Origin of the sequence: Planktothrix paucivesiculata PCC 9631 (genome assembly GCF_900009265.2) — a bacterium.
Lineage (GTDB): Bacteria > Cyanobacteriota > Cyanobacteriia > Cyanobacteriales > Microcoleaceae > Planktothrix > Planktothrix paucivesiculata.
This window is the reverse complement of record NZ_LR735018.1, coordinates 109,709-167,379: the sequence shown is the minus strand read 5'-3', so window position 1 is coordinate 167,379 and position 57,671 is coordinate 109,709. Positions and strand designations below refer to the sequence as shown.

Genomic DNA, 57,671 nt, shown 5'->3' with positions numbered 1-57,671 from the left:
ACCTCTGAATTTGAGCGATAATACGTTTTTAATTTTACGAGATCTAATCCATGAACGGACGGGATTATATTATGGTGCTTCTAAACAGACAATGTTAGCGGATAAGCTATCAATTAGAGTTAAAGAACAGGGGTTAGACTCGTTTTTGGACTATTATTATCTGCTGAAATATGATCAGTCAGCCCATCAAGAATGGCAGGAAATGATTAATGTTTTAACGGTGCAAGAAACATATTTTTGGCGGGAGTATGATCAAATCAGGGTTTTAGTTGAGGTGTTGTTACCGCAATATTTAGAGCGGTTTTATAAGGTTTCTTATCCTGGTCAACCGTTAAGGATTTGGAGTGCCGCTTGTTCGACCGGAGAAGAACCATTAACGATTGCGATCGCCTTAAATGAAGCGGGTTGGTTTGAACGAATTCCGATTGAAATTTGGGCGAGTGATGCTTCTTCCCGGGCGATTAATAAGGCTGTATCGGGAGTCTATCGACAATACTCATTTCGGGGTTTTCCTGAATCCTTAAAAGCTAAATATTTTTCTGCCCATAATGAAGGTTGGCGGATCTCACCTCTAATTCATAATCGAGTCCATTGGTCGGTGGATAATTTGTTAGTAGAATCAGACATTCAATATTTAGCCCAAGCTCATTTTATTTTTTGTCGGAATGTTTTTATATATTTTTCCGAAGCTTCTATTTTAAAGACGGTGAACTTTTTCTATCAACGAATGTTTAACCCAAGTTATTTATTTTTGAGTGCTTCAGAATCTTTACTAAAATTAAAAACAAATTTTAATTTAGAGGAAATTGATGGAGCTTTTGTTTATATGAAACATGAATCCAAATCTAATTATTTTTCGTCATAATTTTTAAAAAAACCACTACAAAAAATAAAGTAAAAATGCTAAATTTAGATCAGGGATAAAACCTAAATTTTATAACCCAGGAGAATAAAAAAATGAATAGTAACATTATTCGAGTGTTAGTGGTCGATGACTCAGCTTATGTTCGTAAAGTCATTAAACAAATGCTGTCTCGTAGTCCCTTTATTGAAGTGGTGGGAACAGCCCACGATGGGGAAGAAGCCCTAGAAAAACTAGAACAGATGGCGGGTCAAGTCGATGTGATTACTTTAGATTTATTAATGCCTAAAATCGATGGGGTGGAGTTTCTGCATCGACAAATGGCACGACATCCTATTCCGGTGATTATTGTCAGTATTGCCAATGAAGGCGGGGAAATGGTCTTAGAAGCTTTAGATGCGGGGGCGGTGGATTTTGTCCATAAACCGACCGCTTTAGCCACGGAAAAAATGTATGAACTGGCGGACGAATTAATTGATAAAGTTAAAGCCGCAGCTAATGTTCCCCTGAATCATCTTCCCCTTCATGCTATTGTCAAACCCAGTCATCCGGTAGGCCTGGTAGAACCCCTCACCCATAAGAGTATTACGGATTTAATTGTAATTGGAATTTCTACCGGAGGCCCCCAAGCCTTAGCATTTTTGATTCCTCAATTACCTAGTAATTTCCCCATTCCCATCGCCATTGTTTTACATATGCCCATTGGTTATACCAAAATGTATGCGGAACGATTGGATCAATTATCTGAGTTGAAAGTAGTAGAAGCGGCCGATGGAGATGTGATCAGTCCGGGGATGGTCTTTATCGCTCCGGCCGGACGTCATTTAACCTTCAAACCTCAAGGAGCTAATGTGGTCGCTCGTTTAGCGGCCCAACCCTTTGATATGCCCCATCGTCCCTCGGTGGATGTGATGTTTCAATCGGCGGCCGAGGTATATGGGAATCGGGTTTTGGGAGTGGTGATGACCGGAATGGGTTCCGATGGCAAACAGGGTGCAGCCTGGATTAAATCTTCCGGCGGTTCGATCTTTACCGAATCAGAGGAAACTTGTATTGTTTACGGAATGCCTCGGACGGTGGTGGAATCGGGGTTAAGCGATCGCCAAATTCCTTTATGTGATATCGCCAAGACCCTATTAGAAATTTTATAACGAGAGGAAAGAGGAAATTAACTGATAACCGATGATTTGTAACAGAAAAAGGCAGAGAAATGCTACTGACTGAAAAACAAAAAATGGCGTTGTCTGAATTTATGAGAATGGTTCTCTCCATGAGGACAGCAACGGCCTTATCAGAGTTGATTGGTTCTGATGTGAAGATGACAGTTGCGGGGGTTTCCCTATCCCCTTTGAGTAAATTAACCCTGGGATTTTCCCAGCATTTTAATGAAAATATTGTTAGTATTCATCAAGTCTTTAAAGGCTCAATTAGTGGAGATGCTTTATTCCTTTTAAATTATTCTCTGGCGGTTAAATTAACGAATTTACTCCAACAGAATAGTCAGGATGAAATTGTTTATCTGAATATTTCCTCCTGTGAAGTCTTAACCGAAGCGGGTAATATTTTATTAAATTCCTATATTGGTCTATTAGGAAGTTTAATGGGATGTCAATTTACCTTTTCCATGCCAGTTTTTCAAGTGGAATCTTTACCGGATTTAGTCAAATCTCTAATGTTAGGTAGAAATGAAGTCCGTTATGTCTTAATGGTTGATACGACCTTTGAATTGTGTCATAATTCAGTTAGAGGTTATTTAGTCTTTGTTTCGGGTGTAATTCCTTTGTCTTGTTTAATTAAAGGGATTGAAGCCTCCATTGACTTTACCCTGATAAATCCTTGAGATTTTCCCATCAAACCCATGAAAATCCTCAGCCAAACACCGTGGAAACACCTATTACCTTTGATCTTAGGTGTACTGGCTTCGGTGGCAATTTTTTTGCTGTGGCAACGTCTAGAAGTTAATGAAAAACTTCAGCTACAACGGTTAATTCAAAAAGAGGCTGAGGGCATTGAGTTACAACTAAGTAAAGAACTAACCACTCGCATATTAACATTGAAACAAATGGCCTCTCGTTGGCAGGTTAGTGGGGGTACACCCAAACAGTTTTGGGAAGCCGATGCTCAGGCTTATATTAATCATTTTTCGGGTTATGAAGGGATAGAATGGGTTGACCCTAACTTTATCGTTCGTTGGGTCGTACCTAACAATAATAATACCACGCTTAACCTGGATCTCAAGCAAGAACACCGTCGCCAAATCACTTTAAAAATTGCTAGAGATCTGAATCAAATTATTTTAACTCGCCGGATTAATTTTATTCACGGAGGTGAAGGCTTTCTTGCCACCGTCCCTTTATTTGTAAATAATCGTTTCGATGGATTTATTCTCGGCGTGTTTGAATTTCAAACCCTATTTGAGAGTATTTTGAGAGTGTCACCTGCCTACAAATTAGCCATTTATGATGGCACACAATTAATTTATTCTCAAGCAGAACTTCCTGCCGCCACTGGACTCGAAGCAACTGTGATGGTGAAAGCCTATGGTGCTGATTGGCGAGTGGTTGTTTTCCCAACTTCTGGCTTAATTCAAGAGGCTAAAAGCGCCTCACCTATGGTTATTTTAACCGGAGGATTATTTTTGGTTTGGTTATCGGTATTAGTAATTTATTTGGTACAAATCAGTCAGTTTCAAATCGATCAATTGCAAAAAACCAATCACCAATTGCAACGGGAAATATATCAACGCCAAGAAACGGAAATAGCCTTAAATCAACTAGCTGCTATTGTGGAATCTTCAGAAGATGCCATTATTAGCAAAAATTTAGAAGGGATAATTACAAGCTGGAACCAAGGAGCAGAAATGGTTTTTGGTTATACCGCCTTGGAAATGCTGGGAAAATCGATCCGAACACTGATTCCCCCACAGGATCAGGATGAGGAAAAAGAAATTTTACAAAGAATTTTCCAGGGGGAACATATTAAACACTACGACACAAAGCGACTTAGAAAAGATGGGACTATAATTGATGTTTCCCTGAGTCTTTCCCCGATTAAAGATAAAATGGGAACTGTGATTGGGGCTGCAAAGATTGCTCGGGATATCACTAAACAAAAACAAGGTGAAGCCGCACTACAGAAAAGTGAATCTAGTTATCGAGAACTGATCAATAATTTAAGTATAGGGTTTATAATTCATGGGGTGGATACCCGAATTTTAGTCTGTAATTCCATCGCCTGTGAATTATTAGGTCTATCGATGGATCAAATGATGGGAAAAACCGCGATTGATCCTGCATGGCATTTTCTTCGGGAAGATGGAACCCCCATGACCCTTGAGGAATATCCGGTCTATCGAGTCCTATCAACTCAAAAGCCTTTTAAAGATTATATTTTAGGAATTAATAGAGTTAACCTTTCTCGGGTTTGGGTTTTAGTCAATGCTTTTTGTGAATTTGATTCTAACCATCAACTCAAACAAGTGGTAATTATGTTTGTTAATATTACCCCACTCAAGGAAGCTGAGAATAAAATTCAACAAACTCGTAATTTTTTACAAGCCCTCCTAAATCATTTACCCGTTGCGGTTTTTGTGAAAAATATGCAGCCGGAAAGATTTGGAGCATTTCAGTTTTGGAATAAAACCAGCGAACAATTATTTGGAATTTCCGCAGAAGACGCTATTGGTAAAACCGTCTATGACTTATTCCCCAGGGAACAGGCAGAATTTTTTGATCAAAAAGATAGAACAGTGTTAGAAACAGGAAATAAAGAGGATATTCCCGAGGAAGTGGTAAGTAGTCTGAGTTTAGGTAAACGTTGGCTACATACTATTAAAATCCCGATTTATGATGAACAGCATCAGCCCCAATATTTACTCTGTTTTTCAGAAGATATTACCGATAAAAAACAAGTCGAAGCCGAGCGCCAAGAACTGAGTGCTGTAATGGAAAATGCCGTATCCGGTATTTCAAAAATTGATGTTCAAGGTCGTTATATTTATGCCAATAAAAACTACGCTCAAATCACGGGTTATCAACCGGAAGAAATGATTGGAATGTCCTGGGAAAAAACCGTACATCCCGATGAATTAGAAAAATTAATTGCTATCTATTGGCAGATGGTAAAAGAGGGTAGGGTTGAAGTAGAAACCATTGGTGTTCGTAAAGATGGTTCGATTTTTTATAAACAATTAGTCATGATTTCGACCTACGACGAACAGCATCAACTATTGGGGCATTATTGCTTCATGAAGGATATTAGTGAAAAGGCAAAACTCGAAGCTGAACGCAGAAAAGCCGAATTACAATTAGAGAAAGAACTGCTGCGAACCAAAACGCTTTTCAATACTTCAATGGACGGTATTGTTGTCATGAATCATCAAGGCAATGTGCTACAAGCCAGTCCTGGTTTTGCTCAGATGCTCGGTTATACCTTAGAAGAAACTTTGAGTTTGAATCTGGTAGATTGGGATGCCCAATGGACAAAAGAAGAATTGCAAGCGATCATGAGTAGTGATAGCTTGATGCCACTTTTTGAAACTCAACATCGACGCAAAGATGGTTCTAAATATGATGTGGAAATTAGTTACAGTCGGGTGATTTTAGACGGAGAGATTTTGCATTTTTGTATTTGTCGAGATATTAGCGATCGCAAACAAAAAGAAATCGCCCTCACACGGGCAGTGGAAGCCGCAGAACAGGCTAATTTAGCTAAAAGTATTTTTCTTGCCAATATGAGTCATGAACTCCGCACTCCTTTAAATGTGATTTTAGGATTTGCCCAGGTTATGGCCCATGATCCGGCCCTGACGGCCAATTTGCAAGAAGACCTACAAACGATTCGACGCAGTGGCGATCACCTTTTAAGTTTAATTAATGATGTTTTGGATCTCTCTAAAATTGAATCGGGACACTGTACCTTAGAAGAAACTGACTTTGACTTAATTAACTTGCTACATTCCCTGCGAAATATGTTAGCAGAAAGAGCTAGTTCTAAAGGGCTTGAACTTAGTTTTAATATTAATCCAGATGTTCCCCAATGGATTAAAACCGATGCTCAAAAACTGCGTCAAGTTTTAATTAATCTGCTGGGAAATGCCATTAAATTCACCCATCAAGGAGGAATAACCTTAGAAGTTCGACATCTGCTGGGAGAAACTGAACTTCCCCATCAATCTATGATTGAGTTTGCGGTGATTGATACGGGGGTGGGGATCGCTCCAGAGGAACTCGACTACATCTTTGATGCCTTTATCCAGGCCAAAGCCGGAAAGCAAATGGTTAGCGGTACGGGGTTGGGATTGACCATTAGCCGAAAACTCCTGCAACTGATGGGGGGAGACATTTCCGTTAGGAGTACAATAGGAGAGGGGACTACCTTCAGCTTCAGGCTGAGAGTCACCCTCAGCGATGATCTTCAGGTCATCCCAGAACAGGGCGATCGCCTGATCCTGGGGTTAGCCCCGGGTCATGCTCATCATCGAATTTTAGTAGTTGATGATCGAGAGGAAAATCGCCTATTGTTGGTCAGGTTATTAACCCAGTTAGGATTAGAGGTCAAAGAAGCCAGTAACGGACTCGAAGCGGTACAGCTATGGCGGGAATGGCAACCTGATTTGACTTGGATGGACATTCGGATGCCTGTTTTAGATGGGTACGAAGCCACTAAACAAATTCGGGCCGTAGAAAAAGGTAAAAGTAGTATTATTATCGCTCTCACCGCCCAGGCCTCTCAAAGTGATCGGACTCTAGCCCTAGCCGCGGGTTGTAACGACTACATGAGCAAGCCCTTCCTAGAGCAAGTATTGTTTGAGAAAATGGCGCAATATTTGGGTTTGGAATACCTCTATGGGGAACCTGTAGCCCATGAAACCACCCCAACCGTTTCTAAAACCCTAACTTCGGCAGACTTGAAAATCATGTCCCCGAACTGGATAAATCAAGTCCATGAGGCAGCACTTGATCTCAATGATCATCAGATTTTTCAACTAATTGCTGAAATTCCACCAGAGCATAAATTTCTGATCGAGACGATGACTTCTCTTGTTGATAATTTTCAGCTTGAGGCGATCGCTATTCTGACTAACATTTAGGGGGAAGACAGATGAAAACTTCATTCAATCCTACGGCTAAAACGAATATTTTGATCGTGGATGATACGCCAGACAATTTGCGATTGTTAACTAAAATCTTAGAGTCCCAGGGTTATATTGTCCGTAAATCTCTCAATGGTAGAATGGCATTGCAAGGGGTACAACGTGATCCACCCCATCTGATTCTACTGGATATTAATATGCCCGATATGAACGGTTATGAAATTTGTCAGAAGCTAAAAGAGTCAGAAACAACAGTCCAGATTCCGGTTATTTTTATTAGTGCCTTGGAAAGAATAGAAGATAAATTACGGGCTTTTGATTTGGGTGGGGTAGATTATATTACTAAACCGTTTCAAGAACAGGAAGTTTTAGTCCGGGTAAAAAATCAATTATTAATTCAACAACAACACCAACAATTAATTCAACAAAATCAATGGTTAGAGCAGGAAATTCAGGAACGGTTGAAAGCTGAAGCCGAAGTTAGACAGTTATCCTTAACCGATGAATTAACTGGACTCTATAACCGACGGGGCTTTTTTTTACTCGCTCAACAACAATTAAAAACTGCACAACGGACTCAAACTAACTGCTCTCTTATATTTGCTGATTTAGATGGTTTGAAAAAAATTAATGATACCCTCGGCCATGAATTAGGAGACAGAACACTTGTTGATGCGGCTAACATTCTTAAACAAACTTTTCGAGATGCTGATATTTTAGCTCGATTTGGAGGAGATGAATTTACTATATTTATTTTAGGTGAAGAAACCTATCCTAATCATTTTCAAGATCGATTACAAAGTAATATTGATTTTTTTAATCAAAACTCTAATCGAGCCTATAAACTTTCGATTAGTATGGGTATACAACTCTGCGATATTTATGAAAATTGTTCCCTAGAAGAATTGATTGCTAAAGCCGATCAACGAATGTATGAACATAAAAAAACTAAATATGGCAAAAATAGCTATAACAATGCTGTTTGAGTTGTGTTGAAAATTCTTGAGAAAAAGGGAATAGGGAATAGGGAACAGGGAATAGGGAATAGGGAATAGGGAATAGGGAATAGGTAATGGGTAATGGGTAATGGGTAATGGGTAATGGGTAATGGGTAATGGGTAATGGGTAATGGGTAATGGGTAATACTTCTGACTGTTTGATATCAGTATTGAAATGTTACCCCTATTTAGGATTGCTATATTGACGATTATCCATTGCCTGATCTTTAATTTTAACTTGACTTTTGAGCTAAAATTTGATATTTTAAAATCATTTAGGTTAAGGTATTTCCTCTGAACACACTCAACTCTAAACCCGATGAATATTATTGCTGATTTTCTATCTAAACCTGCTCCAACTAATCCCCCTCAAGTTAAAAAAAGTGGTCGAGGAATCTATATTAAATCTCCTCAAGAAATAGAAACTATGCGACAAGCCGCAAAAATTGTGGCTACAGTATTAAAAGAAATTTCAGAACGGGTTGAACCCGGGATGACCACTGCGGATTTAGATGCCTATGCAGAAAAACGGATTCGGGAAATGGGAGCAACCCCAAGTTTTAAGGGATATCATGGATTTCCGGCTTCTATTTGTGCTTCTATTAATAATGAAGTCGTTCATGGTATTCCTAACCGTCGAAAGGTGATTCGTACCGGGGATGTTTTAAAAGTTGATACCGGGGCTTATTATCAAGAATTTCATGGAGATTCTTGTATTACTATTGGAGTGGGTGAAGTTTCTCCAGAGGCAAAAAATTTAATTACAGTGGCAGAAGAAGCATTATATAAAGGCATTGAACAGGTCAAAGCAGGAGCTTATTTACTAGATATTGCGGGAGCGGTTCAAGACTATACAGAAGCCCATGGTTATAAAATTGTAGAAGAATTCACAGGTCATGGAGTAGGGCGAAATCTCCACGAAGAACCCTCGGTTTTTAATGCTCGTACCCATTCTTTACCTAATGTTAAATTGAAAGCGGGAATGACCTTAGCCATTGAACCAATTCTAAATGCAGGTTCTCGATTTACTAAAATTTTATCCGACCGATGGACAGCCGTAACCATTGATAATTCCCTCTCTGCTCAATTTGAACATACGGTTTTAGTCACCGAAACAGGCTATGAAATTTTAACCGATCGCTCTAATATCAGTTAACATTTATCAGTGTAGAGACGCGCCATGGCACGTCTCTACCAGTTACCCATTACCCATTACCCATTACCCATTACCTATTACCCATTACCCATTACCCATTACCCATTACCCATTACCCATTACCCATTACCTATTACCTATTTCCCCAATGATTCGGATTCAAACGGTTAAATATTCAGAATATTTTATAGAAATTAAAGCGATTCGATATCAAGTTTTTGAACTTGAACAAGGAGTTGATCCTGAATTAGAATTTGATGGGGAAGATGAATTAGCCCAACATTTATTAGCCTATTTAGATGATTACCCGATTGGAACCCTGCGTATCCGTTATTTAGACCCAGAAAAAGCTAAAATTGAACGGTTAGCTGTTCTGACGACCGCTAGGGGAATGGGAATTGGTCAACAATTAATGGAATGTGCCTTAGAAGCGATCGCTCAAACTTCGATTAAAATAGTAATGGTTAATGCTCAAGTTTATATTAAAAATCTCTATTTAAAATTAGGATTTGAAGTAATAGGCGAACCTTTTCCAGAAGCCGGAATTGCCCATATTAAAATGATTAAATATTTGGGAAATAGGGAATAGGAACAGTCGTAAATTAACCAAACTCAAACGAGGGTTTGAAGACCAAACCCCTACTATAGAAGATTCTCACGAATTTCTATGGGTTCTCTGGGCTTTTCTCCGGTTGGGTGGGGGGAGATTTTAACTCGGATTTAACTGGAGTGGGTTGTTTCGGGGTTGGGGTTGGGGTTGGGGTTGGAGTTGGGGTTGGGGTTTCCTCAGTTTTCTCGTCTTTAGGAGATTCGGTTTCCACCTCTGGGGGAGAAGATTCAGCCATCACTAATCCCCTTTGTTTAACCCGACGAATCAATAAATTAGCCACTAATGCGGTAGCTCGGTTATCACTTTCTAAGTTAAATTCCGAATCATCGGTATCTATTTCTACATAACGAGATACCACTTCCATGATTTCTTTTCGCATGGCTTCGACCATTTCCGCCGATAGATCAGCCCGGTCGTGGGCTAATACCAACTTCAGACGACGTTTAGCCTCCTCTCGACTGGTTGGATTATTTCGAGGAAAAAGTCTTTCTATGAGTTCATTAATTTTCATTGGGGTTTACAGGATGAATACAGAAGCAGTCAGATCAACAATTTAAAAATATATTTTTAGCCAACTTTAGAGGTAAGTAAACGACGCAGTTTGGCAAAAAAACCTTCTGGACGGGGGTTAAGGTCAAGGAACGCCACTTTTTCGCCTTCAATTCGACGCACCACATTCGTGAACGCCTGAGCCGCTTGGGATGGGGTTTCTGATAACACCAAAGGTTCCCCTTTATTCGTGGAAACAATCACATTTTCATCATCGGGAACCACCCCAATTAAAGGAATCGCTAAAATTTCTTCCACATCCTGTACCGACATCATATCGTTAGCTTCCACCATCAAGGGCTTAATTCGATTAATTAATAACCGAATTTTTTTAACCGAATTTGCCTCTAATAAACCAATCACCCGATCCGCATCTCTAACGGCTGAAATCTCGGGAGTGGTGACAATAATTGCTTCTTTAGCCGGGGCGATCGCATTTTGAAACCCCTGTTCAATTCCCGCCGGACAATCAATAATAATATAGTCATATTTGCCTTCCAACATCGCCACTAATTGCTTCATTTGATCGGGCGTAACGGCTTCTTTCATTCGGTTTTGAGCCGCGGGTAAGAGCACTAAACGGGATTCTCGTTTATCTTTAACTAAAGCTTGTTCCAGGCGACATTCCCCCGATAAAACCTCCATTGCCGTGTAAACAATCCGATTTTCTAAACCCAGGAGTAAGTCTAAATTTCTCAAGCCAAAATCCGCATCAATTACCACAACACTGTGGCCCCGTTTTGCCAAACTCATACCCACATTAGCGGTACAAGTAGTTTTTCCCACCCCTCCTTTTCCAGAGGTAATCACAATAACACGACTCATATTTTAAAAATTTGTATTCAGCAATAATCGATCCGGTGTTCAGAATAACCTATTTTATTGACACTTGGCGCGTCTTTACCATTGAGTTATGGCGACTGCGGTTGGCAGTTCAAACATAAACTCATGCTCAAACCCATAGGCTAAAATCTTTTCTTACCCCTTACCCCTTACCCATTACCCATTACCTATTACCCATTACCCTCAAGGGTCAATACTCTAGCCTTGGCCACTTCCTTCGCCGGACTAATCCGAATCCCGGTGCTATTGACATAGGCCACTTCTGGGTAAAACTGTTCGGGGGAGGTTTCTGGGCCGCGCGCCACTTGATCCGCAATCCGAATTAACTTAGGTTCCATTTGCAAAGCCATAATTAAACTATTCCGGTTGCCTTTTGCCCCGGCGTGGGCGTTTCCCCGCAAACGTCCCCAAATAATAATATCTCCATCGGCAATCAGCGAACTCCCCGGGTTCACATCCCCGACAATCACAATCGTCCCTGGATGACGAATATCCACCCCAGAACGCACGGTCATTTTCAGATATAAGGGCTCTGCTAAGGGGTCTGTAGCTGTCTCTGGCACGGGTTGAGCCAAGGTTTCTCGTTCTATATCCTGATCAACGCTATAACCTGCCATGGCGGCTGCTACTGCGGTTTGGCGACGACTGGTTTTAACCCGTTTGAGTTGGAGTTGGACTTCCGTTAGCGCCTCCGCAATATCTTGGAGTTGACGCCCATCTAATAAACGATTTTCCGCGATCAGATGAACTTCAGTATAATCTTGTTCCGCGTGTTCACCGCCGTTTAGTCGGTGTTTCAACTGTTGCCAGAGTTCTGTCCAGGTATGATTTAGGTTGGCATTAGTCTCGGTATCTTCACGGTTGTTTTCGGGAGGTAAAAATAACAATAACCGTCCGGTTTCAGTTTTAAACCTAACTTGTAAATTCGGATCAATTTCGGGTGAAATTACAGGAGATTCAGATTCAATTGTGATCGGTTCAGAAGTCGGGGTATCTAAAGACATATTTAGAAGGTAATGGGTTTTTGGTTTTAGGTAATTACGAATTACGAATTACGAATTACGAAGGGGTAATACTTCGACTTCGCTCAGTAACAGGGTAATGGGTAACTGATAGAGGTTATTTTAAGCGATCGCAGACACTTATGGCACTGAATTAAATTTCTCTAACTCTTTTCTGCATATTAATTTTTTTCCATAATTCCTGTTTAATTCGGTTGAGAATTGAAGCCTCATCTAAGGTTTCTAAAATATGTTGAACTACGGCTTTCGGCCCCTCGTCTCCCCAGGATGCACCATTAGCTAAATAGGCTTTTGTTACCTGTCCAATAGCATAACCAGAAACCCCGGCGATCGCAGCTTGGGGAATAGCCACAGATAGATAGGGAATTAATGATAATCCTCCCGTGGCTGGGGCGGTTAATCCTAATATACTTTTTAACGAACTTAAACCAAAATTTGCCACTAATTCACTAGCAGTAATTCCTCCCATACTTAAAGCAATTTTTTGTAATAATTCCACCGCCCCCTGTTGAGTCATGGAAATTCCATAGAGTTTAGATAGGGTTAAGATTAAAGCTACATCGATCATTGCTCCGCTTAATAAATCAATCATCATCATTGGGTTTAAGGCGATCGCAATTGATTTAGTCATTACCCCATTCCAAATCACTCGGTTAGCACTTTCTTCGCGAATTTCCATTTTTCTGTGGACTAATTTCTCGTTAATATCTCCGGCATATAACATGGTATTTAAAGCAACTAAGGATTTCCCTTCCCGATCCAAAATTTCTAAAATTTTTAACTTTAATTCCTGAATTTGAGGCTCTCCCCTAGTAATTTCAGCAGTTAAAGTTCCATCAGGACGCCGAATAGCTTTAGCGACCAAAGGAGAAGCCGCCGCCATCACAATTTCATCAGGAGATAATAATTCTTTGACTCTTTCATCCCTAATTTTTTCATAAATTGCCTGTCGATCCGCTTCGGGATATTGATCAATTTTATTAAAGACTAATAACATCGGTTTTCCTGCTTCTCGCAAGTAGGAAAGGGCATCATATTCAACTTGGGTAATATCTCCAGAAATAACAAATAATAATAAATCCACCTGTTGCGCCACCTGACGGGCAATTTGTTCCCGGGTTTCCCCATCTACTTCATCAATTCCTGGGGTATCAATCAGTTCAATTTGAGAAATTTTATAGGAAACCGTAGGAATATTAGAGACAGAATTTCCCGTCATTTCCCACTGCTGAATTTGAGTGGTTTGGGTGATGCCATGAATTGGGCCAGTGATAAATACTTCTTGACCTAATAAAGCATTTAAAACCGAAGATTTTCCCCTTCCAACCATTCCAAATGCCGCAATTTGTACACAGGTGCGGTCTAATTTCTCCATCATTCTTTGCAACCCCCCAATATCGGGTTCTAAACCTTCCCTTTCTGTGGGAGTTAAGTCAAGATGGTCTACAATCTCCCGTAGGGCGTCTTGGGCGTGCCGCAAATTTAATTCCGCTTGTAGGTCGGTGAAACTTAGTAGGGTTGTATTAAGTTCGTCATCTAAAGTCATAAAAACCTCGTTTAATTACGAATTACGAATTACGAATGGGTAATGGGAGTGAATAAAAATCAATTCTAAACAAAGCCTAAATTGGTTTTATGGGTTGAGAATACATCCCAATTTTGTTTTAACCCTTCTACAAATTGAAAATCTGGTGTGCGGATAAGTTAAACTGGGGAAAGGTCGGGGAAATAAGGGTCGTATTCTCTGTAAATGGATTCATTTGATATTCCCCATCCTCTAAATTACAAACAAATAATGTAGGTTGTTTGGGGCTACCAATAAACTTTCTCGGGCCCAATGCTGCGTAATCCAGAATCCAATATTCTTCAATTCCCATTTCTTCATAATCTCGAAATTTATTATAATAATCATCACGCCAATTCGTTGAAACCACTTCGACAATTAATTTCACTGAATCAGAATTTTCGATAATTGATTCGCTTTCCCATCGGGGTTCAGACCCTAAAACTTCTTGATTTAAAACAATAATATCGGGTTCATAACCAGATTGTCCATGTTTGGGTTTGATAATCGATTCTCTAGGAATAGTCAAAATGCCACCTTTGCCCATTTGCCTAATTATAATTAATAATTGTTCGATCAGGGAACCTGTTAGATTTGAATGTTTTCCCCGGGGTTTGGGCATTTCAAAAATTACTCCTTCATGCAGTTCATAACGAACTTGTGAGTTTTCGGGATACCAGTTGATAAATTCATCAAAGCTGTATATTTTGGGTTCGGTTTGGGCTGGAGTCATCGGTTTTTTAGGAAAGTATCTGTTCTTATTGTGCTCAAAAAGTCGGTTATTAGGTCAATAAAAACTTTTTGCTATCAGAAGATTTTACCTCTGCTGATGAAACTTTCCCCCATTCCTAGGGTTGATTGTAATTTTTTCAAGTTTATCTGATGAAAGACAAATCAACCCCGCCAAAGTTGGTACTCAAAGCAATATTTAAGTTTTCTAAGACTTTTACTAACCAGAGAACTCCATCTTGAGAACAGGACTCGTAATGATTAAATAAAATGGCAAATCGTTTTTCTAGGTAGGGTTTGATTTTGCGACAAATTAAAACTATTTTGAGTAATAAACCTACAGTCATAGTTGGCCCCACATTAGCAATTAAGTCAATAAACACAAAATGATTGGGTTTTTGGGGACTTTCAACCACTAGAAAGTTTAATATCTGGTTACAAGTTCTCAGAAGGAGAAATTCACTAAAATTTTCCTCATCACTATGGGGAATTATATTCTGTAATTGCTTGTATAATTTATCATTAAATTGATTACGAATATAGGATGAATCAATTGATGTTGGGCTGATATATTCATACAAACTTTCTTTAAAATCTCGGAAAGATTGATTGGGTTTAGTTTGGGATAGAAAACTTTGAGCTAAATCTTTATAGGTTTGTGACCCCTCTATTTTACCCACAAATTGTTTCAAGGCGGCAAATAGTTCTCGATTATTTAAAAAGGTGGGATTGGGAACCGGAGAAACAATTTTTCTAGCTTCTTCTAGGGATGTGCGTCGGGCAATGGTAGCGAGTCGCATTTGATGGGCTGCATACTGGGATAAATCCAGTTCATATTTCCGTTGTTTTTGAACTTGAATTAGTTGAATCATCTGTTGATGTTCATAGGAACTATCATCACTGAGTAAACAATGTTTATAAAGGTAGGGATAGCGAGGAATTAAAATTCTTAATGGTTCGGAAGATTGGGCTTTATAATCTAATTCAGCCGGCTGGTTAATCACTTCTGCAAATCGTTTTAAGGCGAGATACTGCTCGCTTTTGGTAAATTCATAAACTAAATCTCCCAATTGACGAATATTTCGAGCATAGGAATAAACTTTGCGAATTTTAGGAATAGATTCATCAAAAAGTTGAATTAATTTATTAATTGCTGTTTTCCGTTGGGGAGAAGTATGCCAGCGATTCACTAAAATATAACAACAGCGATTCAGGATATGATTAAAGTCCTGAACCTCTAATTTTGATACCACTAATTTATTTAAGGCTTTAGAAACCTCTAAATCTGGATATCCCGCTCCCTCAATTAATAATAAATTCAGCCGTTCTATTAGTTGATACGGCTCATCTATTTCTACCCGTTGGAGCAAATGATCATAGAGAATTTGTTCTTCTTTGAGGGTGGCGCGATTAAAAGGATTGGCTAGATTGTTGTTCATTTTGGATTACCCATCTACTCAATTTGAGTGTGATTGTCTGGTTAAGTTTTCTGATTACAATAAATCTATGATTTTGACCCTGATTAAATTTTAAAATCAACAATAAAATAGCAGTGTAGAGACAGGAATATTTGGTAGGATTACAGATGATATAACTTAGATTAAAAACTACGCAAAAAAAGTTTTTTAAAAGAAGTTGAACCCTTGACATTCTGGGCAGATATCTGCTGCAATGTCTCGGTTATCCTGACCTGAGATCGAACACTAACACCGCCATTCAGTTGAACAGATTTTATAAAAGAACTATTAGGGGGAATAGTTGCAACTAATAATATATTTTCTGTGCTTGTTATGCCATTTTCAACAACTAGGGCTGAAATTGCAATCAATCTCAATAAAAATCGCTACAAAACCCGAGATATTTTAGAATATCATAACTGGGTAATCAACAACAATCAATTTTTAAGAGCTAGAGAATGTCTAATCTCCTCACTCTCGGTCAGGTTGCTAAAATTCTAGCGATTAACTCGCCATTTTACTGTGATTTCAACGATCTGGCAACCGTGATCGGGATCACAACTGATACCCGCAGTATTCAACCCGGAGAGGTTTTTTTAGCTTTACAGGGGGAACACTTTGATGGGCATGACTTCGTGGAACAGGCAATTAACCAGGGGGCTATTGCTGCAATTGTGAACACGGATTTTGGCCAAACTCACCCGGATTTACCCCTTTTACCCGTTCCTAACCCTTTAAAAGCCTATCAACAGATTGCCCGATGGTGGCGGGATCAATTTCAGATTCCGATTATCGGGGTCACAGGTTCGGTGGGGAAAACCACAACTAAAGAATTAATTGCCGCCGTACTCGGAACTCAAGGCAAAGTTTTAAAAACCCAAGCTAACTATAACAATGAAATTGGGGTTCCTAAAACCCTATTACAACTCACGGGCGATCATGATTTTGCTGTAATAGAAATGGCGATGCGCGGAGCCGGACAAATTGCCGAATTAACCCAAATTGCTCGACCCACAATTGGGGTAATTACTAATGTGGGGACGGCTCATATTGGACTCTTGGGGTCAGAAGATGCGATCGCCCAGGCTAAATGTGAACTATTAGCAGAAATGCCGAAAACCAGTTTGGCGGTGTTAAATCAGGATCAAGAACGTTTGATCAAGACCGCGGCTAAAGTTTGGTCGGGAAATACCATCACCTATGGGTTAGCAGGAGGAGATCTGCAAGGAGAACTGATTGACGCTCAAACTCTAAGAGTCGAGGGAGTCGATTTACCCCTACCCTTACCCGGGGAGCATAACGCCTCTAATTTCCTAGCTGCCTTGGCCGTATTTAGGGGAATTTTCGGGACACAAACCTCCTATACATTCCTTCAGCAACCCATAGCCGTACAGTTACCCGATGGTCGGGCGAAACGCTATGAATGGCTAGAAGATATTGTTGTTTTAGATGAAACCTATAACGCCGGGCTCGAATCGATGTTGGCGGCTTTGCGGTTACTGGCTCAAACCCCTGGAAAACGCCATATTGCCGTATTAGGGACGATGAAAGAGTTGGGAGAGCGATCGCTCGAATTCCATGAACAAGTGGGGCGGACGGTACGAGAACTGAATTTGGACGGATTATTGATTTTGGCAGACTTTGAAGAAGCCAATGCCTTAGCAAAAGGGGCTGGCGGTGTTCCCTTAATATCAATAGTTGATGCACAAACCTCCGATGCTCATGCTCAAATGGCCAAACAATTAAAAGCCTTAATCGAGCCCGGGGATCGCATTTTATTCAAAGCCTCCCATTCGGTGCAACTAAATCGGGTTGTAGAATTATTGGGATCGGATTTTCAATAGAATCAAAGGGTAGTCATGATCAGTGATCACGCTTGAGTGATACCCTGAAAGATGGCAATATTAAATTCTTCTAAAGCTTTCCGAGACAAATCGGAATCAACTTGTATTAACCCATAAGCAAACCCATGGTCAGCACCGCAGAAAAAACAAATGTAGGCCACGTCACTCAAATCATTGGCCCGGTTGTAGATATCAAATTTCCCAGTGGTCACCTGCCGGAAATCTACAATGCAGTCAAAATCAGTGGCAAAAACGAAGTTGGTCAAGATATTTCTATTGTTTGCGAAGTCCAACAACTTCTAGGCGATGGTCAAATCCGTTCCGTATCCATGAGTACCACCGATGGTTTAGTTCGGGGGATGGAAGTTGTTGATACGGGCGCTCCGATTCGTGTTCCCGTTGGCCCAGCCACCCTAGGACGGATTTTTAACGTCATCGGTGAAACCGTTGATAATTTAGGCCCGGTGCAAACCGAAGAAACATCTTCCATTCACCGTCCCGCCCCAGCATTTACTCAGTTAGAAACAAAACCCTCCGTGTTTGAAACGGGGATTAAAGTGGTAGACCTGTTAGCCCCCTATCGTCGGGGCGGTAAAATTGGTCTGTTCGGTGGAGCCGGAGTCGGCAAAACCGTTATTATTATGGAACTGATTAACAACATCGCTAAGGCGCACGGGGGAGTTTCCGTGTTCGGCGGTGTGGGCGAACGTACCCGGGAAGGGAACGATCTTTACAATGAAATGATCGAGTCTGGGGTTATCAACACCAAAGACTTGACCCAATCGAAAGTGGCTCTGGTTTATGGCCAGATGAACGAACCCCCCGGAGCTAGAATGCGGGTGGGTCTGTCGGCTCTCACCATGGCTGAATATTTCCGCGATATCAGCAAACAAGACGTACTGCTGTTTATTGATAATATTTTCCGGTTCGTGCAAGCGGGTTCTGAAGTATCGGCTCTACTCGGTCGGATGCCCTCTGCGGTGGGATATCAGCCCACCCTAGGGACAGAAATGGGTGAACTGCAAGAGCGGATCACTTCTACTAAAGAAGGCTCTATTACTTCAATTCAAGCGGTGTATGTGCCTGCGGATGACTTAACTGACCCCGCACCAGCCACCACCTTTGCTCACTTAGACGCTACTACCGTATTATCCCGGGGTTTAGCTTCTAAAGGTATCTATCCTGCGGTTGATCCCCTGGATTCCACCTCGACGATGTTACAACCCGCGATTGTGGGCAGCGAACACTATAACACCGCCCGGGCCGTACAATCCACCCTGCAACGGTATAAAGAACTCCAAGACATCATCGCCATTTTAGGCTTAGATGAACTGTCTGAAGAAGATCGGATGACCGTGGCCCGCGCTCGGAAGATTGAGAAGTTCCTATCTCAGCCTTTCTTTGTGGCGGAAGTGTTTACCGGTTCTCCCGGTCAGTATGTCACCCTGGAAAAAACCATCAAAGGCTTCAATATGATTATGGCTGGGGAACTCGATGACCTGCCAGAACAAGCTTTCTACATGGTGGGCGACATTGACCAAGTGATTGCTAAAGCCGAAAAACTCAAAGGCTAAGGTTCCCAGACTGTTGTTGGGCTAGGATTGGGAGGGCTAAAGCCCAACAACGGCCCAACAACCATTATTTTTTGATCTCGATAATATTTTATTAACTCTTGACAAATGACATTAACTGTGCGTGTAATCGCCCCAGATCGTACGGTCTGGGATGAACAAGCTGAAGAAGTGATTCTACCAAGTATCACGGGCCAACTGGGTATTCTGACGGGTCACGCTCCCCTGTTAACCGCCTTAGATACAGGAGTAATGCGGGTTCGGCTGAAAAATAAATGGACTCCCATTGCTGTAATGGGTGGATTTGCGGAAGTGGAAGCCAATGAAGTCATCATCTTGGTCAATGGTGCAGAGCGGGGTGACAGCATTAATTTAGAAGCAGCCCGTACCACCTACGCCCAAGCTAAAGCTGATTTAGAAGCGGCTGAAACCGGTGATTCTAAAAAAGCCAAAATCAAAGCGACCAAAGCGATTAAAAGAGCCAGAGCGTGGTTACAAGCGGCTGGCGGTGTGGTGGAATAACCCAAAACAAGACAAAAGACAAGAAGACCAGGGAACAATAGCAGAAATTATTCAGGTTTAATGATTAGTTTCTAATGCTTTGACTTGTGTTTCTTGTCTTTTATATTTATATTTATATTTTCCTTGTTAATATTAGAAAACCCCAGACTTTTTCCCATCATAATTTTATTCCTATGGCAATTTTACATGGAAGTTGGTGCGTCACGCCGGATCAGTCTTTTTTTCTCTGGGGAGAAACCTGGCGACGGATCACACCCGCGCTAAGTTCAGAAACAATTCTTTCCTATCCTTTTGCTTTAAACGATACAGAACTATTAACTCAACCCTTATTAAAAAATATAGGGTTATCGGAGGATTTTCCTAAGCTATCCTCACAGATTATAGCGTTACCTACAGATATTTCTGAATCTGGAGAACTGACTCCAATTTATTCTACTCTAACTAATATTTCTAACTCCTATCTTTATCCTTGGGAAATTACAGGAATTTGTCTTAGTCCTCAACAGGCATTTCAATTTTTACAATCTTTACCCCTGAATACCGTGATCACACCGGAGTCTAACTTAGGGGCAGATTTGCGGTTTTGGTCGCATATTACCCGTTGGAGTTTAGATTTATTAGCCCGATCTAAATTTTTACCCGGATTTATTCAGGGATCTAATCAAACCATTAAATCCCAATGGCAACCCCTGCTTGATAGTGCCGTTGATCAAACTCGATTATTGCGTTTTGCTCAACAAATGCCAACGGTTTGCCGCCTGAATCAAGGATTAATAGAAAATCATTACTTATCGGTGGATTTTCCCCAATCTGCCCAGGATATTATTATTGACTTTTTAGCCGTGACAATTGATCAACAAGTTAGAAATATAGCTCAATCAGTTGATCAAAAAGTGGTTGTATCATTTCCCCTCTGGCAAACTTGGTTACAAAGTTTAAGTGGCCAAGAAAATATAATTAAGGCGGAATCAGCCGATATAGAATCCCTAGAAACTATTGTCAAAAATTGGACTTCTCCCCTACAATCTTCCCTATCTGAATTTAATTTATTTTCCACCGCCTTTCGTTTACATCCCCCCACAGAATATCATCCCAATTGGCAATTAGAATATTGTTTACAAGCGATTGATGAACCCGAATTTATTGTTAATACTAATATTATTTGGAATCATCCCGTAGAGTCATTTTCCTATCGAGGAAGAACCATAAAACATCCCCAGGAAACCCTCTTAAAAGGCTTAGGACTGGCTTCAAAACTCTATCCGGTACTCGAAACCAGTTTACAACAAACTCGTCCCCAAGGCTGTAGTTTAAATCCCTTACAAGCCTATGAATTTCTTAAAAGCTATGCTTGGCGTTTTACAGATAGTGGTTTAGGGGTAATTTTACCTCCCAGTTTAGCCAATCGAGAGGGGTGGGCGAGTCGATTAGGATTAAGTATAAAAGCAGAAACTCCCCAATTAAAAACTAATGAACGTTTAGGATTAAAAAGTTTATTAAACTTTAAATGGCAGTTATCAATTGGGGGTCAAACCATGACCAAAGCAGAATTTGATCGTTTAGTTGCTAAGGAAAGCCCCTTAGTTGAAATTAATGGGGAATGGGTTGAGTTACGAGAATCGGATATTAGATCGGCAAAACTATTTTTTAGTCAACGAAAAGATGAAATGACCCTTTCCTTAGAAGATGCCTTACGGTTATCCATGGGGGATACGCAAATGATTGAAAAATTACCCGTTGTTAACTTTGAAGCGGGAGGAAAATTACAGGAATTATTAAATACTTTAACTAATAATCGTAACTTAGAACCCATTGCAAATCCTAATAATTTTCAAGGAGAGTTACGGCCCTATCAAGCTAGAGGTGCAGGTTGGTTATCTTTCTTGGAACAATGGGGTTTGGGAGCGTGTTTAGCTGATGATATGGGCTTGGGAAAAACCATAGAATTTATTGCTTTTTTATTGCATTTAAAAGAAAACAATAATTTAGAAAATCCGGTTTTGTTAGTGTGTCCAACTTCAGTTTTAGGGAATTGGGAACGGGAAGTTAAAAAGTTTAGTCCCACCCTAAAATTTATCGTTCATCACGGAGATAAACGCGCCAAAGGTAAAAATTTTGCTAAGGCTATTCAAGATCAAAATTTAGTGATTACCAGTTATCCTTTAACCTTTCGAGATGAGAAAGAATTGCAAGGAGTAACTTGGCAAGGTTTGGTATTAGATGAAGCTCAAAATATTAAAAACCCCGATGCCAAACAATCCAAAACCCTGAGAAATATTAACGCTTCTTTTAAAATCGCCTTAACCGGAACGCCAGTGGAAAATCGGTTATCAGAATTGTGGTCAATTATGGATTTTTTGAATCCTGGTTATTTAGGACAACGGCTATTTTTTCAGCGACGGTTTGCAATTCCGATTGAAAAATATGGGGATACGGACTCTTTAAAGATTTTGCGATCGCTGGTACAACCTTTTATTTTACGTCGTCTCAAAACCGATAAAGATATTATTCAAGATTTACCCGAAAAACAGGAAAATATAGTATTTTGTCTATTGACAACCGAACAAGCAACCCTCTATCAAAAAATTGTTGATGACTCCTTAGAAAAAATTGATGATGCGGACGGAATTCAACGGCGGGGAATGATTTTAGCTTTATTAGTGAAACTTAAACAGGTTTGTAATCATCCAGTTTTAATCGAAGCTAAAGTTAAAAATAGTAAAAAATCCGAATTAATTAAAACTCAATATTCTGGTAAATTACAACGTTTAACAGAAATGTTAGATGAGGTTTTAGCAGAAGGAGATCGGGCTTTAATTTTTACTCAATTTGCCGAATGGGGGAAAGTATTACAACCCTATTTAGAACAGTATTTCAACCGAGAAATATTATTTTTATATGGGAGTACCTCTAAAAATAAACGAGAAGAAATGATTGATCGGTTTCAAAATGATCCCCAGGCTCCCCCGATTATGATATTATCCCTAAAAGCCGGAGGTGTGGGTTTAAATTTAACCCGGGCTAATCACGTTTTTCACTTCGACCGATGGTGGAACCCCGCCGTCGAAAATCAAGCCACGGATCGAGTATTTAGAATTGGTCAAACCCGCAATGTACAGGTGCATAAATTTGTCTGTACGGGAACTTTAGAAGAAAAAATTCATGATTTAATTGAAAGTAAAAAAGCCTTAGCGGAACAAGTGGTTAGTGCGGGAGAAGATTGGTTAACCAATTTAGATACCGATCAACTCAGAACTCTATTAATATTAGATAGAAACTCAATTATTGACGAAGAAACGCCCCCCTAACACCGTTGTTGCGCTTCAGCGCATCTTAATTATTAACTTAATTCCATCAATTATCTACGCTAAAGCACAACAAATAAAAGGAGGATAAAATGAGTCAGGAATGGTGGTCACAACAATGGTTAGATTTATTAGATAAATATCGGTTCAAAAAACGCTTGGAACGGGCCAGAAACTATGCTAGAGAAGGGAATGTTTTAAAAATTGAATTTAAAGATCAAAAAGTTTTGGCTCAGGTTCAGGGGACTCAAATCGAACCTTACACCATTTCCCTATGGCTAGATATATTTAGTGATGAAGAATGGAATTATATTATCGCAACCCTATCGCAACGGGCTATTTTTAGTGCTAAATTATTAGCGGGAGAAATGCCCCAAGATATTGAGGATGTTTTTGCTGCTAATGGGTTAAGATTATTTCCTTTTTCCTTGGATAATGTTCATTCTGAATGTAGTTGTCCAGATCAAGCTAATCCCTGTAAACATATTGCTGCGGTCTATTATCTGTTAGGCGATCGCTTTAGTGAAGATCCTTTTGTTTTATTTCAACTCCGGGGAAAAAGTGCCGAACAAATTATTACTGCGTTACGACAACTGCGAGGTCAAAGTGATGATAAAACCAATGTTTATACCTCAGAAGAAATTACGGTAAAATCCAATCCTCATGCTCTGAAACTCGATCAATTTTGGAATTACACTCAACAGCTAGATTCTGCTTTAGTTGTGATTACACCGCCGCCCAGTAGTGAAACGGTACTCGATGTTTTAGGGGAAATTCCCTTAGCATCAGTAGGGATTAAATCTACAAATCGTTCTGCCCTATCTGATACTGAGAATGTGATAAAATTTTTAAAAACAGTCTACAAAAATGTCAGTCAACAAGCCGTTTTAGTCGCGCTTAATCGGGAAGAAAATTAATTAAAGAATTCACAAAGTATTATAGTCTATATTCCGTACCCAAATATTCTCAATAGCAGTCATCAGTTCAGAAGGATGAACAATTAAAATATCTGGTTTCTGTTGTGCTAAAATCTGGGCTGAATTATATCCCCAACTTACCGCAATACTTAGAACATGAGATTGTTGGGCTGCATTGATATCTCTGGTTTCATCCCCGACATAAATCGCTTGCTGGGGTTTTATTTTTTCTTTAACCAATAATTGGTTAATAATTTTATGCTTTCCAAATAGACTAATTCCTGAATAGATCCCTTTAAAACAATTCACTAAATCATAACGGGATAAAATTGTAATTACATTCATTTTAGAGTTAGAAGTAACAATATAAAGACTGTAATTTTGCTGGTGTAATTGTCGCAAAGTCTCAGGAATTGTGGGGAATAAATTAATCTGTTGTAAATCATGATTTAATTCATAAATGACTCGCCGGATTAAAAAAGGGAGTTTGAATACAGAAATCCCTGATTCCTGAATAATCTGCCAAGAACTTAAATTTTGAATTTGACTCAGGGTTTCCGGGCTAGTCGGAGCATAGCCAAACTCATCAGATAAGCGATTAGAAATTCTTACCACCGCGTTTAAGGTATCGGCCAAAGTCCCGTCAAAGTCGAAAATAATGGTTTTATTCATGGGAGAGAATGGGGAATGGGGAAAAATAAACCTCCGTATTTTCAAGGAGATACCCCCAGGACTTGGATCTCAGGAAAAGTGACCTAAAACATAAAAAATAGTCAATTGTCGTGAGCAACATCCAATTTAGCCCAAGATGATGTGCAAATTTGAGCAGGATTTATTCTGCACAACCTTTATATAATCATGCTTTTAGCCAATCATCCTGATTGTAGATCAGACTTACGGTTTCTGGGTGATATATTGTGGCGTGTTTTTCAAAAATCCGTGATCTTACGGAGATTCAAACTCGATAAAAATAACAATATTATTTTTTAACTAAACCCAGATTTTCTATAATTCCTATGGTATATCTAGGGTCGTTCTTCCCTATATATGGGGAATTTAGTCAATTCTTTAAATAAAGATACAACTCTATAAAGGTTCTGTAAAACTTTCAGGATTTTTTATAAATCGGGGTGACAAACCCATAAAGTTTGCTATTGTAGTTATTAACAGCTTGTATGTAATCGCTCTGGTTACTGAGACGTCCCACTCTAAGGAGACACTCAAGAAAACAGAGTTATAAGTTCAGGGTCACAGTAACCAGCAGGATATTCACACACAGGAGTCCAAATGAAAACCAAACTTTTTACAACCTTAATCTCAACCCTAGCTTTGACAGGGATTTGCGCCACATCAGCCCAAGCCTTTACCTTCAAAACTAACTATACAGCCGATGCCAACAAGGCCAAAGGTGACATTTACCTGAATTCCGTCGAGTTTGGTGGCCAAGTTCATACGGATTTGGCTCTAGTGAATAAAGTCAATATTCTCCAAAACGATGTCTGGAAAGGTGGAGATACTGGGGCAGCCAGTGCGGATAAAGCTGACCTGGGAACCGTGGGTCTGGTTGAAGAAAACTTAAGTAGTGCGGGTGCAGTCCAAGCCCAAGGAAACCGTTACCTCAGCAGTATTATTGATACTGAGGAATATGGCAAATTCAGCATGGATCTCTTCTTTGACCAACCGGTGAATAATATCCTGGCTTGGGAACGGATGAATTCTGACACCAGCTTGATGGATATTATCGCCCTAGATGCAGATGGGGGAACCATTGGTAACTTGCTAACTTTAGGTAAAGGAGCCTTTGGATGGACACAGGCTGGATACAGCTTGGATACCACAGAAATTGGTGGAGCTCAAAAAGTTGGGTCTGTGGGTGTCAGTTTAGCTGACTTAGGAATTGGTGGTAAGTCCATTGCTGGACTGCGGGTTTCTAGTAAAGGTGCAGGTTATTTTGGCCCCGACTGGAAAATTATGGGAACCCAAGCCGCGGTTCCTGAACCCGCGACTGTCTTAGGATTAGGTTTAGTTGGTGCAGCTTTGGCCATGTCTCGTCGCAAAAAAGCTTAATACAGCATAAAGGCATATCCCTTGAATCAGTTGATATCACATCTCCGTAAATTAAAGGCCGCCCCAGGAAAAAATCAGGATGGGGCGGTTTGATTTTATAGATAATAATAGTCCCCTAAACCCACCCCAATTTTCTATAATATAAATAGAAGCCTGGCCCTATCTACACAGGAATTTAGTCAATGCTTTAAATAAAAGCTGATCTATATAAAAGTTCTGTAAAACTTCTAGGAATTTTTATAAATGTCTTTGACACGCCGATAGAATTTGTTATTCTGTTATTAATAACTTGTATGTAATAACTCTGGTTGCAACAAATGTCCCCCTCTAAGGAGACACTTCAGAAAACAGAGTCACGAGTTCGGGGTCAAAGCGACCAGTAAGATATTAACACACAGGAGTTCTAATGAAAACCAAACTTTTTACAACCTTAATCTCAACCTTAGCTTTAACCGCGATTTGCGCAACATCTGCTCAAGCCTTTAGCTTCAAAACCAACTTTTCCACAACAGATACCGACAAGTGGAAAAGCGACATCTTTTTAAATTCAGTCGAAGTCGGAAACAAAACCTATAGTGATTTCTCCTTGGTTAAAGATGTAAATATCATCCAGAATGATCTGTGGACAGGTGGGGACACCGGTGGAGCTAGTAGCGACAGAGGAGATAATGCTTCTGGAGTCAAAGCGGAAGATCCAACCGGAAGTAATTTAGCAGCTTCTCTGGGTAATCTGAACCTCAGCAATATTGTCGATACGGAAGACAAAGGCAAATTTACCCTAGACTTGTTCTTTACTAAACCTGTAGATAGTTTCCTATTCTTTGAACGGGGTAAAAATAGTAAACTACAAGTTCAAGCTCTACTAGCAGATGGTTCAACCGGGAAATCCCTTTTATTGGATTCGTCCAAATGGCAACAAGCGGGTTATAGCCTGAATACGACAGAAGTTCCTACCGCTCAAAAAGTTGGGTCTTTAGGCGTCAATTTGTTTGACTTGGGTGTGGAAGATGCTTCCTTGTTTAAAGGTCTGCGCTTAGTCAGCCAGTCCAAATATGTTGGCCCTGACTTTAAAGTGGTGGGTGTGAATGTAGCTGTGCCTGAACCCGCGACTGTATTAGGATTAGGTTTAGTCGGTGCTGCTTTAGCAATGTCTCGCCGCAAAAAAGCTCAGTAAGAGTCTTTATCAACAACTTTAGAATCCTTCCGCCCCGTGAACATTAATCATTCATGGGGCGGTTTGATTTTATTACTTAATAAACTTGAATCCAAGCTTTAACGTCATATTCTGTCCAAATCCCATTTTTCCAATAGGGATCGGACTCAATTAACTGACGTACCGTGGCTTCATCCTCCGCTTCATAAATCCCAAATATTTTAGTAACATCCTGAGTCGGGCCAATGGTTAATAAAACACCCGCCTCCTTTTGTTGTTTTAATCCTTCTAAATGTTCGGCCCGATAGGGTTCTCGTTTTTCCAGAACATTTTCACAATAGCTTCCGAACATGACATATTTTGGCATAATTGTTGCTGATTGATTGTTGATTGTGGACTAATATCTAACTTCTGAGACTCACGTTAAATTGTTGAACTAAAGCCTCTCGGACTTTTTGTTGGAAGGGATCAATATCCGTATCAGTTAAGGTGCGATCGCTCACCCGATAAACCAAACGAAAAGCCAAACTCCGTTGACCTTCGGGTACATTTTTCCCCCGATATTCGTCGAAGACTTCCACCGATTCTAATAAATTCCCGGCGGCTTTGGTAATACAGCGTTGAATGTCGGCCACAGGGATCTCGACGGGGACGAAAAAGGCAATATCGCGATCGCTCGCAGGGAAAGCGGAAAAGGGTTTGAACTTACGGACTAAATTAGAGGGGCGATTCATCCCTTCTAATAATACCGATAACTGGAATTCAAAGGCATAAACTTGATTCGGTAAATCCTGTTTTTGACACAGTTGCGGATGCAATTGTCCGAAAATTCCTAAGCGTTTTCCCTGTAACCATAAGGAAGCTGTGCGTCCAGGGTGTAACAATTCTAGGGTAGATTCCGGTTTATATTCAACTGTTAAATTCAAGCGTTGAAATACCGCTTCTAAAATCCCTTTAGCTTCAAACCAAGTTAGGGTTTGTTCTTGACCACTGCGAACCCAACGGCCAAAACTGCGATCGCCTCCCATAATTCCAGCCACGGCATCTTGTTCTTTATATTGATCTCCTTCTTTCCAGAAAATTCTGCCGATTTCAAAGCCATTTAACGGCCCATTTCCATTTTCTAAATTATAAACAAAGGCATCAATTAATCCGGTTAACATTTCGGTGCGTAAAGCCGAATATTCCACAAACAAAGGATTATCTAAAACAACTTGATTATCCCCCTCTGTTTTAACTAAGGAATAGTGCATTAATTCTGTTAATCCTTCCCCCCGAAATGCCGCCCGAATTTGTCGCGTTGCCACCTGTTCTAATGGGAGATAACCGCATACTCCTTGACGGGGTAAAGTATCACGGAATTGATCATATCCGTAGAGACGGGCAACTTCTTCGATTAAGTCAATTTCCCGTTCTAAATCTCGATAACGATAGGGGGGAACCGTGACTTGCCAAACAATAGAATTATTGTGAGACTTCCTAACTAATTGACATCCTAAAGCCGTCAGGGTTTTCTCTACTTCTTCGGGTAATAAATAGGGAGATTCGGCTCGTTTCAGTTGTCCTAGAATGGCATTAATTCGATCTAATCTTAATGTAATTTCAGGAGTTTGAATTTCTAGGGAAGTGCGATCGCTTTCTTGACGAACAGGAACCCCGGAAGCCAACTCTTTTAACAATAAAATTGCCCGCCGACAAGCCAATTCTAATTCCGCCTGATTAACTCCGCGTTCATAACGGGTAGAAGACTCACTGCGTAAACCTTGCGCCCGGGCAGAACGACGAATTGTAATCGGAGAAAATAGGGCAGCTTCTAACAATATATTTTGAGTTTGGGCAAAAACTTCTGTTTCTTCCCCTCCCATAACTCCAGCTAAAGCTACTGGATAATCATTAGCCGTAATTAACAGATTTTGTTCTTGTAATTTCCGAGTTTGACCATCTAAGGTTTTTATCGATTCATCAGCTTTGGCAAACCGGACACCCACGGTTAAATCTTGAGAGGAATTCACCTGTTTTAGACGATCTAAATCAAAAGCATGAAGGGGTTGTCCCCATTCCAATAAAATATAATTCGTGACATCTACCACATTATTAATGGGACGCACTCCCGCCGATTGTAAACGCCGTTGTAACCAATCGGGGGAAGGAGCAATTTTTACCCCTTTAATAATTGTGCCAATATAGATCGGACAAGCGGTTTTATCAGCAATTTGAATTCCTAAAGATTCAGATTGATTCGGTTGTTCAATTAATAACTCTGACGGTTGAGGAATTCTTAAATTTGCCCCCGTTAAAGCAGCAATTTCCCGGGCAATTCCCACCATACTTAAACCATCGGCGCGGTTAGCCGTTGCCGTGACATCTAAAATGACATCATCTAACCCTAATAACGGTCTAATATCACTGCCTAACGCCGGATTTTCTAAGTTAAAACTGTGGATTCCAGAGGACTCTTTTTCTAATCCCAATTCAGCTAAAGAACAAATCATCCCCTCCGAAGGGACACCCCGCAATTTAGTTTTTTTCAGGGTTAAATTAATTTTAGGCAAATGGGTTCCCAAAACAGCTACCGCCACCACCATTCCCGATGCCGCGTTCGGTGCCCCACAGACAATATTTAGAGGGTCTGGCGCCCCAATATCCACTTGACAAACCCTTAATTTATCCGCGTTGGGGTGTTGTTCGGCTTGGACAATTTTTCCCAGGACAACCCCATCGGCCAAGGAACGTAAATCCTCAATATCTTCTACCTCAAACCCCGCCACCGTTAGGGTTTCCGCCAACTCCTGGGGGGTGATTTCAATATCTACCAGTTCTCGCAACCAATTTAGAGAAATACGCATCGTTGTTCGTTTTCAATGTTCCTAATCTATTGTTGCACCAAGTCGGGTATTGAGTGTTTGTTGTTGATTGATGATTAAGGGATTGAAGCTCAACCCCTGAACTTCTAGGGATTTTGTGTTATAATGAAGGTGTCAATACACTCAAATATTGCGACAAAAGCAAGATTAATGATTAGGAGTGCCTATAAAACGTTTCACATCAAACAAATGCCAATACTTCAAGGGTGGCATGGTTTTTGAAGAATAAGTAGAAACACAAATCAAATATTGTATGGTCTGTCGTGTGGGTTTTGCAAGTTTTCCGTTCACTGGTACAAAGCAATCTCAAACATCATGAGCTACTGTGTCAATCCAGCCTGCCCTCAACCTGAAAATTTAGATGATGCCATTAAGTGTAAGGCTTGTGGCTCAAAATTGCTACTGAGAAACCGCTATCAAGTGGTTCAACCCTTGGGAAAAGGAGGATTTGGAGCGACGTTTCTGGCGGCTGATATGTCCTTACCCGGAAATCCTAATTGTGTAGTTAAACAACTGCGACCCACAGCCACATCAGCCCGCATTTTAGAAATGGCGAGGGAGTTATTTCAGCGCGAAGCCAAAACCCTGGGTAAAATTGGTGATCATCCCCAGATTCCTCGCCTAATTGATTATTTTATTGGGGGAAAACAGTTTTATCTTGTACAAGAATATGTGGATGGTTATACCTTAAAACAAGAGGTTAAAGGACAGGGAGTTTTTGACGAAGCCCAGACAAAAAAATTTCTGCGGGAAATTCTGCCCATATTAGATTATATTCACAGTCAAGAAGTCATTCATCGAGATATTAAACCTGCTAATATTTTACGACGTCGAATTGATCAAAATTTGGTTTTAATTGACTTTGGAGCGGTTAAAGATCAAGTAAACCAAGCCACGATGATGGGAACTGGACAGACAGCTTTTACTAATTTTGCCATCGGCACATCGGGGTTCGCGCCCCCGGAACAAATGGCTTTACGTCCAGTTTATGCTAGTGATATTTATGCCGTTGGCATGACCTGTGTTTATTTGATGACGGGGAAATCTCCTAATTCCTTTGAAAGTAACCAAGTCACAGGGGAAATTTTATGGCAACCCCATTTAGATGTGAGTGATTCCTTTGGGAGTATATTGCAACGAATGTTAGAATTTTCGGTGCAGTATCGCTATCAATCAGCCCAAGATGTTCTGCGAGCCTTAGATTCTGAGTTTACCTATAACGGTCTTTCCGACGGCATGGTGATGCAGCAGAAATCTAACTCAACTTCTAATTCAAAATTACCAACTTCTACGGATGAAGCGACGGTTTTTAATGAAAATACCGGGTTAATGTTGCCTTCAGAACGAATAGGAGGACAAATTCGAGAAAGAAAGCAACGGTCAGACCAGAAAAAATCAGGAAAACTCGGAGGAGATAAGAATATTTATGATCAAACTTCTCTGATGAGTGGTTTTAGTTCCACTCAAGGTGCGCCGGTGAGTATGATTTCGGATTCCCGTAATAATCGCTCTTTAAATTCTAATTCTGCCCCTGTAAATTCAGTCCCAAAATGGAATGAAAATACATTAAAAACAGCCTATACAAAAGGCAGACGAGATTTTGCAGACTGTGAATTAACGGGTTTGAATTTAGAAAATTTCGAGGGGTCTGGCACTAATTTTTATGAATCCCGTTTAAGTAATACAAATTTTCAAGGTGCGGATTTAACCGAAGCCAATTTTGGTCGAGCTAGATTAACAAATGCCAATCTTAGAAATGCTAAATTAGTCAAAGCCTACATGAGTAATGCTAATTTAGAAAAAGCTGATCTTCGAGGTGCAAATCTTAGAAATGCCTGTTTAAATCGAGCTAATTTACGCGGGGTAAATCTCTGTGGTGCAAATCTTACCGATGCCATCGTCACCGATGAACAATTAGCGATGGCTAAACTGAATGGGCGGACAATTAGACCCAATGGAAAACGCAAAGGCTGGTGGTGGTGGTTTTAACATCGGGTCATCAGATATCAGTAACGGGTCTATCTGGTCTTTTGGTGTTCCCTGTCTAAAAACCGAATTGATCCAACCCAATACCGAATCAAAATTGTTAACAACGGAGGCGAATATAATGGCACTCACCCCCCAAGAGATCGCAGATTTAATGCCGGATACAAGTCAGTTAGAAAGTGACGAGCCGGGAATGGAAAGTGATTTATATTATTTACAATTAGCCCTATTAGTTTCTAGTTTAGATTGGCTCTGGAGAGAGCGAGAGGATTATTTTATCGGAGCTAATTTAACCCTATATTATAGTCAAAAACAACTGATAAATCGAGAACTGACGGGCCCGGATTTCTTTGTGGTTAAAAATACCGTTAAAACTCCCCGTCCGTCTTGGGTGGTTTGGCAAGAAGAAGGTCAATATCCCGATATAATTATTGAATTAACCTCCGATGCCACCGCCAAAATTGATCGGGAAGACAAGAAAAACCTCTATCAAAATCGGTTTAGAACTCCCGAATATTTTTGGTTTTCCCCCGAAACCTTAGAGTTAGCTGGATTTCGTTTAAATAGTGAAAATTATGATCCCATTTCAAGCAATGAATCGGGGTTATTCTGGAGTCAGGTATTAGGATTATATTTAGGAATTCATAATCAACAACTGCGTTATTTTAGTCCAGACGGTGAATTAATTGCCACCCCCACCGAAACCGCACTGCAAGCTTTTTCCTTAGTCAACAGCGAACAGCAACAGACGGACGGGTTAGCCGAATAACTGAGAAAACCAGAAAAGACCCGCCGTAGTCCGTCCGTACACCGGTGTTTTTACCCAAACAAAACCCTTAAGATGAGAAAAACGGGTTATAATTTGTTACGGAAGTTAGCAAAACTTAAGTTTTATGAGTAAACCCGCCGTGAATTCGTTTTTTGTTGGCCGTGCCTTAGCCGAGGGACTGTACGAACAACTGGGAAATAGTCTGACTAACGCCCTGAGTGAACTGGGGAAATTTGATGCCGAACAGAAAGAACACCTACGCTCATTTACCCAACAGGTGATGGAGCGCGCCGCCCAAGAAGTGACCACCGTTGTTGGCGATAGCAACTTTCCCAGTTCCAACAGTGAACCTGTAGACTTGCAAGCCACTATTGACGAACTGCGGGCCGAAGTTGCGGAATTGCGCTCCGAACTGCAAAAGTATCGTAATCGCACCGTTTAAACTCTTTTGTAGTCAAAATACGCGCTTATTGGGTTAACTTCATTGTGGAAACGGTTGTGTCAGTTCCTGTTGATCATTCAGTTCGGGGTTCGGGTTCAGAACAACGAATTAATCCGCCTTTAGTCCCCCCTCCCGGCAAAAATTATGGGGGAAAAGCCTACCGTTGGAACCGCAAAAATTATTCCCGTCAAAGACGTTTTATTGATATTTGGACGTTCGTATTGACGTGGTTAATGTGGTTGTGGGTCGATGGTAAAAAATGGAGTTACTGGGGCGGTTTTACCGAAGATAAAAAAAATGCTCGTCGTCGAGCGCAAGCAATTTGGGTTAGAGAAACTTTTTTAGACTTGGGCCCGACTTTCATTAAAGTTGGACAATTATTTTCCACCCGAGCGGATTTGTTCCCGAACGAATATGTCGAAGAACTGTCCAAACTGCAAGATAAAGTTCCCGCCTTCAGCTATGAACAAAGCGAAGAAATTATTCAAGAAGATCTCGGTAAAACCGTTCATGAGTTATTCCAAGATTTTGATCCGATTCCCTTAGCGGCGGCGAGTTTGGGTCAGGTTCACAAAGCCCAACTGCATTCGGGGGCGGATGTGGTGGTCAAGGTTCAGCGCCCAGGACTCAAAAAATTATTTGAAATTGATTTAGCGATTTTACGGGGGATTGCCCGTTATTTTCAAAATCATCCCCGTTGGGGAAAAGGTCGGGATTGGGTAGGCATTTATGATGAATGTTGTCGAATTTTATGGTTAGAAATTGACTACCTGAATGAAGGTCGCAATGCCGATACCTTTAGGCGTAATTTCCGCAGTTGTGATTGGGTGAAAGTGCCGAGGGTTTCTTGGCAATACACTTCCCCCCGAGTTCTGACTTTAGAGTATCTTCCCGGGATTAAAATTAGCAATTATGAAGCCTTAGAAGCCTCGGGACTCGACCGGAAAGCACTGGCACAAATGGGAGCCAAAGCCTATTTAGAACAACTTCTCAACCATGGTTTTTTCCATGCTGACCCCCACCCCGGGAATATTGCCGTCAGTCCCGGGGGAGAATTGATTTTTTATGATTTTGGTATGATGGGACAAATTACGTCCAATCTGCGGGAAAAATTGATGGAAACCCTGTTTGGCATCACTCAAAAAGATGGCGATCGGGTGGTTAAATCTTTAATTGCCATGGAGGCGATCGCACCTACGGGGGACATCGGCCCGGTACGTCGGTCGGTTCAGTATATGCTGGATAACTTCATGGATCAACCGTTTGAAAATCAATCGATTGCCGCGATTAGTGATGATTTGTATGAAATTGCTTATGACCAACCGTTTCGTTTTCCCGCCACCTTTACATTTGTGATGCGGGCATTTTCTACTTTAGAAGGAGTCGGAAAAGGACTCGACCCCGAATTTAACTTTATGGAGGTGGCACAGCCGTTTGCCATGCAGCTTATGTCTAATGGAAATCTTCCCAATACTGCCAATAGTATTTTTAATGAATTCAGCCGCCAAGCGGTTCAAGTTGGTTCGTCGGCTTTTGGATTACCTGGACGCATTGAAGATACCCTCGAGAAACTCGAACAGGGAGATATCCGAATGCGGGTGCGTCTGGCCGAAACTGACCGGGCCTTAAGACGGATGAGTAATGTCCAAATGGGGACGAATTACACCGTCCTGATCGCTGCCTTGACTCTATCAGCCACACTGTTATTCATTAGTGATAAAGTGGGATTAGCTCTGTTTGTAATATTCTTAGCTGTTGCCCTGGGGATTACTTTCTTGAGACTATTACGACGGATTGATCGTTTGGATCGAATGATGTAAATATTTCATCTACTCGTCAACTGTTTTGTAATCCGGCTAAGTGATTCTCCTGGGTAAATATAGGGAAATTGGATAACCCAACCCGCTTGGGAGTTAGAGGTAAATCTTTACTTGTTTATGAAACGTTATTTTGCTGGAATGACGGATACGGGCAATGTTCGTAACGTCAACCAAGATTCTTATTATATTGATCCTGATGGCCGTTTTTTTATTGTCGCCGATGGTATGGGTGGACACGCCGGGGGTCAGGAAGCTAGTTCGATTGCCACTCAAACCATTAAAGAACACATCCTGAAGCATTGGGATAGTTCTAAAAAATCGGACGCTATTCTCAAAGAGGCGTTTGTCGCCGCTAACCAGGCAATTTTAGACGAGCAAGACAAACATCCTGAACTCAGAGATATGGGAACAACGGCAGTTGTGGCTTTATTCCGGGATCAGGACAGTCCTTGGTTTGCTAATGTGGGTGATTCCCGTTTATATCGTTTACGCGGACATCAGTTAGAACAAATTACAGAGGATCAAACTTGGGTTGCCCAAGCCGTCAAACGGAATGCTTTAACTCAGGATGAAGCTCGCACCCATGCTTGGCGTCATGTTCTGTCCCAATGTTTGGGACGGGCTGATCTCTCGGACATTGCGATTGCTCAGATGGATGTCCAGTCGGGGGATTGCCTATTATTATGTAGTGATGGCCTGACGGAAGAACTCCCCGACGGGATCATTGCTTCCCATCTCAAATTGATCCGAGCCTGTGATACCGCAGCCACAACCCTAATTAAAGCGGCCAAAGATCGGGAGGGCAAGGATAATATTACGGTGATTGTGATCTCAATTGATTAAATAAATAGTTAATCCCATGCGTGTGATTGGTTTGATTAGTGGGACTTCCGTGGATGGGATTGACGGGGCCTTGGTTGAAATTTCAGGTTCGCCGGGGGATCGGTCGCTGGAATTCTTGACCGGAGCCACGATTCCCTATCCTGCGGAGTTGCGATCGCAAATTTTAGACTTATGTGGGGGAAAGCCTGTATCCCTGGCAGAATTGGCTGAATTAGATGATGCGATCGCTCAGGTTTTCGCCCATGCTGCTTTAACTCTACAACAGTCCTCTGAACCTGCGGAACTAATTGGCTCCCACGGTCAAACGGTGTTTCATCGTCCCCCCCAAGGAAATCAACTGGGTTACAGTCTGCAACTGGGACGGGGAGAGGTGATCGCCCGGTTAACAGGTTTAACCACCGTCACTAATTTTCGGGTAGCGGATATCGCCGCCGGAGGTCACGGCGCGCCCCTAGTTCCGATTCTCGATAACTATTTCCTCCGCCATCCTCAGTATGATCGCTGCATTCAAAATTTAGGGGGTATTGGCAATGTTACTTATCTTCCTAAAACCGAGCACCCGATCTTAGGCTGGGATACGGGGCCGGGAAATGCCTTAATAGATTTAGCGGTACAGTATTTTTCTGGAGGCTCTCAAACATACGACCGGGATGGAGCCTGGGCGGCTACGGGAACCCCCTGTAGGGCCCTAGTTGAACAATGGTTAGAGCAGGATTTTTTTCAACAACCGCCCCCGAAATCAACGGGACGGGAATTATTTGGGGTGGAATATTGGCAACGCTGTTTAAGGGAAGCTGAACTCTATAATTTAAGTCCGGCGGATATTTTAGCCACCTTAACGGAATTAACCGCCGTTTCGATTCATCACAGTTATTATCAATTTTTACCCCAGTTACCCGACCAAGTTTTATTGTGTGGGGGGGGTAGCCATAATCACTATTTACAACAGCGTTTACAAACTTTATTCGCCCCGATTCCCGTTTTTTCCACTTCCGAACTAGGCTTAAATGCTGATTTTAAAGAAGCGATCGCTTTTGCTGTTTTAGCCTATTGGCGACTATTAGAAATTCCGGGAAATTTACCCTCGGTAACGGGCGCGGTTTCCGAAGTTTTATTGGGAGAAATTCACCCGGTATTGACCCCCAACGTGATAAGATCCACATCAATAACTTAAATCGATAGGATTTTTTCAATCTTGGTGCAAATAAGGGTGGCACTGTGGCTCACACATTTTTGATGGAATCTGGTCAATGGTTAATAGAAGGACATTGGATTGATCGGAGTCAAATGCCAATTTCCCTTCGCGGAAAAACGGTGGTTGCTTGGCATCAAAGCGACTGGTTTAGTATGGTGACAAAATTAGTTTTCCCCAATAGCGATCGCGAAGACATTATTTTACAGTATCGGGGACGATTAGATGGTAATGAAAGAGAATATACGTTTGTTTTACAACATAGTCAACTCGGTAAAATTGAAGGCGAAGGTTTAATTAACCCCGAATCTATTGTCCAACGTTATCGGGTTTTAGGGGATGAACGTCAACGTCGGAATGGCTTTGAAACCATCAGAAAAGTTGATTCTAATCACTACTATTATTGCAGTGGAATTATGGCGGGGCATTCTTTGAATTTAATTAGTGTGATGGAAGCGACCTTAGAACGCAAATAATAAATAGGTATTCAAGGTTGATCTTAAAGATCAATTTTATCCCAAGTGAGTTGACCTCAGCAGTTTGATAGCGCGTTATCCTTGACTTGTTTCCGAGGGACGGAAACAAGTTAAAGGTAGAGATCGCCGACTGAAATCGTTTCAAGGTCTACTCCTGAGCAAAATTGGGTTCGAGTCCCCAATGGTGTTTGAGAAAATGTTGATACATATTTTCTCTGACCATCATGTGTTCATAGAGATTGATTAGAAACTCCTGAGCCTGTTCGGGACTCATTTGACCGACTTGCATCTTGAAGGAAGTTAGGTTGAATTGTTGCTCAAGAGATAATTCTGCGGGTTGGTTCATGGGTGACTCCTTACGGGTTCTCCAGTATTGTTAACAAGTGTAACAAGTATTTGACAAATTGTCTACTATCCCCTAGGAAGATATGTATTATTATGAAGATAGCAAATATTTTTAGACGTGGTGTAGCATAGGATACGAGTTTTGACTACAACCCCCCAAGATCCCAAGACTCAGGGGGAATTGAAGACTTATTAATTGCGGAATCCTTTAATTTGGATGTGTTAAAGTAATATAGGGGATTTGAAAATCTTATAGATTTTTTATATTTGACTCATAAGGATGTGTAATTCAAGATGACTCTTTCTCAGACTAATCAACCTAAGCCCTTGTGGAGTCGATTCCGTTTCCTGTCCTACGGTGTACTGGGTCTTCTGATTTTCTATTTCAATTCAACTTGGGATTCTAATATTTTTGTTAAGGGATATTTAACACTCCTAGAAGTACAAACTTCTATGGTTTTGTTATACTTTATGATAGGTAGGTTTTCCAAAAGCCCAACCCGCAAAATCGATCTTTAATTCCTACTGATCTGACCTAGATTAGTCTTTTGAATATTTTAAATTCAGGAGAAAACATAATGAAAAATAAATTCTTAGCTGCCTTACTCGCTTTCTTTTTAGGTGCATTTGGGATTCATAAGTTTTATTTAGGGGAAAATTTTGGGGGAATTATCTATCTCCTATTTTCTTGGACTTTTGTTCCCGCTATTCTTGCCTTCTTTGATTTTCTGGGTTTATTATTAATGTCTGAGCAAACCTTTAATGCTAAATTTAATCCAGGTTTTTACAATGCCACTTTAAACGGGACTAATTCTCGTCAGGATGTGACCATCGCCATTGCTCAATTGAAAAAACTCTATGATCAAGATGCGATTACCGCCGAAGAATATGAAGAAAAACGTCGCAAATTATTAAATGAATTGTAAATATTAATAGGAGTGACATTCAAGGTGTCTAATCTATCCCAATGGTTTCAGAAAACCCCGCAGTGGTTATACTGGTCTTTGTTTCCCGTATTAGGAGGGTTAGCCATTGTTTATGCTGGTAGTAAAACCAAAACTCAATCCTGGGTTTACACGGGTTTAGGGTTTGTGGCAGCGGCTTTTATCTTATCAAATAGTTCTTTGAGTGGCATTCTTTGGATTGCTCAAATTGCCACGGCGATCGCCCTAAAAAAAGAATTTCTAGCTAAAACCTATCCTAATTCTTTAACCAACTCCCATGACTCCCACCTGATTAAATTAATTGCCAAACATCGAGATCAAATTGATATTAATAATTGTTCTAAACATGATTTAGTTCATGGCTTAGATTTACCGATTGTTTATGCTAATGAAATTGAGGAAATGAAACGCGAAGGCTATAATTTCACGAGTTTAGAAGAACTCTCGGAATTAATTGGAATTCCTGAAGCCACGTTAAACCGAATTGAGCCTTTAGTTTCATTTGGGTTTGATATGAATAAAGAAATTCATCATTCCTGGCGAAGGTTAAATGTTTTATCCATGGATGAATTAGTGAGTTTAGGACTCCATCTCAATGCGGCTAAAATTATCGTTTTAGAACGTCAACAGCGCGGCAGTTATAAGTCTTTTCTCGATTTTAAAAAACGGTCAAAACTGCCCTTACATTTATATCGACATCTTTTATAATAACGTTGTTGGGCTTAAGCCCCTACTCAGAGCACTGCATCGCGACAACAAACTATCTTATCTCCCTGATAATCCTACTTCATTCCTTTGTGTCTTAGTGCCTTTGTGGTTCTTTTTCACTAGATTAAATCCCCAATATAATTAATGATAAACTCTACAAATGCAGAGGATCAATATCAATCGTAATATAAACAGAACCTGAATTAAAATCAGAAAATTTAGGTAAAATAATAGAAGAATCTTGAGAGGTTTTGAGCAGAATTTGCCAGCGATAACGGTTAGCAACTCTCAGAATAGGAGCCGGAGCCGGGCCTAATAATTCAAAATCAGAATCAAGATTATTTTCCAATAAAAACTCTGCCAATCTTTGGGCAATTTGTTCAACATCTTGCTGATTAAAACTACTTAAACGTAATAGTATTAAACGACCATAGGGCGGATAATTTAACTCCTGTCGCTGTTGTAATTCCATAGCAACAAAAGACTCATAATCATGACGTTGTACCGCTTGAATTACCGGGTGTTCTGGGGTGTAGGTTTGTAAAATTACTCGCCCGGGATCATTGCCCCGTCCCGCCCGTCCCGCCACCTGTACTAAAGTTTGAAAAGCCCGTTCACTAGCACGATAATCTGATAAATGTAATAACCCATCTGCTGATACAATTCCCACTAAACTAACGGACTCTAAATCTAATCCTTTAGTTAACATTTGAGTTCCCACTAATAAATCCGCTTCTCCATTGGCAAACTGAGTTAATAGGGTGCGATGGGCATTTTTTCGAGAGGTAGTATCACTATCAAATCGAATACATTTCAACTCAGGAAATAACCGATTTAATTCTTCTGTAACCCGTTGAGTTCCACTACCAAAATGTTTAAAATAAGGAGAGTCACAATCGGGACAACGTTGGGGATAGAGTTGACTATAATTACAATAATGACATCTTAAAAGTTGGGCGGCGTCGGGATGTTCGTGATGATAAGCGAGGGAAACATCACAATGGGGACATTCCATCACATAACCGCAACTGCGACAGGAAACAAAGGTACTATGCCCCCGACGATGAATAAATAATATTCCTTGTTGACGAGTTTCTTTTAATTGATGTAGGGCGGTTTGTAAATCATAACTAAAAATAGAGCGATTTCCTTGGCGCAATTCTTGACGCATATCGACTATTTTTATAGGTGGCATGGGTCGCGCTTGAATGCGTTCGGGAAGGGATAAATAAAACCGATTTTGTTGAGTTTTTTGTTTAATTTCTAACCAACTTTCTAAGGAGGGAGTTGCTGATCCTAAAATTAAGGGACAATTTTCTAATTCTGCCCGCCACCCCGCAACTTTTCGAGCATGATAACAGGGAGAAGGTTGATCTTGTTTGAAACTACTATCATGTTCTTCATCTAAAATAATTAATCCTAATTTCGGTAAAGGTGCGAAAATAGCCGAACGAGTTCCGATAATAATTTGGGGTAAACCTAAAGTCATATTCCGCCAAGTATCATACCTTTCTCCATCGGAAAGAGCACTATGATAAACAAAAACTTGTTCACCAAAACGGGCGCGAAATCGGTCGGTTAATTGGGGAGTTAAGCCAATTTCAGGAACTAATACTAAGGCGGATTTTCCGATATTTAGAATGGGTGCGATCGCTTGTAAATAAACTTCTGTTTTTCCCGAACCTGTAACCCCATGTAATAATATTTGAGCATAACCAGATAAACAGTTAATTGCTTGTAAAGATTCCGTTTGATATTGATTTAATATTTTCGGCTGATCGGAAGTTTGAAAAATACCTTGCTCTTGTCTTAAAACTTCCCGTTCAGTGATAATAATACAGCCTTTTTCGGCTAAATTTTTTAATAAATTAGAACTGGTATTACAAATTTTAATTAAATCATTAAACCAAAGTTCTCCCCCCTGTTGCTTGAGGACTTTAATCACCAGAATTAAAACTTCCTGTTGACGAGAAGTTAGATCTAAGGGGATAATATCATCAACTAATGTCACCGCTTGTTTTAATTTAGGACGGGGGGGACTAGGGGGTTCTAAATAACTTTCAATCCATTTTCGTTGTAATAAATCTTTTAATCCTCGGGGAGAATTAATCACATTTTGTTTTAAATATTTCCAAGTACAATCTCCGGTAGCTGAAGATTGCAACAATTTTAAAATAGAAGCCGCGGCCGGATTTAAAAATAATTGAGCATCCTGGGGAAGTGTTTCAGGAATTAAACGGATGCGACGTTGACTTTTGCCTAATAATCCCGGGGGTAACGCCGTCCGAATCACTTGAATTAAGGGAGTTTGATAATAATTAGATACCTGTTGTAAGAGTTGCCAATAAGTTGCAGGAAAAAAGCCATTACAAATAATATCTTCAACGGCTTTAACTCTATTTTCAGCTAAATCAGGAGGTAATTGATCCATTGATCGGATCGCAATTCCGCCTAATTGTTGATTCCCAAAGGGCACACTAACAATATCTCCAGGTTTGATGATTAAATCTGGAGGAACGCGATAGGTAAATAGTTTTTGTTGTTCCTGTTCCTCCGAATTAAAACCATAAGGAATATCTACTAATACTTCAATAAATCGTTCTGAACCTAAAACAGAATTATCCGAATCATTCTGATAGTAAGATGCACCAGATTCAGCAACAATAAACTTAGATTGATCGCAAGTCAAAGAAGACATCAGCAGTTTTTGTTGAGTGTTAGTATCAAGAAAGGGGCGGGTAACGGAGCCGGAAAACCGAACACCGACACCGCTTAGATTAAGGATTGCCTAATAAATCGACGATTGCTTGTCGTTCAGACGATTCATTATTAAAAGCTTGACGGGTATCGGTAATTAACCAATCCAGAGCCGCCGCTTGAACATCTATAGAGGCTCCCAGCTTATCCACACAATAGCGCCCAAACACTAATTTATCGACTAAACGCACCCCCGGCCCCAAACGGGAATATTCAAAAATCACGCTATTATCCACATAGGCATCGCTGCAAACCCAGCAGTTTGGGCCGATCATTGTCGGGCCAATAATCGTCGCCCCGTCCTCAATCCGAGTCATCCCACCAATATAAACCGGGCCTTGGATATTGACTTTATCCCAATTCACCGCCACATTCAGCCCCGTATATATCCCCGGACGCACCTGTTGACCGGGAATAGAAACATTTTTAATATATCCTAACAGCACACTGCGAATCGCTTGCCAATAGTCGGGGACTTTCCCAATATCCACCCATTCAAAATCCATTGAAATCCCATAAAAAGGAGCCCCAATTTCCACTAAATGGGGGAATAATTCGCTCCCAATATCATATTCACACCCGGAAGGAATATATTTAAAAATCTCTGGTTCAAAAATATAAATCCCCGTATTAATATCAGTGCTGAGGGCTTCATTCACCGATGGTTTTTCTTGGAAGGCTTTAATCCGGCCTGTTTCGTCAGTGACCACAACCCCATAACTAGAAACTTGCTCTTTGGGAACAGATTTCATGACAATGGTGGCAATTGAGCCTTTTTCTCTATGCCATTTTACGGCGGCGGCTAAATCTAAATCGATTAACGCATCACCACATAAAACCACAAAAGTATCATCGAAAAAGGGATTAAAGTCTTGAATTCTTTTCATCCCTCCCGCCGAACCTAATGCTTCTCCAATTAAATTTCCGTCTTCAATTCGTCCTTCAAAAGAATAGGCAATATGAACGCCAAACTTTTGACCATCACGAAAATAGTTTTCAATTTCATCTGCTAAATGACTGACATTGACCATGATTTCGTCAAAACCGTGCATTCGCAGTAATTCCACCAAAAATTCCATCACCGGTTTTTGCAGGATCGGAATTAAAGGTTTAGGAATAGTATAAGTAATTGGACGGATACGAGTTCCTTTTCCCGCCGCTAAAATCATGGCTTTCATGTTCACTTCCTCACAACCCTACGCTATGTTTAAAATTATTCACTCAGATGCAACTGACTGATCAGAATTGCTAAATGCCTGGTATGCACGAAGCCTTTACACAGAAGAACTGCTCCATTCTACAATCTGATCTTTGAGTCTGCTAATCAATTAATAGCCTATCAAGGTTCAGGGTGCTTAATCGGCAAGATCTCAGAAAATTTAAAATAACTCGATTTCATGGCTTTGCAGGTGGTTCAGTCAAGGATCGAACTTTGAGTTCTTGGTAAAATTCCTCTTGAGCTAGTTCCACTTTAGATTGGGCCGATAATAATAATAATGCCCAAAACACTCCCACGCGATCATGATTGGGGCTATGCTGAATCGGGTTTTCTTCCGGGGGCGAGGGTTGTTCTGATTGCTTCATCTCCAACCACAGGCTTAATAACTGCTCCAAATCAAACCATGCTGGAGTTTGTTGTGATCCTGAGTTCAAAAGCTGTTCGACTTGTGCCGCCATTTCTACTAAATTTTCTTGATGGGCTAATTCAGCGATCGCCTTGGCGGTGGTGGCTCTGCTTTTAGCAGTATTCGCCCGGGGACGGGGACGGGCTTTTTGGGCGGCAATGGTAGCGGCCATCAGTTGCAACTGTTCAATCAGTTCTTGCAACGTCACTTGTCGTTTTTGGGGAATTTTGGCAACTGCCCGCCGCCGGATTTGTTTTTCCAGTTGTTGGGGGCGTTGAATCCCATTCCCCTCATCTTCAGGGTCTAGGAACTCCTCCCCCTCCATTGTGCCAGCATTCGGGTCTAGGGTTTCCGTCGCCATCAAGCTATCAGCCTTGAGCAAGACTAACATCGAGGCATACAAAAATGCCTGACCGGACTGGGACAACTCGGCAAAATTATTGCTAGAGCTTGATTCCTCTGGGGGGGTCAGTTTACTCAGATAACGGTCAATCACATCAATTACCTGCACATCCCAAGGATCAATTTCCCCCCGTTGTGCCAAGTCAATTAGGAGAGCAATCCCCTCTGAGAGAGCCGTTAACGCATCTTGAGGGGTGGCAAGGGGTGGGGGAATGGGTTCGATGGGGTTAGGGCTATAAATTGCAGAATCGCCTGAAATCACTGAAGGTACAAAGCTCAGTAGTTCGCTGAATATTTGATTATTGTAGACCAAAACCTTGATTCATGGGTAATGGGTAATGGGTAATGGGTAATGGGTAATGGGTAATGGGTAATGGGTAATGGGTAATGGATTTATTTAGTTGCGGTTTTGTCAATGGGTGGTTTTTCGTTGGGGATAACTTCAGGAGTCTGGGTTAATACTTCTGCGGAAGTCAATACACTTGTTTGTTGAGTTTCTAAGGAGGTTTGATACTCATTGCGTTGTTTTTGCAGATTTTTTTCTAACTCCTGAATTCGTTTTTCCTGTTGTCGGATTTGGCGAGAGGTTTCTCGGTTAGCAAGGATTTGCTGCAATCTTAACCATAAACTAAAAATCCACGCTAAGAATGCGCCCAATCCCAGAGCAACAATTAATTCTATGGAAATGGGGGCTTGTAAGTAGGTGGTCATAAATAGAGTTAAAATAAGAAATGAAGAAATATCAGAGGAATAGTCATGCCACTGAGGTTAAGAATTCAACTAACAGAAGAAGAAAAACAAGAGCTACTAACTCTGTATCAGCAAGAGAAAGTTCCGAAAAGAACAAGGCAGAGAATAGATATATTAATGTTTAGTGATGGAGGATGGATGGTCTCAAAAATAGCCCAGACTTTAAGGTGTTCAGAAGCCATGGTAAGAAAAACAATAACTCGATGGATAAATCAAGAAAAAGAAGGATTATTTGATGCTCCTCGTTCGGGAAGAAAACGGAGGTGGAAAGAAGAAGATATAGAATATTTAGAAACTTGTATAGAGTCAGATGAAAGAACTTATAATAGCCGTCAACTGTCGGAAAAACTTCTGCGAGAGAGAGCGATCGCACTAAGCGCAGAAAGAATTAGAAAAATCTTAAAAAAAAAAGACTGGCGCTGGAAAAGAACAAAAGCCAGTTTAAAGAAAAAACAGAATCCCGAAAAAACAGCGAGCAAGAAAAGAGATTTGGAGACGTTAAAGCGTTATGAAGAAGAGGGTTTGGTCAGATTAAAATATTTAGATGAGGCAGGTTTTTGTTTATGGAGTCCTGTGAGTTACACCTATGTAAAAAAGGGGAAGCAGAAACAAATAAACCAGACGAAAAAGCGAGGAAAAAGATTGAATGTAATTGGAGTATTAGAAAAAGGAAAAAGTTTTGAGTACGGTTTAAGTTTGTCAGGAATTACAAGTGAGAATTACATAAAATTTATAGATTGGCAAGCGGAAAAAGCTGAAAAGCATTTTCAAAATACTCGACAAATTACCGTACTGATTCAAGATAACTACAGTGTCCATAAAAGTCAAAAAATACAAGAAAAAGAAAGGGAGTGGCAAGACAAAAAATTAGAATTTTTCTTCCTGTCTGCTTATAGCCCTGAATTGAATGAAATCGAACCAGAATGGCATCAATTAAAAACTCATGAACTGGCGGGAAGAATGTTTGAAGATGAATATGATTTGAGCCAAGCTGTGATTCAAGCCATTGAAGATAGAAACGAAAGAAATGATTGTACCTGCGATCGCTTGCGATTTAATTCCCTGAGTAACTCTCAAGAATTATCCTAAACAATCTTTTTCTATTATTGACTTTATTTATGACCACCTACTTACAATAAAAACAAACAAAAAATTTAATGCACGCATTTTGATTTTCTCCTATAGATATTGAGCACAGAGACGCGCCGTGGCACGTCTCTACGGGGGATGAATGGTATTTTATGGGACTTGGGAATGGAGTTAAACTCGGTTAGGAATTGGAGATTGTCCGGCTTTAAATTTGGGGATAAAAGTATATTTGAGATAAATTCCGAAAGCCGTGATCAGGATAATTATGACTGTCCAAATCCCAATGGGACTGGGAACCAAAAAAATCGCTTCTAATTGATTAATTTCTCCGGGTTTAAGTTTCCAGACGACCTGTTTTCCCTGGGATTCAATATTGAATAATAGGCGTTCTCCCCCGCCCTCAGAAATAGTCATAGGATTAATGACCCTCGCCCCCCAGGGAGTGGTTAAGACAAATTCTAGTTCTAATAGGTTTCCCGAACTAATTAATACATTTTCTGAGGTGGAAAGTAGGGAAAGCGATCGCAAATCTAATTCCAAATTCAGATGATTGCGTAAGGCAAAAAACCAATTATTTTGTTTAAGGTTTAAATTGGCAGAAAATTGAGGAAGTTCAATATCAGATTTTTTCTTGGATTTTTTAGTATTGAATTCAGCAGGATTAAAAAATTGATTGAATTTTGTCTCTAAATCCTTACCATTATTAAAAGGAATGGTAACTAATATTTCCTGTTGAGACAGTCGTTTTGTTTTTCCTCTTAACTGTTTAACCCGTCCTTCTAAACTAGATATCCATTCATCAATGACATCATTACTAAAACTTGTGAGTTGTTCTCCTAATTGAATCTTTTGGACGATTTGACCATGAGTCTGATCATTAAATTCTACTCCCACATCATATCTAACACAGCCACTTAACAGAAAAATGGCACAAAAAACAATAGTCAATTGTTTAATGATTTTGATCATCGTTTTATCCCAAGCAATTATTGAATATTATATAGCGCGTCTTGATCAATTGTGTTAGGGTAGATGGCGATCGCGATAACTTAAAGATTCTTAATCATTGTTGATGGCCGCAGTTGGGTTTTAAATACTAACTTCTTCCTCAATTTCTTCTTCTGATTCTTCTCTAACTTTAAAATACCAATAAAGATTAGCAACTGTTAAATTAGATGATTTTTCTAAATTGGCTAGATTTAATGTTCTATAACCAAAATTTTCGGCATTTTCACTAACATAAATTTCTGCTTCTTTCCGTAAAGTAGAACGCATTAAAAATTTAAGCTGTTGTTCTAAGGAGGAAGAATGAGATTTTTCTCTTATATTTTCATAAAAAATCTGTTCGGGTGGTTTCTCAATCGTTTTTAAAGATGATTCTGAATTAGAAACAGAATTTAACTTGCTCTCGTTCAAATCTACACTTTCTAATAATTTTAAGTCCGAAGGAGGTAAACTGTTGAACCAATCAACTTGATTTTTCCAGAGTTCTAAAGCTGCTAGATCATGATTATGAATCCGGGTAATTTCAGGAAAAATGAAATCTAACTCGTCTTGTGTTTGGCAATTTTCAATCACGTTTAACGCATCTTGACGAATTTTATTTTGAAAATAGGATAGACGCTCACTTAATGCTTTAGGTTCTCCTTGTAAATAATAGGTTAGCACGATCGCTTGTTCAATAACCCAAGAACATTCATATCGTCTCAGTTGACCTGCGGTTGACGTTTCAGAAAGAATGTGAGGACTATTATAAATTGCCAAAGATTCACTTAAGGTTTGTCGAGCGTTAGATAACTCGATATTTCTAGCATTAATATCTTGAATAGACGTAGCAATTTGTATAAGTTTGGTGGCTTCTAAAAATCGACTATAAGCTTTAACAAACTCTAAACGGTGTTGATTAAAGGTAATATCTTGAGCAACTTGATCAATATGTTGAATAACTTCTAATCCTTGATTTCTTAATGCTTGTTTAAGATCAATAAATCCGTCTTTTATTTCTAATCTCAGTTGTTTAACATCTTCTCGTAATTTTAAAGTTTGCCATAAATTCACCGCCGAAAGAGCAGCAGTAGTAGCTACACCCACACCAATAACAGCAGTAGTTGCTTGTAAAACGCCTAAACTGTTTTGTAAACCATTTAACTGTCCTAAAATCGATTGAAATCCCTGATTATTCAGATATCCATTACCTGCGTTCATCACCATATTTCCTCCTGCTAGAAGGGGGTTAGCGGCAATAAAAGGCGCAAAAGGTGCATTATCAAGCGTTAAACTTTTAGCGACTTCAACAAATTTACCCGTTATCGGATCTCTTAATATGGGTAAAAGTTGACCTGTGTTTGTCGTGGCTTGGATCAGCTTACCCGCAGCCCAAAGAGCTTGATTACCCGCACTAAAGATGTACTCCATTGCTTTTCTCCTTTATTTAGTCAGAGTAAAAAGTTAAGAAAATTTAACTTCTGTAAACAATTTATTTTTTTTGTAACCTTTGTTGCACTTACTTAACTGTAATTTAATTTAGAACAGTTTGCTTTTTTATGATACCATAGAATAATTCACGATCTCATAAATTAGATTGAACTGATATATGGACATCAGCTTAATTAACTGCGAGTCTCTGGCTTTATTGTCACGGATGGCAGGGCAAGAACTCCAGAAAAAAGATGCTACCCCGGCGGTAGTTTTTATGGCGTCGTTGCTGTGCGTACTGATGGGTGTTATTTACCAGGATGGTAAAATTACGCCTCAAGAAAGAGAGCGTTGGCAAACTAATCTAACTCGCCTGATTCCTCCTAACAGTAATTTAAAAAAATTAGTCCCTATTTTTACAAAACATATTCTTTTTTTTAGAATTTATAAAAACTTCAATGACTTATTGTTATTAATGTCTACTCTGTCTGATTCCGAGAAACTGTTATTAATCGGTTTTGGTTATCAAATGTCTGCTTCAGATGGTGAGATAGAGCTTAGAGAAAAAGATTATTTAGAAAACCTTGCTTATCAAATTAATATTGACTCTCGACATATACAAATTTTTGAATCAGCTTTTAGCGACCTAGTTATTGAAGATCAAGAGGCTCTTGTTGAAGTTCATAGTTTACTTGATCCGGCGCAATTTCAATTATTAGATAATATTTTTGTTTTAGCTGCTAAAAATATTGTTGAGATTTTACCCGCCAAACCCAGATTAAAGCGAGATAAGATTCGCGTTTTACCGACTTATGAGAACCTGAAACAATTTCAGAATTATCGCCAGGAATTAGATAATATTTGTTATCGATTTTATCAAATAATTGCTCAAGAGGAACATCAAGTCTGGCCGAAAAGTTTAATTCATGATATTCAAGAAATTTCTAATAAAAATCAATCAAAACGGTTTCGTGTAACGGTGGTGGGAGAATTTAGTCAGGGAAAATCAACCTTTTTAAATGCGTTAGTAGGAGAAGAAATCCAACCTGTACGGGAAATTCCTTGTACTGGCGTAGTGAGTATTTTACGATATGGAGAGCAAAAACGGGTCATTTGTTGTTATAAAGATGGACGTACAGAAGATATTGCCATAGAAGATTATCAAGAAAAAGTGAGTATTTCGGAAGAAGCTGCCATTGGCAATTTAAGTGATGAACTAGCTCATTGTAAAATTGAGGAAATTATTTTTGAACATCCTGATTTAGATATTTGTAGCAGTGGAGTTGAAATTATTGATTCTCCTGGGTTGAATGAACATCCTGATAGGGAAGCGATTACTCAAAAAATTCTTAAAGATACGGACGCAGCTATTTTTATCACCAGTGCTTCCCGTTGTTTGGCTAAATCGGAACGAGATGTGATAGAAGGATTAAAACTTACCTTAAATACAGGATTATCTGATCAACCTGCTAATAATCTTTTTATTTTAGTTAATTTTTGGGATTTGGTACAAACTGAAAAGGGACGCAATCAAATTCCTAAACGAATTGAAGAAAACATTCAAGGTAAAAAACCCATTATTTCAGGAGAAAATCGAATTCACTATATTTCTGCAAAATTAGCCTTAGATGCTATTGTGAATAATGAGCATAATGAATACATAGAAACTTTTGATTATTTTATTAATTGTATTCAAGACTTTTTAGTGAATGAGCGAGGTAAAATTGAAGTTACCTCTAGTGTCAATCGAATTCAAGCATTAACTGAAATAGCTGATAATAAGTTGAAACAGTTTGAGAAAATTTTAGAGGGAAAGATCAAAATTTCTGAATCAGCAAAAATGGAAATTTTTGAGAAAATTGGAGAGGCTAGTGGACGAGATGTTAGGATTTTAGAACAGGCAAAATATAGTGTAGCTGTTTCCCTAGAATACACCTCTGAATCTTGGAATAAATGGGTTGAAAAATTACAAGACCGTATAGCTAAAAAAGTTGATAAATGGACATCGAAACACTCACCTTTTGCAGATAAGGAGAAAGTTTTACAGGATTACTGCGAACAATTTACTCAATGTCTTTCTGAAGAAATACAAAATTGGATTGATGACTTACAATCAGAAATTTTATCCCAACAGGTAAAAGAGCTAAATAGTCTAATTCATTCCGAATTAGAAGCGATTAGAATAGATTTACAAAAATTGGGTAATCAACTAGGAACCAATTTAGATGAACAATTTACTAGCAGCATGGCGAGTAATATTCGAGCTAATAATTTGGGAATTAACTCTTTCAGGGCTGGTAGTCTAAATGATGATGAGGGTGGCTTCAATGTGCTTGGTGGTTTGGGAGCAGGCGGATTAACCGCAGGTGCATTACTTGGCTTTGTAGGCTTAGGATTTATCCCTGTACTGATCGTTGGAGGTCTAGCGACTCTCATTGGAGGTTTTTTCTTTGGTGGGCCAGATGAAAATGAGGTTTATAATCAGTGTAAGTGGCAGGTATATGACTTAGGTTTTAAAAAGTTTTTTGAGTCTGAAGAAGAAACTTTTAATACAATTGTTGAAAATATTGAATTAGTTTATCAAGAACGATATCTTGTAGTTACTGATTTTATTTACCAAGCAATCGCACTCTATGAAAATTTGATTGAGCAGCAAGAAGAAGCTCATACTAAGACTTTAGAGGAAAAAGAAAAAACGATTGTTTGGATTAATCAACAACACCAAAAACTTGAAAAAATTCAAAATGAACTGGAGGCTATTATTACTCAAGTTAGCAGTTAATTAACTAAGGGACGCAACGATCTATTACGACTAGGCTCAGAAACCGGGTTTCTCATGTTATCTATCGGCGACAATCGAAAGTTTTGTTAAGATCAGAAACCGGGTTTCTCATGTTGTCTATCGGCGAAAACCGAAAGTTTTGTTAAAAAACCCGGTTTCTCTTTCCCAAGTTAATTGGTGTTATAATCCAAGTATTCTGAATTTAAAATATCAATTTCTAAGGTGCTAAACATCTAATATCTTTCAATTTTCTAAATAAAAATTTAATTGCTCAGAAACTATTTTTAAAATCCCATCAAACCCCACTGGTTGATAGGGAAATACAGAGTCTTCCGCGGCATCATGTAGATGATCAGGATAAGTTTCTATCTCAGGATGATGAGCCGCATTATCCCAACGTTTAATCAATTGTCCATCATATTTTTGCCAATGGAAACTATACTTGATTATTTTTACTTGTCCAGATTCAATTTCAAAAAACTCAAACATTTCTAAAAAACTATGATCTTTTAAAGTTAGTCGGTATCGCCATAGTCCTTTATTAACTTGTGTTTCTTCTCTAAGAATACTAAAATCTATTACTTCTGGACAAAGAGCAATTAAGGATTTTATCAAAGCCAAATAATCCTCAGCATTCATCATAATGCTTTTTCTAATTTACCAATTTTGACTAAAATATCTTGTCGCAATTCACACAAACTAAACCATTCAAAAAAATCCATCTCATCCCCTAATATTCCCGCTTCAAATTGTTGTATAAACTGGTTAGAATCTAGCTTATAGTTTTGCTCAAACTTTTTAATATCCTGATCATAAATCGCTAACTTTTGACGATGACGAGTCAAAATAATGGTGAGAAGTTGTCCAATAATTCTATCTAATTCCGTGCGATCGCTACAGTTTTCACTCAGGAGTTCTAACTTTTCTAATGTATTCATTATTGCCTCTATTACAGACGATCTATTGTTAAGATAAGAAACCGGGTTTCTCCTGTTATCTATCGGAGAAAACCGAAAGTTTTGTTGAGCAACCCGGTTTCTATTTATTTATCACTCTTGAACAGTTAACAATTCCAGGGGTAAACGTTTAAAAACTAATCGTTCGTTTTCGATATCCACAAAAATTGTATCCCCATTCACAAATTCACTACGAAGAATTGCCTTAGCAATCGGTGTTTCTAATTCCCGTTGAATGGCCCGTTTTAACGGCCGAGCACCATAGACCGGATCATAACCGACTTCTGCTAAGAAATCTAAGGCAGCATCCGATAATTTTAACGTCATTTTCCGTTCTACTAAACGTTTTGATAAACGTTCAACTTGCAGACTCACAATTTGTCGCAATTCTGATTTTTGTAAGGCATGGAAAATGATCATTTCATCAATTCGGTTCAAAAATTCCGGTCGGAAACTTGCCCGCATTGCTTCTAATACCCGACTCCGCATTTCTTCATATTGGGAATCGGAACCCGATACATCTAAAATATACTGTGAACCCACATTACTGGTCATAATGATAATGCTATTTTTGAAATCAACCGTATGACCTTGGGCATCCGTGACCCTGCCATCATCAAGGATTTGCAACATTATATTAAACACATCGGGATGGGCTTTTTCGATTTCATCAAACAGAATAACTGTGTAAGGACGGCGACGAATTGCTTCAGTTAATTGCCCCCCTTCATCATATCCCACATACCCCGGAGGCGCCCCAATTAAACGGGAAACCGCGTGTTTTTCCATGTATTCCGACATATCAATTCGCACCATCGCTTCTTCGGTATCAAATAAATAGGAAGCTAAGGCTTTTGCTAACTCCGTTTTCCCGACTCCTGTGGGGCCTAGAAAGATAAAACTAGCGACGGGACGGTTGGGGTCAGATAACCCCGCTCTTGAGCGTTGAATGGCATCAGCAACGGCCGTTACTGCTTCATCTTGACCGATAACCCGATGGTGTAATTCAGCTTCTAAAGTTAGAAGTTTTTGCATTTCCGACTCGACTAATTTACTAATCGGAATTCCTGTCCATTTTGAGATGATTTCCGCAATATCGGATTCGGTAACTTCCTCCCGCAATAGGGTTTTGCCACTGGTTTGAGTATTTTCTAATTGAGCTTCTATGGCTTTAAGTTTTTTCTTGAGTTCCTCCATTTTTCCATATTTCAATTCCGCCGCTCGGTTTAAATCATAGTTACGTTCGGCTTGCTGAATTTCAATATTAACCCGATCAATTTCTTCTTTGATGGATTGAATATCGGTAATCACATTTTTCTCCGATTGCCATTGGGAACTTAGGCTTTGTTGTTCTTGTTTTAAAGTTCCTAATTCCGTTTCTATCCGTTCCAAACGTTCTAAAGAGGCAGCATCGCTTTCTTTTTTAAGCGATAAACGTTCCATTTCTAATTGCAAAATTCGCCGATCAATTTCATCTAATTCCTCTGGTTTAGATGTAATTTCCATCTTTAATTTAGCCGCAGATTCATCAACTAAATCAATGGCTTTATCGGGTAAAAAGCGATCGCTAATATATCGAGTTGATAATACCGCCGCCGCCACTAAGGCACTATCGGAAATTTTTACCCCATGATGCACTTCATAACGTTCTTTTAATCCGCGCAAAATTGAAATAGTATCTTCAACCGTGGGTTGATCAACATAAACCTGTTGAAAACGCCGTTCTAAGGCAGGATCTTTTTCAAGATACTTGCGATATTCGTCTAGGGTTGTTGCCCCAATACAGCGCAATTCTCCCCGGGCTAACATAGGTTTTAAAAGGTTCCCAGCATCCATCGCCCCTTGGGTTGCACCCGCCCCAACAACCGTATGAATTTCATCAATAAATAGAATAATTGCCCCGTTAGAATCGGTAACTTCTTTTAATACCGCTTTTAGGCGTTCTTCAAATTCTCCTCGGAATTTTGCCCCGGCAATTAACGCCCCCATATCTAAGGCAATTAACCGTCTTTCTTGCAGAGATTGAGGCACATCTCCCGCAATAATTCGCTGGGCAAGTCCTTCGGCGATCGCAGTTTTACCCACCCCAGGCTCCCCAATTAATACGGGATTATTTTTAGTTCTCCGGCTTAAAATTTGCACCGTGCGGCGGATTTCATCATCTCGTCCAATCACCGGATCAAGTTTTCCTTGACGGGCCGCTTCGGTTAAATCTCGACCATATTTTTCCAGGGATTCATATTTGTTTTCGGGTGTTTGATCAGTCACTTTATTGTTTCCTCTAATTTGAGTAATAATAGATTTGAGTTTGGTTTCATCTAAGTGAAATTCTTGAAATAAAGCCTTGCCAAAATGATCATCTTTAGTATAAGCTAAAAATAGATGTTCAATGGAAATAAAATCATCTTTGTATTCTTGGCGATAGGTTTCAGCTTTATCCAGCAGAGTGTCTAAACTCCGACCTAAATAAACATTAGCAATTGTTCCGGTTATTTTAGGCTGGCGATTGATAAAGCTATCGGTTTTTTCTCGAAACTGATTAACGGATATTTCAGCTTTACTCAGGATATTTTTAGCCAGTCCCTCTTGTTCGAGCAACGCTTTCATTAAGTGTTCAGTTTCAATTTGTTGCTGTTGGGATTGTTTGACAAGCTCGGGAGTTCGGGCTAAGGCTTCCCAGGTTTTTTCTGTAAACTTATTTGGATCGGTAGGTTGCATATTTATCCTCTACTTTGATGCTAATTAATTGATCGAAAATTAACAATATTAGGAAGGTTCTAAGTTATAGATTTCCTATAACACTTTCTTACTATACCCAACTCCATTAAAGTAGTTTATCTTATTTTCACGACCTTTCGAGTACGGTTCACCGAAAATTAGGTGCTAGGTGTTGCGAAGTCTGACTGGGAGAAAACAATACAACAGTTAATCTTAAAATCTGAAGGTTTAAGGGAAATTAATATAATTAAAGCATTTCGGACAGTGATTTATTTTCAATTGATGGAGTGAATATCGGGAATTTGGGATATATTCTCAGCTTATAAAGCTAATTTAGACTTTATTAGGCTTAAAATTTATTAAAATCCCATTATTCCCGATTCTCCGCTATAGATTAAGAATAGTTCCTAATTTTTAATCATAGTAGAACGCTGGGCTCGACAGGCTAGAAAATATTCAACTTCTTCCTCGGTTGTGACCCAGGTTTTTAAGTTCCCATTCCAGGTAAACTCAATGCGATGTCTAAGTCTTAATTGAGAGACCCGTTGATGAGAAACTCCTAAAATTCGCGCCACCTCAGATTGTCTTAACATGGAAATTTTTAACCAAAAATGGGTATATCGATTAACAGTAGGAAATCATTTTATTAACACTACTGTTCATCGGATTTGGCTTAATTTTATCAGGATTCTCTTTTCAAAAAAACAGTATTTATTCGGAAAAATAATTCGCTAAAATCGCATTTTTTCCAAGATTTGCGTAATTCTACTGATCCGATGAAGCAACAAAAAGTTATCCGGCAGGGAACATCGCAACACTGGAGGGAAAGAATTAACCGCCTAGATTTTCTGGATCAGTCTTTGTCAAACACCATGTCGGCGCGGTTGCTATATTAATCCCAAATAATTCCGGGTAGGGGTAATTCATGAATTACCCCCTACATATCCCTATATATTCGATTGATGCGATCGCTACTCATCATCCTTAAATTCTTCACATAAATCCTGTAGGGTTTGATGTTGAAAACGACGGGAAGAACGACGATATTTTTTACTAGCCAATTTAGGTTCTAATTGTTGTTTACCTCCTAATTTGGTTTTAGATTTAACATTAGTTTCTATATCCGGTTGTTGTTTAATAGCTTCTTGATACTCTATCGCAGTTTCTAAAAACTCCAAATAAATCGGATAACGTTCCCAGTCACCCCGAACAATACAATTTGGTTCATCTCGATGGGAACAATCACTAAATTGACATTTTCCTGTACTAAAACGGTGTTTTGCTTCGGGAAAATAATCAACTAATTCTTCTGGATGACATTCTAATTCGGGCTGATTAAATCCCGGTGTATCGGCTAATAATCCCCCAGTTGGTAATTGAAATAATTCAACATGGCGAGTGGTATGTCTTCCCCGTCCTAACTTTCCTGAAACCGTAGCAACTCTTATATTCAGACTCGGAATTAATTGATTAATTAAACTGGATTTTCCTACCCCCGATGGGCCGGAAATCACTGTGGTTTTATCTTTAAGTTGATAAAGTAAAGTATTTTCTTGAAAGGTATTTTCAGCTTGAAAAATAGATTTTTCAATCACTCTACGCTCAGAATCAACCGTATATTCTAAACCACTATTAACACTAATAAATAAAGGATAATATCCACAATTTAATAAGCGATCGCGCCAAAATAATAACGCCTCGGACGACACTAAATCGCACTTATTCAAACATAAACAGACCTCTAAACCCGTTGATTCAGCTTTAACTAAAAACCGACTTAAAGCCGTGATTTCTAACTCCGGTTCGGCGATCGCAAAAACCAATAAAATTTGATTAGCATTGGCAATTGGAGGACGACTCAGTTCCGTAATTCGAGGAAACACCCGAGCGATCGCCCCCCGTTTTCCCGACCAGTCCGGTTCCTCCACAACCACCCGATCGCCCACCATCACCTGCTGACCCATCTTTTTTAAAAGAGAACGACGGGTACATAACAATAGGGGTTCAGGTGCTACAACCCGGTCGGATTCCAGTTGAACCTGATAGAAATTTGCTTGAACTGCGACGACAGTTCCCACCAGTTCCGTTGTATTCAAGGAGTCATCACTGATCATTGGACGGGTTTAGGAGTGAGCAACGAACCTGAACCGCAAAAAACTCTCCACAATCTTTGATTTGTTCGATATGATATCCTGCCATGGTCAAACTATCGGGGACTTGTTCAATGGGTTCTCCCCCATCCAACCAAACTTCCAACAGCGAACCCGATGTCATCTGTTCCAGGCGCAATTTAGTCCGAACAAAATTCAAGGGACAAGGAGTCCCCCGCAAATCCAATTGAGCATCCGGCGTTAAAGTATCGGTTTCTCTCATAAAAACAAGATATCAAAATAATCAAAATCTGATATGAAATCATTAAATTAGTGCTACAGATGGCAAGGGAACGGGGAACAGGGAATGGGTAATGGGTAATGGGTAATACTTCGACTTCGCTCAGTAACAGGGTAATGGGTAATGGGTAATTA

The 57,671-nt window shown here is 39.8% G+C and carries 48 protein-coding genes (1 of these 48 cut by a window edge); 26 read left to right on the top strand and 22 right to left on the bottom strand.

Going from position 1 to position 57,671, the window contains the following annotated elements:
- The 8 genes from PL9631_RS14950 to PL9631_RS14915 all read left to right on the top strand — a co-directional run.
- Window positions 1-865, top strand: the 3' portion of a protein-coding gene (locus PL9631_RS14950) for a CheR family methyltransferase (RefSeq protein WP_083621516.1). The gene continues 17 nt to the left of window position 1, outside the view; only the last 865 of its 882 coding nucleotides appear in the window; its start codon lies off the left edge, out of view; its stop codon occupies window positions 863-865.
- A 92-nt stretch (window positions 866-957) separates the two neighbouring features.
- The gene (locus tag PL9631_RS14945; protein ID WP_083621514.1) at window positions 958-2,013 is read left to right on the top strand and encodes a protein-glutamate methylesterase/protein-glutamine glutaminase; all 1,056 of its coding nucleotides are present in this window, start codon (window positions 958-960) and stop codon (window positions 2,011-2,013) included.
- A 59-nt stretch (window positions 2,014-2,072) separates the two neighbouring features.
- The gene (locus PL9631_RS14940; protein ID WP_083621513.1) at window positions 2,073-2,702 is read left to right on the top strand and encodes a hypothetical protein; all 630 of its coding nucleotides are present in this window, start codon (window positions 2,073-2,075) and stop codon (window positions 2,700-2,702) included.
- 18 nt (window positions 2,703-2,720) lie between these two features.
- Window positions 2,721-6,953: a PAS domain S-box protein gene (locus PL9631_RS14935; RefSeq protein WP_083621511.1), complete on the top strand. Its 4,233-nt coding sequence runs from the start codon at window positions 2,721-2,723 to the stop codon at window positions 6,951-6,953.
- Between the two features lie 11 nt (window positions 6,954-6,964).
- A complete protein-coding gene (locus PL9631_RS14930; protein WP_083621510.1) occupies window positions 6,965-7,942 on the top strand; it encodes a GGDEF domain-containing response regulator in 978 nt (325 codons plus the stop codon).
- Window positions 7,943-8,273: 331 nt separating this feature from the next.
- Window positions 8,274-9,110 carry a type I methionyl aminopeptidase gene (gene map / locus PL9631_RS14925; protein WP_083621508.1) on the top strand — a complete coding sequence of 279 codons (837 nt, stop codon included), beginning with the start codon at window positions 8,274-8,276 and terminating at the stop codon, window positions 9,108-9,110.
- Between the two features lie 24 nt (window positions 9,111-9,134).
- Complete coding sequence (locus PL9631_RS14920; protein WP_156090583.1) at window positions 9,135-9,281, top strand: hypothetical protein; 147 nt, start codon at window positions 9,135-9,137, stop codon at window positions 9,279-9,281.
- Complete coding sequence (locus tag PL9631_RS14915) at window positions 9,259-9,699, top strand: GNAT family N-acetyltransferase (RefSeq protein ID WP_083621507.1); 441 nt, start codon at window positions 9,259-9,261, stop codon at window positions 9,697-9,699. Before PL9631_RS14920 ends, PL9631_RS14915 begins: the two co-directional genes overlap by 23 nt.
- Before the next feature lie 76 nt (window positions 9,700-9,775).
- Here the strand turns inward: PL9631_RS14915 and minE are convergent, their stop codons facing one another.
- The 6 genes from minE to PL9631_RS14885 form a co-directional block, all read right to left on the bottom strand.
- Entirely contained in the window at window positions 9,776-10,231 is a 456-nt protein-coding gene (gene minE, locus PL9631_RS26185; protein ID WP_083621505.1) for a cell division topological specificity factor MinE, read from the bottom strand.
- Between the two features lie 56 nt (window positions 10,232-10,287).
- On the bottom strand, window positions 10,288-11,094 hold the full coding sequence (gene minD / locus PL9631_RS14905) for a septum site-determining protein MinD (RefSeq protein WP_083621503.1): 807 nt from the start codon (window positions 11,092-11,094) through the stop codon (window positions 10,288-10,290).
- Window positions 11,095-11,282: 188 nt separating this feature from the next.
- Window positions 11,283-12,116 carry a septum site-determining protein MinC gene (gene minC, locus PL9631_RS14900; protein ID WP_083621502.1) on the bottom strand — a complete coding sequence of 278 codons (834 nt, stop codon included), beginning with the start codon at window positions 12,114-12,116 and terminating at the stop codon, window positions 11,283-11,285.
- A gap of 151 nt (window positions 12,117-12,267) precedes the next feature.
- Window positions 12,268-13,680 (bottom strand): GTP-binding protein, encoded by a 1,413-nt coding sequence (locus PL9631_RS14895; protein ID WP_083621500.1) that lies wholly within the window; start codon window positions 13,678-13,680, stop codon window positions 12,268-12,270.
- 127 nt (window positions 13,681-13,807) lie between these two features.
- Complete coding sequence (locus PL9631_RS14890) at window positions 13,808-14,431, bottom strand: Uma2 family endonuclease (protein WP_083621498.1); 624 nt, start codon at window positions 14,429-14,431, stop codon at window positions 13,808-13,810.
- Between the two features lie 142 nt (window positions 14,432-14,573).
- Entirely contained in the window at window positions 14,574-15,866 is a 1,293-nt protein-coding gene (locus PL9631_RS14885; RefSeq protein WP_083621496.1) for a hypothetical protein, read from the bottom strand.
- 476 nt (window positions 15,867-16,342) lie between these two features.
- On the opposite strand from PL9631_RS14885, the gene PL9631_RS14880 reads away from it, so the two are divergent.
- From PL9631_RS14880 to PL9631_RS14860, 5 genes are all read left to right on the top strand, one after another.
- Window positions 16,343-17,728: a UDP-N-acetylmuramoyl-tripeptide--D-alanyl-D-alanine ligase gene (locus PL9631_RS14880; RefSeq protein WP_083621494.1), complete on the top strand. Its 1,386-nt coding sequence runs from the start codon at window positions 16,343-16,345 to the stop codon at window positions 17,726-17,728.
- A gap of 125 nt (window positions 17,729-17,853) precedes the next feature.
- On the top strand, window positions 17,854-19,302 hold the full coding sequence (atpD, locus tag PL9631_RS14875; RefSeq protein ID WP_083621493.1) for a F0F1 ATP synthase subunit beta: 1,449 nt from the start codon (window positions 17,854-17,856) through the stop codon (window positions 19,300-19,302).
- A gap of 105 nt (window positions 19,303-19,407) precedes the next feature.
- On the top strand, window positions 19,408-19,821 hold the full coding sequence (gene atpC / locus PL9631_RS14870; RefSeq protein ID WP_083621491.1) for an ATP synthase F1 subunit epsilon: 414 nt from the start codon (window positions 19,408-19,410) through the stop codon (window positions 19,819-19,821).
- 173 nt (window positions 19,822-19,994) lie between these two features.
- Window positions 19,995-23,129, top strand: coding sequence for a DEAD/DEAH box helicase (locus PL9631_RS14865; RefSeq protein WP_083622105.1), 3,135 nt, complete (start codon window positions 19,995-19,997; stop codon window positions 23,127-23,129).
- An 89-nt stretch (window positions 23,130-23,218) separates the two neighbouring features.
- Window positions 23,219-24,043, top strand: coding sequence for an SWIM zinc finger family protein (locus tag PL9631_RS14860; protein ID WP_083621489.1), 825 nt, complete (start codon window positions 23,219-23,221; stop codon window positions 24,041-24,043).
- 9 nt (window positions 24,044-24,052) lie between these two features.
- Here the strand turns inward: PL9631_RS14860 and PL9631_RS14855 are convergent, their stop codons facing one another.
- Window positions 24,053-24,715: an HAD hydrolase-like protein gene (locus tag PL9631_RS14855; RefSeq protein ID WP_083621487.1), complete on the bottom strand. Its 663-nt coding sequence runs from the start codon at window positions 24,713-24,715 to the stop codon at window positions 24,053-24,055.
- 615 nt (window positions 24,716-25,330) lie between these two features.
- On the opposite strand from PL9631_RS14855, the gene PL9631_RS14850 reads away from it, so the two are divergent.
- Window positions 25,331-26,110, top strand: a complete 780-nt coding sequence (locus tag PL9631_RS14850) for an exosortase-dependent surface protein XDP2 (RefSeq protein WP_083621486.1) — start codon at window positions 25,331-25,333, stop codon at window positions 26,108-26,110.
- A 406-nt stretch (window positions 26,111-26,516) separates the two neighbouring features.
- On the top strand, window positions 26,517-27,284 hold the full coding sequence (locus PL9631_RS14845; protein WP_083621484.1) for an exosortase-dependent surface protein XDP2: 768 nt from the start codon (window positions 26,517-26,519) through the stop codon (window positions 27,282-27,284).
- A gap of 76 nt (window positions 27,285-27,360) precedes the next feature.
- Here the strand turns inward: PL9631_RS14845 and PL9631_RS14840 are convergent, their stop codons facing one another.
- Both PL9631_RS14840 and pheT read right to left on the bottom strand, forming a co-directional pair.
- Window positions 27,361-27,630: a YciI family protein gene (locus tag PL9631_RS14840; RefSeq protein ID WP_083621482.1), complete on the bottom strand. Its 270-nt coding sequence runs from the start codon at window positions 27,628-27,630 to the stop codon at window positions 27,361-27,363.
- A 37-nt stretch (window positions 27,631-27,667) separates the two neighbouring features.
- Window positions 27,668-30,109 carry a phenylalanine--tRNA ligase subunit beta gene (gene pheT, locus PL9631_RS14835; protein WP_083621481.1) on the bottom strand — a complete coding sequence of 814 codons (2,442 nt, stop codon included), beginning with the start codon at window positions 30,107-30,109 and terminating at the stop codon, window positions 27,668-27,670.
- 333 nt (window positions 30,110-30,442) lie between these two features.
- On the opposite strand from pheT, the gene PL9631_RS14830 reads away from it, so the two are divergent.
- From PL9631_RS14830 to PL9631_RS14800, 7 genes are all read left to right on the top strand, one after another.
- Window positions 30,443-32,116, top strand: a complete 1,674-nt coding sequence (locus PL9631_RS14830; protein WP_083621479.1) for a serine/threonine-protein kinase — start codon at window positions 30,443-30,445, stop codon at window positions 32,114-32,116.
- Window positions 32,082-32,882 carry a Uma2 family endonuclease gene (locus PL9631_RS14825; RefSeq protein ID WP_231516737.1) on the top strand — a complete coding sequence of 267 codons (801 nt, stop codon included), beginning with the start codon at window positions 32,082-32,084 and terminating at the stop codon, window positions 32,880-32,882. Before PL9631_RS14830 ends, PL9631_RS14825 begins: the two co-directional genes overlap by 35 nt.
- Before the next feature lie 124 nt (window positions 32,883-33,006).
- Window positions 33,007-33,324: a DUF6825 family protein gene (locus PL9631_RS14820; protein ID WP_083621478.1), complete on the top strand. Its 318-nt coding sequence runs from the start codon at window positions 33,007-33,009 to the stop codon at window positions 33,322-33,324.
- A gap of 56 nt (window positions 33,325-33,380) precedes the next feature.
- The gene (locus tag PL9631_RS14815; RefSeq protein WP_083622101.1) at window positions 33,381-35,144 is read left to right on the top strand and encodes an ABC1 kinase family protein; all 1,764 of its coding nucleotides are present in this window, start codon (window positions 33,381-33,383) and stop codon (window positions 35,142-35,144) included.
- 117 nt (window positions 35,145-35,261) lie between these two features.
- Entirely contained in the window at window positions 35,262-35,987 is a 726-nt protein-coding gene (locus tag PL9631_RS14810) for a PP2C family protein-serine/threonine phosphatase (protein ID WP_083621476.1), read from the top strand.
- A gap of 16 nt (window positions 35,988-36,003) precedes the next feature.
- Complete coding sequence (locus tag PL9631_RS14805; RefSeq protein ID WP_083621475.1) at window positions 36,004-37,161, top strand: anhydro-N-acetylmuramic acid kinase; 1,158 nt, start codon at window positions 36,004-36,006, stop codon at window positions 37,159-37,161.
- A gap of 44 nt (window positions 37,162-37,205) precedes the next feature.
- Window positions 37,206-37,655 (top strand): hypothetical protein, encoded by a 450-nt coding sequence (locus PL9631_RS14800; RefSeq protein ID WP_197046380.1) that lies wholly within the window; start codon window positions 37,206-37,208, stop codon window positions 37,653-37,655.
- A 148-nt stretch (window positions 37,656-37,803) separates the two neighbouring features.
- Here PL9631_RS14800 and PL9631_RS14795 read toward each other — a convergent pair whose 3' ends face one another.
- Window positions 37,804-38,001: an NblA/ycf18 family protein gene (locus PL9631_RS14795; protein WP_027255584.1), complete on the bottom strand. Its 198-nt coding sequence runs from the start codon at window positions 37,999-38,001 to the stop codon at window positions 37,804-37,806.
- 577 nt (window positions 38,002-38,578) lie between these two features.
- Between PL9631_RS14795 and PL9631_RS14790 the strand changes: the two genes are divergently transcribed.
- Window positions 38,579-38,926 carry an NINE protein gene (locus PL9631_RS14790; RefSeq protein WP_083621470.1) on the top strand — a complete coding sequence of 116 codons (348 nt, stop codon included), beginning with the start codon at window positions 38,579-38,581 and terminating at the stop codon, window positions 38,924-38,926.
- Between the two features lie 24 nt (window positions 38,927-38,950).
- Window positions 38,951-39,652, top strand: a complete 702-nt coding sequence (locus tag PL9631_RS14785; protein WP_083621468.1) for a helix-hairpin-helix domain-containing protein — start codon at window positions 38,951-38,953, stop codon at window positions 39,650-39,652.
- Window positions 39,653-39,806: 154 nt separating this feature from the next.
- Here PL9631_RS14785 and priA read toward each other — a convergent pair whose 3' ends face one another.
- From priA to PL9631_RS14765, 4 genes are all read right to left on the bottom strand, one after another.
- Window positions 39,807-42,350 (bottom strand): primosomal protein N', encoded by a 2,544-nt coding sequence (gene priA, locus PL9631_RS14780; protein WP_083621467.1) that lies wholly within the window; start codon window positions 42,348-42,350, stop codon window positions 39,807-39,809.
- 79 nt (window positions 42,351-42,429) lie between these two features.
- Window positions 42,430-43,587, bottom strand: coding sequence for a sugar phosphate nucleotidyltransferase (locus PL9631_RS14775; protein WP_083621465.1), 1,158 nt, complete (start codon window positions 43,585-43,587; stop codon window positions 42,430-42,432).
- 217 nt (window positions 43,588-43,804) lie between these two features.
- Window positions 43,805-44,650, bottom strand: a complete 846-nt coding sequence (locus tag PL9631_RS14770; RefSeq protein WP_083622099.1) for a segregation/condensation protein A — start codon at window positions 44,648-44,650, stop codon at window positions 43,805-43,807.
- 179 nt (window positions 44,651-44,829) lie between these two features.
- A complete protein-coding gene (locus tag PL9631_RS14765) occupies window positions 44,830-45,147 on the bottom strand; it encodes a LapA family protein (protein WP_083621464.1) in 318 nt (105 codons plus the stop codon).
- A gap of 45 nt (window positions 45,148-45,192) precedes the next feature.
- Between PL9631_RS14765 and PL9631_RS14760 the strand changes: the two genes are divergently transcribed.
- Window positions 45,193-46,275: an IS630 family transposase gene (locus PL9631_RS14760; RefSeq protein WP_083616166.1), complete on the top strand. Its 1,083-nt coding sequence runs from the start codon at window positions 45,193-45,195 to the stop codon at window positions 46,273-46,275.
- A 171-nt stretch (window positions 46,276-46,446) separates the two neighbouring features.
- On the opposite strand, the gene PL9631_RS14755 is transcribed toward PL9631_RS14760, so the two are convergent.
- On the bottom strand, window positions 46,447-47,244 hold the full coding sequence (locus tag PL9631_RS14755; RefSeq protein ID WP_156090582.1) for a DUF3153 domain-containing protein: 798 nt from the start codon (window positions 47,242-47,244) through the stop codon (window positions 46,447-46,449).
- A gap of 120 nt (window positions 47,245-47,364) precedes the next feature.
- Window positions 47,365-48,690, bottom strand: coding sequence for a hypothetical protein (locus PL9631_RS14750; protein WP_083621462.1), 1,326 nt, complete (start codon window positions 48,688-48,690; stop codon window positions 47,365-47,367).
- A 178-nt stretch (window positions 48,691-48,868) separates the two neighbouring features.
- Between PL9631_RS14750 and PL9631_RS14745 the strand changes: the two genes are divergently transcribed.
- Window positions 48,869-51,472: a dynamin family protein gene (locus PL9631_RS14745; protein ID WP_083621460.1), complete on the top strand. Its 2,604-nt coding sequence runs from the start codon at window positions 48,869-48,871 to the stop codon at window positions 51,470-51,472.
- A gap of 243 nt (window positions 51,473-51,715) precedes the next feature.
- Here PL9631_RS14745 and PL9631_RS14740 read toward each other — a convergent pair whose 3' ends face one another.
- The 6 genes from PL9631_RS14740 to PL9631_RS14715 form a co-directional block, all read right to left on the bottom strand.
- A complete protein-coding gene (locus tag PL9631_RS14740) occupies window positions 51,716-52,114 on the bottom strand; it encodes a toxin-antitoxin system TumE family protein (RefSeq protein ID WP_197046379.1) in 399 nt (132 codons plus the stop codon).
- The gene (locus PL9631_RS14735; RefSeq protein ID WP_083621456.1) at window positions 52,111-52,410 is read right to left on the bottom strand and encodes a hypothetical protein; all 300 of its coding nucleotides are present in this window, start codon (window positions 52,408-52,410) and stop codon (window positions 52,111-52,113) included. Before PL9631_RS14735 ends, PL9631_RS14740 begins: the two co-directional genes overlap by 4 nt.
- A gap of 111 nt (window positions 52,411-52,521) precedes the next feature.
- The gene (clpB, locus tag PL9631_RS14730; protein ID WP_083621455.1) at window positions 52,522-55,146 is read right to left on the bottom strand and encodes an ATP-dependent chaperone ClpB; all 2,625 of its coding nucleotides are present in this window, start codon (window positions 55,144-55,146) and stop codon (window positions 52,522-52,524) included.
- A gap of 407 nt (window positions 55,147-55,553) precedes the next feature.
- Window positions 55,554-55,739, bottom strand: coding sequence for a hypothetical protein (locus tag PL9631_RS14725; RefSeq protein WP_083621453.1), 186 nt, complete (start codon window positions 55,737-55,739; stop codon window positions 55,554-55,556).
- 378 nt (window positions 55,740-56,117) lie between these two features.
- The gene (gene rsgA, locus PL9631_RS14720) at window positions 56,118-57,260 is read right to left on the bottom strand and encodes a small ribosomal subunit biogenesis GTPase RsgA (RefSeq protein ID WP_083621452.1); all 1,143 of its coding nucleotides are present in this window, start codon (window positions 57,258-57,260) and stop codon (window positions 56,118-56,120) included.
- Window positions 57,250-57,519, bottom strand: a complete 270-nt coding sequence (locus PL9631_RS14715; protein WP_083621450.1) for a sulfurtransferase TusA family protein — start codon at window positions 57,517-57,519, stop codon at window positions 57,250-57,252. The genes rsgA and PL9631_RS14715 overlap by 11 nt, the downstream gene beginning before the upstream one ends.
- Window positions 57,520-57,671: the final 152 nt, after the last annotated feature.

Bases quoted from the DNA above. Each gene is read 5' to 3' on its own strand.
- PL9631_RS14945 (WP_083621514.1), top strand. From the start codon at position 958: ATGAATAGTAACATTATTCGAGTGTTAGTGGTCGATGACTCAGCTTAT.
- PL9631_RS14940 (WP_083621513.1), top strand. From the start codon at position 2,073: ATGCTACTGACTGAAAAACAAAAAATGGCGTTGTCTGAATTTATGAGA.
- PL9631_RS14935 (WP_083621511.1), top strand. From the start codon at position 2,721: ATGAAAATCCTCAGCCAAACACCGTGGAAACACCTATTACCTTTGATC.
- PL9631_RS14930 (WP_083621510.1), top strand. From the start codon at position 6,965: ATGAAAACTTCATTCAATCCTACGGCTAAAACGAATATTTTGATCGTG.
- map (WP_083621508.1), top strand. From the start codon at position 8,274: ATGAATATTATTGCTGATTTTCTATCTAAACCTGCTCCAACTAATCCC.
- PL9631_RS14920 (WP_156090583.1), top strand. From the start codon at position 9,135: ATGGCACGTCTCTACCAGTTACCCATTACCCATTACCCATTACCCATT.
- PL9631_RS14915 (WP_083621507.1), top strand. From the start codon at position 9,259: ATGATTCGGATTCAAACGGTTAAATATTCAGAATATTTTATAGAAATT.
- minE (WP_083621505.1), bottom strand. From the start codon at position 10,231: ATGAAAATTAATGAACTCATAGAAAGACTTTTTCCTCGAAATAATCCA.
- minD (WP_083621503.1), bottom strand. From the start codon at position 11,094: ATGAGTCGTGTTATTGTGATTACCTCTGGAAAAGGAGGGGTGGGAAAA.
- minC (WP_083621502.1), bottom strand. From the start codon at position 12,116: ATGTCTTTAGATACCCCGACTTCTGAACCGATCACAATTGAATCTGAA.
- PL9631_RS14895 (WP_083621500.1), bottom strand. From the start codon at position 13,680: ATGACTTTAGATGACGAACTTAATACAACCCTACTAAGTTTCACCGAC.
- PL9631_RS14890 (WP_083621498.1), bottom strand. From the start codon at position 14,431: ATGACTCCAGCCCAAACCGAACCCAAAATATACAGCTTTGATGAATTT.
- PL9631_RS14885 (WP_083621496.1), bottom strand. From the start codon at position 15,866: ATGAACAACAATCTAGCCAATCCTTTTAATCGCGCCACCCTCAAAGAA.
- PL9631_RS14880 (WP_083621494.1), top strand. From the start codon at position 16,343: ATGTCTAATCTCCTCACTCTCGGTCAGGTTGCTAAAATTCTAGCGATT.
- atpD (WP_083621493.1), top strand. From the start codon at position 17,854: ATGGTCAGCACCGCAGAAAAAACAAATGTAGGCCACGTCACTCAAATC.
- atpC (WP_083621491.1), top strand. From the start codon at position 19,408: ATGACATTAACTGTGCGTGTAATCGCCCCAGATCGTACGGTCTGGGAT.
- PL9631_RS14865 (WP_083622105.1), top strand. From the start codon at position 19,995: ATGGCAATTTTACATGGAAGTTGGTGCGTCACGCCGGATCAGTCTTTT.
- PL9631_RS14860 (WP_083621489.1), top strand. From the start codon at position 23,219: ATGAGTCAGGAATGGTGGTCACAACAATGGTTAGATTTATTAGATAAA.
- PL9631_RS14855 (WP_083621487.1), bottom strand. From the start codon at position 24,715: ATGAATAAAACCATTATTTTCGACTTTGACGGGACTTTGGCCGATACC.
- PL9631_RS14850 (WP_083621486.1), top strand. From the start codon at position 25,331: ATGAAAACCAAACTTTTTACAACCTTAATCTCAACCCTAGCTTTGACA.
- PL9631_RS14845 (WP_083621484.1), top strand. From the start codon at position 26,517: ATGAAAACCAAACTTTTTACAACCTTAATCTCAACCTTAGCTTTAACC.
- PL9631_RS14840 (WP_083621482.1), bottom strand. From the start codon at position 27,630: ATGCCAAAATATGTCATGTTCGGAAGCTATTGTGAAAATGTTCTGGAA.
- pheT (WP_083621481.1), bottom strand. From the start codon at position 30,109: ATGCGTATTTCTCTAAATTGGTTGCGAGAACTGGTAGATATTGAAATC.
- PL9631_RS14830 (WP_083621479.1), top strand. From the start codon at position 30,443: ATGAGCTACTGTGTCAATCCAGCCTGCCCTCAACCTGAAAATTTAGAT.
- PL9631_RS14825 (WP_231516737.1), top strand. From the start codon at position 32,082: ATGGAAAACGCAAAGGCTGGTGGTGGTGGTTTTAACATCGGGTCATCA.
- PL9631_RS14820 (WP_083621478.1), top strand. From the start codon at position 33,007: ATGAGTAAACCCGCCGTGAATTCGTTTTTTGTTGGCCGTGCCTTAGCC.
- PL9631_RS14810 (WP_083621476.1), top strand. From the start codon at position 35,262: ATGAAACGTTATTTTGCTGGAATGACGGATACGGGCAATGTTCGTAAC.
- PL9631_RS14805 (WP_083621475.1), top strand. From the start codon at position 36,004: ATGCGTGTGATTGGTTTGATTAGTGGGACTTCCGTGGATGGGATTGAC.
- PL9631_RS14795 (WP_027255584.1), bottom strand. From the start codon at position 38,001: ATGAACCAACCCGCAGAATTATCTCTTGAGCAACAATTCAACCTAACT.
- PL9631_RS14790 (WP_083621470.1), top strand. From the start codon at position 38,579: ATGAAAAATAAATTCTTAGCTGCCTTACTCGCTTTCTTTTTAGGTGCA.
- priA (WP_083621467.1), bottom strand. From the start codon at position 42,350: ATGTCTTCTTTGACTTGCGATCAATCTAAGTTTATTGTTGCTGAATCT.
- PL9631_RS14775 (WP_083621465.1), bottom strand. From the start codon at position 43,587: ATGAAAGCCATGATTTTAGCGGCGGGAAAAGGAACTCGTATCCGTCCA.
- PL9631_RS14765 (WP_083621464.1), bottom strand. From the start codon at position 45,147: ATGACCACCTACTTACAAGCCCCCATTTCCATAGAATTAATTGTTGCT.
- PL9631_RS14760 (WP_083616166.1), top strand. From the start codon at position 45,193: ATGCCACTGAGGTTAAGAATTCAACTAACAGAAGAAGAAAAACAAGAG.
- PL9631_RS14755 (WP_156090582.1), bottom strand. From the start codon at position 47,244: ATGATCAAAATCATTAAACAATTGACTATTGTTTTTTGTGCCATTTTT.
- PL9631_RS14750 (WP_083621462.1), bottom strand. From the start codon at position 48,690: ATGGAGTACATCTTTAGTGCGGGTAATCAAGCTCTTTGGGCTGCGGGT.
- PL9631_RS14745 (WP_083621460.1), top strand. From the start codon at position 48,869: ATGGACATCAGCTTAATTAACTGCGAGTCTCTGGCTTTATTGTCACGG.
- PL9631_RS14740 (WP_197046379.1), bottom strand. From the start codon at position 52,114: ATGATGAATGCTGAGGATTATTTGGCTTTGATAAAATCCTTAATTGCT.
- PL9631_RS14735 (WP_083621456.1), bottom strand. From the start codon at position 52,410: ATGAATACATTAGAAAAGTTAGAACTCCTGAGTGAAAACTGTAGCGAT.
- clpB (WP_083621455.1), bottom strand. From the start codon at position 55,146: ATGCAACCTACCGATCCAAATAAGTTTACAGAAAAAACCTGGGAAGCC.
- PL9631_RS14725 (WP_083621453.1), bottom strand. From the start codon at position 55,739: ATGTTAAGACAATCTGAGGTGGCGCGAATTTTAGGAGTTTCTCATCAA.
- rsgA (WP_083621452.1), bottom strand. From the start codon at position 57,260: ATGATCAGTGATGACTCCTTGAATACAACGGAACTGGTGGGAACTGTC.
- PL9631_RS14715 (WP_083621450.1), bottom strand. From the start codon at position 57,519: ATGAGAGAAACCGATACTTTAACGCCGGATGCTCAATTGGATTTGCGG.